The sequence below is a fragment of the Curtobacterium flaccumfaciens pv. betae genome, from assembly GCF_026241855.1.
Classification (GTDB): Bacteria; Actinomycetota; Actinomycetes; order Actinomycetales; family Microbacteriaceae; genus Curtobacterium; species Curtobacterium flaccumfaciens.
In genome coordinates, this window is record NZ_JAPJDC010000001.1 from 1,080,773 (window position 1) to 1,138,443 (window position 57,671).

Consider the following 57,671-nt stretch of genomic DNA (forward strand, 5'->3'; position numbering starts at 1 on the left):
CACTCCTGGTTGGGAGCAGCAGTACCGGATGCTGCGGCAGGAAGTCGGAGAAGCGCCGCTCGGAGCGCTCTAAGGCGATCGACTGGTGGGCATCCGTCGCCGGAGTCACACCGTGCAGACGGATCGGTCCCGTGCTACTTGCAGAGCTTCAGGCCCGCGTCGAGCACGGGCGAGATGTCGATCCTCAACCCGTCGACCTCAGGATTCGGTGCCCAGATGGGGTCGATTTCCGGGTACGACGTGTGGTCCTGTGCGGTGCCGTTGACCGCGTAGCGGGTGCCGTCGGGAGCCTTGAGTGTCACGACGTTCAGATCCATGCCGCCCGCGGTGATGTTCTTGCAGCGCACGACCGCGTAGGGCACCGTCAGCGGCCACTCGTCTCCGAACTTGGTGCTGACCAGCAGGCCCTTCTTCTTCTCGAGCTTCTTCGGAACGTGGACCTTGGCCGCCGGAGCAGGGGGCGCGTAGTCGGCGCAGAACCCGTCTTGCGGGTCGCCGAGCTTCACCTTGCCGCTCTTCTTCTTGGGGAACTTGACGACGACGTACCCGGCGTTGCCGCCCTTGTCGTCCGGTCCTCCGCCCGGAGCCCACGTGCGGTCTACGCAGATCACACGCTTGCTGACCTTGACCCCGTTGACCGTCAGGCCCTCCCAGATCGGCGCATCGGGCAGTTCAGCGAGGACCCACTTCTCGGCCTTCTTGATTCGCTTCGACTTCTTCGCGGTCGCCGTGGGCGTCGGTTCGCCGGTCGCGGTGGTCCGGGTAGGGGCAGCGGACGCCGCGCCCGCCGGCAGTGCTGCCGTGCTCGCGACGATGCTGACTGCCGCGAGCGCCATGACGGCGAAGGAGAGGTGCTTGTTCACGCGAACGAGAGTATGGCTCAGAGTCGGCCCTCGATAGCCCTCGTCCGCGGGTCTCGGCGCCGATAGCGCCGGGGTGTGATCACGGCACGAGTGCCGATCGGCTCGGTGACGTGGGCGACGTCGCTGTTCCCGAAGGACGGCGGGTACCTCGCAGATCACCCAGGAATTCGCCGACCCCTGACGGAAAGGTTGTGGAGGGGATGACGGGAATCGAACCCGCGTAGCCAGTTTGGAAGACTGGGGCTCTACCATTGAGCTACATCCCCGCGCCTGCGCACCAGGCGCAGCCCGACCATCGTAGCGGACGAACGAGCACCGACATGCCGACGCGCGTCATCCCGAAGCCGGACGCCGGTGCGGAGCGCACCATCCGCTGGTCGCGGGTGGTCTCGTACGCGCTGGTGGTCCTCGCCGCCGCGGTCCTGTCCCTGCGCCCCGACCTGTTCGGCGACCCGCAGTCGCAGCCCGCGCACGCACTGCTGCACGTCTGGCGGATCGTCGTCGGACTGTTGCTCGCGGTGGCCGCCCTCGGGGTCCAGGTGGCCGTCGGGATCCGGTGGCGGCGGGGTCTGCGACGCGCCGCGGAGGACGACTGAGCAACCCCCGGGAACAGCGCGCCGTCGGACCGCTAGACTCACCGGGGTCGCATGCGCCCCTCAGCGTGCGCGGCTGATCCCTGGCACGAAGCAACGGGGCGTAGCTCAGCTTGGTAGAGCGCCCGCTTTGGGAGCGGGAGGTCGCAGGTTCAAATCCTGTCGCCCCGACCAGGTCCTCCGAGCACCACCGACCACACGAACGTCAACCAACAGGAGAACATCCCTTGGCCACCAGCACCGTCGACAAGGTGAGCGACACCCGCGTCAAGCTCACCGTGAACGTGACGCCGGACGATCTCAAGCCGAGCATCGACCACGCCTACAAGCACATCGCCGAGCAGATCAACATCCCCGGCTTCCGCAAGGGCAAGGTCCCGCCGGCGATCGTCGACCAGCGCGTCGGCCGCGGCGAGGTCCTGAACCACGCCGTCGGTGACGCCATCGACAACTTCTACCGCCAGGCGGTCGAAGAGCAGGAGCTGCGCATCCTCGGCCGTGCCGAGGCCGACGTCGCCGAACTGCCGAACGTCGCGGACTTCACCGGCGACCTCGTCCTCACCTTCGAGGTCGACGTCCGCCCCGAGTTCGACCTGCCGGACTACTCCTCGTACGAGCTCACCGTCGACGCCGTCGAGGTGTCCGACGACGAGATCGAAGAGGAACTGCAGAACCTCCGCACCCGCTTCGGCACGCTCGTGACGGTCGACCGTCCGGCGAAGACCGGCGACTTCGCGCAGATCGACCTCACCGCCAGCATCGGCGACGACGAGGTCGACTCGGCCACCGGCGTCTCCTACGAGATCGGCTCCGGCGACCTGCTCGAGGGCATCGACGAGGCGCTCGAGTCCCTGACCGCAGGTGAGTCGACGACCTTCGAGTCGAAGCTCGTCGGTGGCGACCGCGAGGGCGAGACCGCTCAGATCGCCGTCACCGTCACCGCCGTCAAGGAGCGCGAGCTCCCCGAGGCCGACGACGAGTTCGCCCAGATCGCCAGCCAGTTCGACACCATCGACGAGCTCAAGGCTGACCTCAAGGAGCAGATCGCGAAGTCCAAGACCTTCGGTCAGGGCGCCGCGGCTCGCGACAAGCTCGTCGAGAAGCTCACCGAGGACGTCAACATCCCGATCTCGGAGCAGCTCATCGCCGACGAGGTGCACCGTCACCTCGAGCAGGAGAACCGCCTCGAGGACGAGGAGCACCGCAAGGAGGTCTCCGAGTCCAGCGAGACCGCCTTCCGCTCGCAGATCCTCCTCGACGCGATCGCCGAGAAGGAAGAGATCCAGGTCTCGCAGGAGGAACTGACCCAGTACCTCATCCAGGCCGCCGCGCAGTACGGCATGGAGCCGGCCGAGTTCATCAAGGTCATCGACCAGAACGGCCAGATCCCCGGCATGGTCGGCGAGGTCGCCCGTTCGAAGGCGGTCGCGACCGTCCTGTCCAAGGTGACCGTCAAGGACACCAACGGCGACGCAGTCGACCTGTCCGCCTTCACGGCGGGCGTCGCGCAGGAGCCGGCAGGGGACGCCGAGTAACGATCTCGACGCCACCAGCATGCAAGACGGGAGGCACGGTGCCAGCTGGCACCGTGCCTCCCGTCTCGTGTTTTCCGCACCACCGCATTGCTGTCGGCGAACAGACGAGAACTGGTGCGTTGCACCCGATAAGTTCGACAACAAGCGACAACTGAACGGGAGCTTTTCCATGGCCGAAGCAACACTGAACCCCAGTGTTTTTGACCGCCTTCTGAGAGACCGGATCGTGTGGCTCGGCTCCGAGGTCCGCGACGACAACTCGAACGAGATCGCAGCCAAGCTGCTGCTGCTCGCCGCCGAGGACCCTGAGAAGGACATCTACCTCTACATCAACTCGCCCGGTGGTTCGATCACCGCCGGCATGGCGATCTACGACACGATGCAGTTCGTCCCGAACGACATCGTCACCGTGGGCATCGGCCTCGCCGCGTCGATGGGACAGTTCCTGCTGTCCTCCGGCACGCCCGGCAAGCGCTACATCACGCCGAACGCGCGCGTGCTGCTCCACCAGCCGTCCGGTGGCTTCGGCGGCACCGCTGCCGACATCCAGACGCAGGCCAAGGTCATCCTCGACATGAAGCAGCGCATGGCGGAGCTCACGGCCGAGCAGACCGGCAAGTCGGTCGAGCAGATCCTCAAGGACAACGACCGCGACAACTGGTTCACGGCGCAGGAAGCGCTCGAGTACGGCTTCGTCGACCACCTCCGCGCCTCGAGTGCCGAGGTCATCGGCGGTGGTGGCACCGTCGGCGACGGCGAGACGCCCACCAGCGCAGCCGAGCCCGACGCCCAGTCCTGATCACCACCGAAGAAAAGGAAACGAGAATGCATCTCCCCATGCTCGGTGGCGCGCAGAACGTCCCGGCTCCGTCCAATCGGTACATCCTGCCGAGCTTCGAAGAGCGCACGGCCTACGGCTACAAGCGCCAGGACCCGTACGCCAAGCTGTTCGAGGACCGCATCGTGTTCCTCGGCGTGCAGGTCGACGACGCGTCGGCTGACGACGTCATGGCCCAGCTGCTCGTGCTCGAGTCGATGGACCCCGACCGCGACATCGTGATGTACATCAACTCGCCCGGTGGCTCGTTCACCGCGATGACGGCGATCTACGACACGATGCAGTACATCCGTCCGCAGATCCAGACGGTCTGCCTCGGTCAGGCTGCCTCGGCCGCGTCGGTGCTGCTCGCCGGTGGCACCCCCGGCAAGCGCCTCGCGCTGCCGAACGCCCGTGTGCTGATCCACCAGCCCGCGACCCAGCAGGGTGGCGGTCAGGCGTCGGACATCGAGATCCAGGCGGCGGAGATCCTCCGCATGCGTACCTGGCTCGAGGAGACGCTGTCGAAGCACTCCAACAAGACGCCGGAGGAGATCAACCACGACATCGAGCGCGACAAGATCATGTCCGCGCAGGAAGCCGTGGAGTACGGCCTGATCGACCAGGTCCTCACCAGCCGCAAGAACCTGCCGGCGCTCGTCAAGTAGCACCAGCAGGAACGACGAAGGCCCCGCACCGATCGGTGCGGGGCCTTCGTCGTTGCGCGGTGGTCAGTCCTCGGTGTCGTCGGATGCCGGCACCGGCTTGCGGCGCAGGAGCAGCAGCACCGCGACGACCACGCCGACCAGCACGACGCCACCGGCACCGATCCAGATCGCGTCGGACGCCGCCGAGTCGCTCGATCCCGAGGCGGTGCCGGTGGTGGTGTCCGAGCCGGCGTCGTCGTCACCAGCGGTGGCGCAGGTAGGGGGCTTCGCAGCACCCGAGGCCGGGGTGAAGCCCGACGGCGCCTTCCAGGTGAAGGGGTACTCGTCGGAGACGGTGTGCCCGTCGGCGGAGACGATCTGCCACTCGACGGTGTACTTGCCCGAGTCGCCGAGTGCGGCGGTCGTGGTCATCGACGGCCCCTCGACGTCGACGCAGCCGTCCTCGTAGTACCTGCCGTCGGGGCCGACGATGCGGAACGCGAAGCCCGACCCCGAGTCGCCGATGTCGAGCAGCTTGTCGTTCGTCGTGATGTCGAACGTCTTCGGCAGCTCGGTCAGGGTGCCGCCGACCTCCGGGTCGGACGAGATCAGGTAGTTGTGCGCGCTGGCCGGACCGGCGAGCCCGAGGACCGCGCCACCGGCGATCGCGACGGCCGCAGCGGTCCCGGCCACGAGCCTCCAGGCAGAGGACCGAGGCCGGGGCCGACGCGAGCCGCGCTGTGTCACTTGGCGGAGCTCCGACGACGCGTGCCGGCGACGGCGACGACCAGGGCGACGGCGCCGAGCACCAGGCCGCCGAGGCCGAGGAAGCGGCCGACCAGGTCGGGGTCGCTCGACGCGGTCGTGCCGGCGGCCTCGGCCGACGGGGTCGCGGCGATGGGGTCACCGTCGTCGTCCGTCGCCTCGGCGGCGGTCAGCGTGATCGAGGGGGCCGGGTGCTCGGGCTCGGCTTCGCCGGCCTTCTGCTCCTGGTTCCACTCGACGCTGCCCTTCTCGCAGGTCTGGATCGCGGGGAACTCGACCAGGTCACCGGCCTTGCCGTCCGGCAGCGAGAACGAGAGCGCGAAGGTGTCGCGCTCGTCGGCGGGCAGGGGGGTCTTCGCGGTGTACGTGACGCTGGTGACGCGCTCGGCGGCCGTCTCGGCGTGGTCCTCGGCCGATGCCGAGGCCGACGGGTCGGTGTAGGGCTCGGTCGCCTTCGTGATCGTCCAGTTCGGGTTCACGGTGGGCGTGACCTCGATGACGGACTCCGGCACCTGGAACTGGATCTTCGTCGTGGGCGAGCCGTCGCAGCCGTGCGGGACCGAGAAGGTCGCCGTGGTGTACGAGTTCGCTGCGGTCGACGTGGCCGTGGCGGACACGTGTGCGCTGGCCGCCGTGGCGCTGCCGAGGACGATGACGGCTGCGACACCGAGGGTGACGGCGCCGCCGGCGGCGAGACGCTTCTGCATGGGGTTCCTTCCGGGGTGGTTCTGCACCTGCTGTTCTACAAGATGTAGAGAAGTCCGGATCACCGTAGCAGGCTCGCACGCCCTGGGCGAACGCGCGGGCGGATTCCGGAGGGGCATCGCGGTCGGTGTCACCGGTTGCGGTTAGGCTCGTGTCCACGACGAGGTGCCCACCAGCAGCGGTGCACCAGCGGTGGTGCGACAGCGCGGCCGGCATGTCCAATCAGGGAGGCACGGGAATGGCACGCATCGGAGAGAGCGGCGATCTCCTCAAGTGCTCGTTCTGCGGCAAGAGCCAGAAGCAGGTCCAGCAGCTCATCGCCGGACCGGGCGTCTACATCTGCGACGAGTGCGTCGAGCTCTGCAACGAGATCATCGAGGAACGTCTGGCCGAAGCCGGCGAGGACACCTCGAGCGGGGACTTCGAACTGCCCAAGCCGCGGGAGATCTTCGACTTCCTGCAGGAGTACGTCATCGGGCAGGACCCGGCGAAGCGCGCCCTCGCCGTGGCCGTCTACAACCACTACAAGCGCATCCGGGCGCAGGGGCAGATCACCGCCGCCGAAGACCGCGACGACATCGAGATCGCCAAGTCGAACATCCTGCTCATCGGTCCGACCGGCTGCGGCAAGACGTACCTGGCGCAGACGCTGGCCAAGCGTCTCAACGTGCCGTTCGCCGTCGCGGACGCCACCGCCCTGACCGAGGCCGGCTACGTCGGCGAGGACGTCGAGAACATCCTCCTCAAGCTCATCCAGGCCGCCGACTACGACGTGAAGCGCGCCGAGACCGGCATCATCTACATCGACGAGGTCGACAAGATCGCCCGCAAGGCCGAGAACCCGTCGATCACGCGCGACGTCTCGGGCGAAGGCGTGCAGCAGGCGCTGCTCAAGATCCTCGAGGGCACGGTCGCCTCGGTCCCGCCGCAGGGCGGCCGCAAGCACCCGCACCAGGAGTTCATCCAGATCGACACGACGAACGTACTGTTCATCGTGGCGGGTGCGTTCGCCGGGCTCGAGGACATCGTGTCCTCGCGCGTCGGCAAGCGCGGGATCGGCTTCGGGGCACCCCTGCACAGCGCGACCGACCACCAGGACCTGTACTCCGAGGTGCTGCCGGAAGACCTGCACAAGTTCGGTCTGATCCCCGAGTTCATCGGTCGTCTGCCCGTCGTCACCACGGTGTCGCAGCTCGACCAGGCGGCGCTCATGCAGATCCTGACCGAGCCGAAGAACGCGCTGGTGAAGCAGTACCAGCGGATGTTCCAGATCGACGGCGTCGAGCTCGAGTTCGACCAGGGTGCGCTCGAGGCCATCGCAGACCTCGCGGTGCTGCGCCAGACCGGCGCCCGCGGGCTCCGGGCGATCCTCGAAGAGGTCCTCGGCCCGGTGATGTTCGACGTCCCGTCCGACGACGACGTCGCCCGCGTGGTGATCACCCGCGAGTCCGTGCTCGAGAACGCGGCACCGACGATCGTGCCGCGGCCCCGGGCGAAGCGCGTCGAGAAATCGGCGTAGTCCGCTTCGTCGTCTTCAGCACGAAGGCCCGCACCGTGATCGGTGCGGGCCTTCGTCGTTCGTGCGGTGCCGTGCCGTGCCGTGCCGTGCCGTCCGGCGCGGGAGCGCTGCGCACAACCAAAGTCACCCCGAACAACGCGGTTGCGCGGTTCGGGGTGACTTTGGTTGTGCGTACGGTGCCCGCGCCGCCGCGCCTACTCCAGCCCGCGGCGCCGCAGCAGCGGGCCGACCTCGGCGTCGCGGCCGCGGAAGTCCCGGTACGCCTCGAGCGGGTCCTTCGCCCCGCCGACCCCGAGCAGGCGTTCCGCGAAGCGTCGACCAGCCGCACGGTCCAGCCCGCCGTTGTCGCGGAACCACTCCACGGTGTCGGCGTCGAGCACCTCGGACCAGATGTACCCGTAGTACCCGGCGTCGTACCCGCCCGAGAACGTGTGCGCGAAGTACGTCGACGAGTAGCGCGGCGGCACGGCCTCGACGGCGATGCCGGCGGACTCCAACGCCGAACGCTCGAAGTCCTCGACGGACGTCACCGCTGCGGCGTCGGCTGCCGAGAGCCGGTGCCACGCCTGGTCGAGCAGTGCGGCGGCGAGGTACTCGGTGGTGCCGAAGCCCTCGTTGAACCCCTCGGACTCGCTGAGCCCCAGGACGAGCTCGGGCGGCAGGGGTGCTCCGGTCTCGTGGTGCTTCGCGTAGTTCGCCAGCACGGACGGCCACGACAGCCACATCTCGTTCACCTGGCTCGGGAACTCGACGAAGTCCCGCTCGACGTTCGTGCCGGAGAACCGCGGGTAGGTGGTGCGGGCGATGAGACCGTGCAGGGCGTGGCCGAACTCGTGGAAGAGCGTCTCGACCTCGTCCTGGATGAGCAGGGTGGGGGAGCCGGCGGACGGCTTCGCGACGTTGAGGTTGTTGACCACGACGGGCAGGGTGCCGAGCAGCTCGGACTGCTCGACGACCGGGTTCATCCACGCACCGCCACGCTTGCCGTCACGCGTGTAGAGGTCGAGCAGGTACAGCCCCACCGGCTCGCCGTCGTCGCCGGTGACCTCGAAGACCCGGACCTCGTCGTTGTAGCCGTGCAGGTCCGGGCGCTCGGTGAAGGTCAGACCGTACAGGGCGCCGGCGGCGTGGAAGACCCCGTCGTGCAGGACCCGGTCGGCCTCGAAGTACGGGCGGAGTGCGGTGCTGTCCGCGGCGAACTGCTCGCCTCGCAGGATCTCGGTGGCGTACGCCCAGTCCCACGACTCGATGTCGAACCCGACCGTGCGCGACCGGACCGCGCGCTCGTCGTCGGCGTTCCGTGCCGCGGCGCCGACGAGCGAGGACAGCAGCCCGTCGACGGCCTCGGGGGTCTTCGCCGTCTCGTCGGCGGTGACCACGGCGGCGTGGTTCGGGAACCCGAGCAGCTCGGCGCGCTCGGCGCGGAGCCGGACGATGCGGAGCAGCACGTCGCGGTTGTCGTACTCGTTGCCGCGACGACCGCGGGCGAGCGAGGCGCGCATGATCCGCTCGCGCAGGTCACGGTTCGCCAGTGACGACAGCCACGGGTGTCCGGTGTAGAGCGGCAGCGTGATGAGCCAGCCGTCCAGGCCCCGGTCGGCAGCAGCGGCGGCCGCGGCGGACTTCGCCCCGTCGTCGAGCCCCTCGAGCTCGTCCTCGTTCGTCACGTGGACGGCGGAGTCGTTGGTGTCCTCGAGCAGGTTCCGCTCGAAGGTCGTCGTGAGGGTCGAGAGCTCCTGGTTGATCGCGGTCAGGCGCTCCTTTCCCGCGTCGTCGAGGCCGGCGCCCGCCAAGGTCATCTCGGCGTGGGTCCGCTCGACCAGTCGCAGCGCCTCACCGGTCAGCCCGGCGGCCTCGGCACCGCCCCGCACCTCCTGCACGCGGGCGTACAGGCGAGAGTCGAGCGTGATCGCGTCGCGGTGGGCGGCGAGGAGCGGGGAGACCTCGGCCTCGAGGTCGTGCAGCTCCGGGGTCGAGTCTGCCGACGACAGCGTGAAGAACACGTGGCTGACGCGGGTCAGCAGCTGCCCGGATCGCTCGAGTGCGACCAGGGTGTTCTCGACCGTCGGGGCGTGCGGGTCGGTGGCGATGGCCTCGACCTCGGCGCGCTGCTCGGCCATGCCGGCCTCGAACGCCGGTCGGTAGTGCTCGAGTCGCACGTCGCCGAAGGGCGGCAGGGCGTAGGGGAGGGTGCTCGGGACGTCGAACGGGGTTGCCATCTGCCCACCCTATGCACGGGTGCTGGAGTCCGTTCCTTCCCATGACACCCGGACTGGGAAGCGGAATCGGGCGTACCTGGTCGAAAGAACCGACCCGGTACGCCCGGAACGACCAGGTACGCCCGGAACGGCCCGGCGAGCGCACCCGCGCCCGGAACGACCAGGTACGCCCGGAACGGCCCGGCGAGCGCACCCGCGCCCGGCGCGACCAGCGGACGGACGGGAGGCCCGTGGCGGCGCCGCCACGGGCCTCCCGACCGCCCCGCGTCGCGTGTCAGCGCATCGCGGCGTCGATCAGGGTCACCGCGGCACGGCGCGCGTGCGCGGCGGGAGCCGTGGTGCCCGCGATGGCCGCGGTGGTCTGCGCGCCCTCGGCGAGCAGTGCGAGCTGTGCAGCGAGTTCCTCGGCGTTATCGGGGTCGGCGACGACCTCGGCGGTGAGTCGCTGCACGAACTGCTGGAACGAGTCCTTGTGCTCGCGCGCGATCTCGGCGACCGCGGGCGAGGTCGCGCCGAGCTCGCCGAACGCGTTGATGAACCCACAGCCGCGGAACGTGTCGTCGCCGAACCACGACTCGAGGAAGTCGTAGACCGCCAGGAGCTTGTCGCGCGGGCTGGCCGCAGCCTCGACCGCGCCGTGCACACCCTGCTCCCACATGTCGTGGCGGCCGGCGAGCACCGCGGCGATGAGCTGCTCCTTGCCGGGGAACGCCGCGTACAGCTTCTTGAGGGAGACCCCTGCGCCCGTGCGGATCTCGTCCATCCCCACGGACTGGATCCCTCGCGTGTAGAACAGCTGGTCCGCGACCTCGACGATGTGTGCTCGGACGTCCGGCTCGACGGTGCTGGTGGCCATGTGTGTACCCCGTTCCCTGAGTGTTCACCGTTCTCGACTTGCGCCGGGAACGGGCGTTCTCTACTGTAATCCACATCGGCGGAGAACGATCGTTCTCCGCGATACTCAGGGAAGGAACGATCATGGGTGCCATCACCGTCGGAACCGAGAACAGCGTCGACATCGAACTCCACTACGAGGACAAGGGCCAGGGGCAGCCGATCGTGCTGATCCACGGCTTCCCCCTCGACGGCAACTCGTGGGAGGGGCAGGTCCCGATGCTCCTCGAGGCCGGCTACCGCGTCATCACGTACGACCGCCGCGGCTTCGGCCAGTCCTCGCAGCCGTCCACCGGCTACGACTACGACACCTTCGCCGACGACCTGCACACGGTCCTCGAGACCCTCGACCTGCGCGACGTGATCCTCGTCGGCTTCTCGATGGGCACCGGTGAGATCGCCCGCTACATCGGCCGCCACGGTGAGGACCGGATCGCGAAGGTCGCGTTCCTCGCCTCGCTCGAGCCGTTCCTCGCCATCACCGACGACAACCCCGACGGCGCCGGCCCGATGTCGTTCTTCGAGGGCATCGCCGCCGACGTGGCGAAGGACCGCTACGCCTACTTCACGAACTTCTACCAGGACTTCTTCAACCTGTCGGAGAACCTCGGCACCCGCATCTCCGAGGAGCAGGTCCGCAACGCCTGGAACATCGCGGCCGGCTCGGGCTCGATCGCGTCGGCGGCCGCACCCCTGACCTGGCCGACCGACTTCCGCCAGGACATCCCGAAGGTCACCGTCCCCGCCCTGATCGTGCACGGCACGTCGGACAACATCCTGCCCATCGACGCCACCGGCCGACGCTTCACCCAGGCACTGCCCGCGGCGAAGTACGTCGAGATCGAGGGCGCCCCGCACGGCCTGCTCACCACGCACACCGCCGAGGTGAACGAGGTCCTCGGCACCTGGCTCGCCGAGTCCTGATCCCTCGGCGATCACGCGGGCGCTCCCCGGCGGGGGCGCCCGCATCGTGAGTAGGAATGGTCGGGTCCCCACCGGGGACCCGACCATTTCTGCACTCCAAGCGAACCGCGCAGCGCGCGCCGCGCGCCACGCCGCGCGCTAGTCCTCTTCGCCCGCGTCGTCGGGGTTCGTCACCTGGGCGTGCCCGAGCGCGTCGAGGTGGATCGAGGTGCCGTCGTCGAGCTCGACGATCGGCTTGCCCTCCAGGAAGGTCAGGGTCCAGCCCCACGTCGCCGTGTCGACGGACTCCGCCGCGAGCTCGTCCTCGACCCCGCGCACGGCGACGACCATCGTCTCGGGCAGTCGCGCAGGCGGCTCCCCACCCACGTTCCAGCGTGTGCCCAACTGCATCCGTGCCTCCGATCCGGTGGTTGACGGGCCGAATCGCCGACGCGACCCGGCCCGGAGAGCCGACGTTACGCCTGCTGCTCCGCGAGCTCGATCTCGGTGACGGCGAGCTCGTCGCCGTCGACGAACGACAGGTTCTCGATGCGGCCGACGGCCGCCAGGTCGACCGCCGCGCGCTCGATGAGCACCCGCGTCTCGGCGGGCGCCGCGACGACGGCACGCGTCACGGGCGTCTTCTGCGAGGCCTTCGCCGCCGTCTTCGCCCCGCGGATCCCGATGAGCGCCTGCCCGACGGCCGCGAGCAGCCCGGTGGGGGCCGCGTCGGTCGGCAGGTCGGCCGCGGTCGGCCAGGAGGCCCGGTGCACGCTGGTGTCGTGGGTCCAGGCCCACACTTCTTCCGTCGCGTACGGGAGGAACGGTGCCAGCAGTCGGAGCAGCACGTCGATCGCGCCGCGCAGCGCCAGGACCGCGCTCGCCTGCGTCTCGTGCGTCGCGTCGGACGCGGTGCCGTACGCACGCTCCTTCACGAGCTCGAGGTAGTCGTCGCAGAACGTCCAGAAGAAGCGCTCGGTGATCTCGAGGGCACGGGCGTGGTCGAACCCGTCGAACGCCGCGGTGGCCTGCTCGACGACGGCACCGAGTTCGGCGAGCATGTCGACGTCGAGGGCCTCGGTGACGCTCGTGGCGCCCTCGGGCAGCGGGAAGCCGTAGACGAACTTCGCCGCGTTGAGCACCTTGATCGCCAGACGACGGCCGACCTTGATCTGCTTCGGGTTCTGCGGGTCGAACGCCGCGTCGGTGCCGAGCTTGGACGAGGCCGCCCAGTAGCGGACCGCGTCGGCGCCGTGCTGCTCGAGGATCGACAGCGGCGTGACGACGTTGCCCTTCGACTTCGACATCTTCTTGCGGTCGGGGTCGACGATGAAGCCGGAGATGGAGGCGTGCTTCCACGGCACCATGTCGGCTTCGAGCTGGCTGCGGAGCACGGTCGTGAACAGCCAGGTGCGGATGATGTCCTGCGCCTGCGGGCGGACGTCGTACGGGTACACCAGGTCGTAGAGCGCCGGGTCGGTCTCCCACTTGCCCGCGAGCTGCGGGGTCAGCGACGAGGTGGCCCAGGTGTCCATGACGTCGAGTTCGCCCTGGAACCCGCCGGGCACGCCGCGCTGGTCCTCGGTGAAGCCGGGGGCGGGCTCGGAGGCCGGGTCGACGGGCAGCTGCGCCTCGGTCGGCACGATCGGCTGGTCGAACACCGGGTTGCCGTCGGTGTCGAGCGGGTACCAGACGGGCAGCGGCACGCCGAAGAAGCGCTGGCGCGAGATGAGCCAGTCGCCGGACAGGCCACCGACCCAGTTGTCGTAGCGGACGCGCATGAAGTCCGGGTGGAACGCGATCTCCTCGCCGCGCTGGCGGAGCGTGCTCTTCAGCTGCTCGTCGCGCGCACCGTTGACGATGTACCACTGGCGGGTCGACACGATCTCGAGGGGCTTGTCGCCCTTCTCGAAGAACTTCACCGGGTGCTGGATGGTCTTGACGTCGCCGATCAGCTCGCCGGACTCGGTCAGGGCGTCGACGACGACCTTCTTCGCCGAGAACACGGTCTTGCCGGCCATCTCGGCGTAGAGCTCCCGGCCCGTCGCCGACTCGATCCAGGCGGGCTCGTCGGAACGCACGCGGCCGTCGAAGCCGATGATCGCGCGGTTCGGCAGCTGCAGCTCGCGCCACCACACGACGTCGGTGGTGTCACCGAAGGTGCAGACCATCGCGATGCCGGCGCCCTTGTCCTTCTGCGCCAGGTGGTGTGCGAGCACCGGGACCTCGACGTCGAACAGGGGGGAGCGGACCGTGGTGCCGAAGAGGTCCTGGAACCGCTCGTCGTCCGGGTGGGCCACCAGGGCGACGCATGCGGGCAGGAGCTCGGGGCGGGTGGTCTGGATGACGACGTCGTCGCCGCCGTCGGTGCGGTGGAAGGCGATGCCGTGGTACGCGCCGGGCATCTCCTTGTCCTCGAGCTCGGCCTGCGCGACCGCGGTGCGGAACGTGACGTCCCACAGGGTCGGGGCGTCGGCCTGGTAGGCCTCGCCGCGCTCGAGGTTGCGCAGGAACGCGCGCTGGGCGCTGGCCCGCGAGGTGTCGTCGATGGTGCGGTACGACTGGGTCCAGTCGACCGACAGGCCGAGCGTGCGGAAGAGCTCCTCGAACTGCTGCTCGTCCTGCACCGTCAGGCGCTCGCACAGCTCGATGAAGTTGCGGCGCGACACCGGCAGCTGGTCGGCGGCCTTCGAGGACTTGCCGTCCCCGCCCTCGAACGGCGGCGTGAACTCGGGGTCGTACGGCAGGGTCGGGTCGCAGCGGACGCCGTAGTAGTTCTGCACACGGCGCTCGGTGGGCAGACCGTTGTCGTCCCAGCCCATCGGGTAGAAGACGTGCTTGCCGCGCATGCGCTCGAACCGGGCCTTGAGGTCGGTGTGCGTGTACGAGAACACGTGCCCGATGTGCAGCGAGCCGGAGGCGGTGGGCGGCGGGGTGTCGATCGACCAGACGGCGTCGCGGTGACCGGCGGCGTCGCGGTCGAAGCGGTAGGTGCCGTCCTGTTCCCAGACGGGCCCCCAGACCTGCTCCAGTCCGTCGACGCTCGGCTTCTCGGGCATGGGCTTGGTCATGGGTGTGCCTTCCGTACGTGTGTGCGGCACCGAGTCCGTGATGAGGTGCCTGAGTGTTCCGCGCCTGACGCGCGGTGCCCCAATCGTAGCGGCCGCGCACGCGCGTGCAGCCGGACGACCGGTCGGACGCGGCCATCACCGATCAGCGTTTAGCACACCGAACTGTCAGACACGCCCGGAGCCTGCTAGTCTTCCTGGGTTTGTCCGGCGAGCGCAGGGTTCGCAGGAGCTGCAACGTCGCCGTCCGCCGGACGCCCGAAGGAAGCACCGCACCCCGGAGGAACGACTTGGCACCGAACAACGCACCCCACCCGCACGGCGATCGGCCGTTGCGCACGAAGGGCGCCGCGAAGCGCGCTCGTCGCGATCTGACGAAGGACGACGTCACCGTCGTCGAGGAGTCGCTGCTCAAGCGTGCCGTCGCGGCTGCCGCGCTCGGCAACGCCATGGAGTGGTTCGACTTCGGCATCTTCGCGTACCTGACGGTCACCATCTCGCAGGTGTTCCTGCCGCAGGGCGACCCGGCCGCGAACATCGTCGCCACGTTCGGCTTCTTCGCCGCCGCGTTCATCGTGCGCCCGATCGGCGGTGCCGTGTTCGGCCCGATCGGCGACAAGATCGGCCGCCAGAAGGTCCTCGCGCTGACGATGATCCTGATGGCCGCCGGCACGCTCATGATCGGCCTGATCCCGTCGTACGACACGATCGGCTTCTGGGCCCCGGTCCTGCTGCTCGTCGCCCGCTTCGTGCAGGGCTTCTCGACTGGTGGTGAGTACGGCGGCGCCGCGACCTTCATCGCCGAGTACTCGCCCGACAAGCGTCGTGGCTTCATGGGCTCGTGGCTCGAGTTCGGCACCCTCGCCGGCTACGTGCTCGGTGCCTCGATCGTCACCGGCCTGCAGTTCGGCCTGTCCGAGGACGCCCTGCTCAGCTGGGGCTGGCGCATCCCGTTCATCGTCGCGGGCCCCCTCGGCCTGATCGGCCTCTACCTGCGCCTCAAGCTCGAGGAGACCCCGGCGTTCCAGAAGCAGCAGGAGCAGGCCGCCGAGCGCGAGGGCCAGAAGACCCCGTTCCTCAAGCTCTTCGCCGAGAACTGGCGCTCGCTCATCATCTGCATCGGCCTGGTCCTGGTCTTCAACGTGACCGACTACATGCTGCTGTCGTACATGCCGACCTACCTCGAGCAGAACCTCGGCCAGAACGCGACGTTCGGCCTCATCCTCATCGTCATCGTGATGCTGCTCATGATGGTCGTCATCACCTTCGGCGGCCGACTGTCCGACAGGTTCGGGCGCCGTCCGGTGCTCGCCGCCGGCTGCATCGGCTTCATCCTGCTGTCCTGGCCGGCCCTCAAGCTGGTCCAGACCGGCACCGGTGTCGGCGTCTTCGCCGGCCTGCTGATCCTCGGCGTCGTGCTGGTCACGTTCACCTCGACCATGCCGTCGACGCTGCCCGCGCTGTTCCCGACGATCATCCGCTACGGCGCCCTGGCGATCGCGTTCAACGTGTCGGTGTCGCTCTTCGGCGGGACCACCCCGCTCGCGACCGCCGCGCTCATCAACGCCGCGAAGGACGCCGGGTACGGCTGGGCCGAGGACATCCCCGCGTTCTACCTGATGCTCGCCGCCGTGATCGGCCTCGTCGCGGTGTACTTCACCAAGGAGACCGCCGCGAGCCCGCTCATGGGCTCCGGCCCGACGGTCGGCTCCGAGGACGAGATCGCCGGCGTCATCGAGGACTACAACGACCCGACGTCGGAGCTCGCGCAGTCCGACTGGGCGAAGGACTTCTCGACGAGCGAGATCCCGATCATCTCGGCCGACGCAGCGCAGAAGGAACCCTCCGGTTCCTGACCACGGGGCCGCCCCGCGGCAACACGGCCAGGAGGCCCGGTGCACGTTCCGCCTCGGAACGCGCCCCGGGCCTCCTGGCCGTTCCAGGGCCGTCGGTGACGTCACGCGCACAGCGACAGTCCACGGGTGCGAGCGCGCGTGGAGTGTCGCTCAGCCCGTGAGGCCGGCTGCGGTCCCCGCGGCGGGGCCCGCTGCCAGCCGCTCCGCGGCGTGCAGCAGCCGCGCGGTCACGGGGTGCGCCGGGCGGGCGAAGACCTCGGCGACGGGGCCGTGCTCGACGACCGCGCCGCGGTGCACCACGAGCACGTCGTCCGCCATCCGCCGGACCGCCCGCAGGTCGTGCGACACGAACACCATCGCCACCCCGGTCTCGTCGCGGAGCCGTTCGAGCAGCCGCAGCACGGCGTCCTGCACCGTGGCGTCGAGGGCGGTCACCGGTTCGTCGAGCACGATCACCTCGGGGTCGGTCGCCAGCGCACGGGCGATCGCGAGCCGCTGTCGTTGCCCGCCGGACAGGGTGCGGGGGGAGCGGGACCGCAGCACGGGGTCGAGGTCGACCTGCCGCAGTGCCGCGTCGACCCGTTCGCCGAGCACACCGCGTGCCCGCCGTTCGTCACCGCGCGAGAACGCGTCGGCGAGGACGCGCTCGACGTTCCACCGTTCGTCGAACGTCGCGCCGGGGTCCTGCACGACGGCCGCGACCCGGTGCCGTCGGGGGCGTCGCTCGCGCTCGGGCAGCGGGACCCAGGGGTCGTCGTCGAGCGTGACCGTGCCGGCGTCGGGCGTCTCGAGCCCGAGGATCATCCGCGCGAGCGTCGTCTTGCCCGAGCCCGAGGCGCCGATCACCCCGAGCACCCGGCCGCGCACGAGCCCGAACGACACGTCGTCCACCGCGAGCACCCCGTCGTACTCCCGCGAGAGCCCCTGCGCCGCGAGCACCCCCCTCGCACCGTGCGAGGTCGGCTCCGAACCGTGCGAGGATCCGGCTCCCGTGCGAGCCTCGACGCCTCGCACGGCATCCGGAACCTCGCACCGAACGGCAGCGGGCGACGCAGCAGCGGGCGATGCGGCAGCACCGGCCGCGCGCACCAGCGCCCGGGTCGCGGGGTGCGTCGGGGCCGCGAAGACCTCGGCGACCGCGCCGTGCTCGACGATCCGGCCCTCGTGCACGACGGCGACCCGGTCGGCCCACCCCGCGACGAGCCCCAGGTCGTGCGTGATGACGAGCAGTCCGGCACCCCGGGTCTGCGCCGCCCGCAGCTGTTCCATCACGGTGACGGCGACCCCGGCGTCGAGCGCCGTCGTCGGTTCGTCGGCGACCAGCAGCGCGGGGGACCCGACGGTCGCCGCGGCGATGAGGGCCCGCTGTCGCATCCCACCCGACAGTGTTCCGGCGAGCCGGCCGCCGGTCGCGATGTCCGGGTCGAGGCCCACCGCGGCCAGGGCGTCGCGCACGGCGTCCACGCGCTCGGCCGCACGCATCTCGGTGTGCAGGCGGAGGCTGTCGGCGACCTCGCGCCCGACGGGGCGCAGCGGGTCCAACGCGCCCAGGGCCTCCTGTCCGACGTAGCCGACCCGTGATCCCCGCAGCCGGCGCCACCGCCGGTCCGTGTACCCGCCGACGTCGACGCCGTCGACCGCGAACACGTCGGCGTGCACGGCGGCGCCGGGCGCGGACAGGCCGAGCACGGCTCGGGCGGTGACGGTCTTGCCGGAACCGGACGCCCCGACCAGGGCGACGCACTCGCCGGCGTCGACGCGCAGGTCGACACCGTGCACGATCGGGGTTCCGCCGATGGCGACGGTGAGCCCGCGGACGTCGAGGACGGCGCTCACCGCGCGGCCCCGGTCCGTCGGATCGCGCGGCCGAGCACGGTGACGGCGGTCGCGAGCACCACGATCGCGAGTCCGGGGAAGGTGCTCATCCACGGCGCGGTCTGCAGGTACGTGCGACCGTCGGCGAGCATCGCGCCCCACTCCGGCGCGGGCGGGGGCGTGCCGACCCCGAGGTAGCTCAGCGCCGAGGCCCACACGACCGCCTGCCCGACCCCGAGCGTGGCGACGGCGACGACGGGCCAGAGCGCCGTCGGCAGCACGTGCCGGACCACGGTGCGGGCGGGGGAGCGGCCGAGCAGCACCGCCGTCTCGACCACCTGCGAACTCCGGGCGGCCCGGACCAGGCCGCGCACGATCCGGGCGTAGCCGGGAGCGGTCGCGAACCCGACCGCGAGCACCGCCGGCACCGGACCCGGACCGGTCACGGCGATGACGACCAGGGCGACGAGCAGCAGCGGCAGGGCGAACGCGACCTCGGTGACGCGGCCGATGACGGCGTCGAGCAGGCGTCCGGGTCGTCCGGCCCCGGCACCGAGTCCGGCGACGACGCCGAGCAGGACGCCCACGCCGCCGCCGATCAGGGTCGCGGCGACGCCGACGACGAGCGATGCCCGGGTCCCCGCGACCACCCGTGCCAGGACGTCGCGTCCGGACTCGTCAGTGCCGAACGGGTGCGCGCCGCTGGGCGCAGCCAGGGCGTCTGCGGGGTGCACCGCGAGCGGATCCCCGCCGCCGAGCAGGGCGGGCCACGCCGCTGCCACGACGGCGACCAGGACGATCACCCCCGCGGCGATGCCGCCGGCGCCGAGCGTCCCCCCACGGACGCGCTCGGTGCCGGCGGCGGTCTGGTGGCCGGGCACTCCGGTCTGGAGGCCCGGGTCGGCGATCCCGCTCACCGCGCGCCCGCCGGACGGCCGGGTCCACGGCGTCGCGCGCCACCGGGGCGCAGGGCCGCGTTCCGTGCGGTGCTGCGCGGGTCGACGGCACGCTCGACCAGGTCGGCCACGGCCAGCACGACGACGTACGCGGCCGCCGACACCATCGCGATGCCGGCGACGAGCGGCATGTCCCGCTGGGTGACGGCGGTGACCAGGGCTCGGCCGATGCCGGGCAGGGCGAACACGGACTCGACGACCACGGCTCCGGAGACGAGCGACCCGAAGGCCCACGCGGACAGCGCGATCCCGGGCAGGGCGGCGTGCCGGAGCAGGTGCCGCCCGAACAGTCCGAGGCGGGTCTCGCCCCGGCCCCGGGCGGCGAGTGCGAAGGCCGAACGCTGCGCGTCGACCACGCCGTCCCGCACGGTCTCGGCCAGGTACCCGGCGACCGGCACGGCCACGGTCAGCACCGGGAGCACCCACCCGCGCGCGGTGCCGTCACTGACCGCCGGCACCCATCCCAGGGAGGTGGCGAACACCACGATGAGCACGCTGCCGAGCCAGAAGTGCGGCATCACGCTCGCGGTGACGCTCAGGGCGCTGGTGAGCCCGGCGGCGATCCGGCCGCGCTGCGTCGAGGCCCAGGCGGCGACGATCGCCAGCACCCAGGCGACGACGAGACCGGCGACCGCGAGCGTCAGCGTGACGGGCAGCTGCTGGGCGAGGAGCGTCGCGACCGGGGTGCGGAAGGCGTACGAGTCCCCGAGCTGCCCGGTCGCCAGGCGTCCGAGGAACACCGCGTACTGCACCAGGACCGGCTGGTCGAGGCCGTACTCGTGGCGGACCTGGGCGACGGCCTCGGCCGAGGCCTGCGAGCCCGGTCCGCCGAGGATCGCGAGCGCCGGGTCACCGGGGATGAGCCGGATCGCGACGAAGACGATCGTCGCGACGGCCCAGAGCACGCCGATGCCCCCGGCGAGCCGCCGAACGGCCCACCAGACCCATCGCATCCGCGTCAGCGGTCGATCCAGGCGGTGCTGAACCAGGGCGTCGAGACCGGGGTGGTCCGGATGCCGTGCACGGCCGAGCGCACCAGGAAGTGGTTCTGCTGGTCGTACAGGGGGAGCACGGTGTCGCTCGCCAGGATCGCCTTCTGGGCCTGCTCGTACAGGTCGGCGCGCTCGTCGGCGTCCGAGGTGCGGGCGGCCTGCTCGAGCAGCCGGTCGAGCGCGGGGTCGTCGAGCTGGGCGAGGTTCGCGAAGTAGCCGGACGGTGCCGGTTCGATGCTCGCGCTGTCGTACAGGATGCGCAGGACGTCGGGGCCGACCTTCGTGTACGGGGCGCTGACGACGTCGTACTCGTTCGCGGCGAGGGCGGCGTACCAGCTGGACAGGTCGAGTTCGTCGAGCACGACCTTGAACCCGACGGCCTTCTCGGACGCCTGGATCTGCTGGAACAAGCTGCGCTCGGCCGGCACCGACTGGTTCGTCGAGACGGGGAACGTCACGGTGAGCTGCTGGCCGTCCTTCTCGCGGATACCGTCCGACCCGACCTTCCACCCGGCGTCGTCGAGGAGCTGCTTCGCCTTGGTGGGGGAGTAGTCGAACCGGCTCTTCTCCGAGTACGCGAGCGGCTCGGCGCTCGAGAGCACCGAGTACGAGCGCTTCGCCGTGCCGAGGAACAGCGACTGCAGGCCGGGGTCGATCTCGGCGCCCGCGATGAAGGCCTGGCGCACCGCCTCGTCGCGGAACACCCCGTGCCCGGAGTTCAGCTCGAGCCGGTTCGAGGCACCAGGGCGCGGGGCGTCGAGGTCGCGGACCGCGCCCTTCGCCGACGCGGCCTTGAGCTGGTCGGGCTGGGCGTTGTCGATCACGTCGACCTGGCCGGACTGCAGCGCGGCGTAGCGCGAGGTCGAGTCCGGCAGGAACCGCCACGTGATGCCGGACAGGCGCGGCTTCGTCGCGCCCCAGTAGTCGGTGTTCTTCGTCAGGGTGACGCGGTCGCCGTGCTTCCAGCCGGTGACCCGGAACGGGCCGGTGCCGACGGGGGACTCGCAGTTCGTCGCCTGCTCGCGCTCGAGTGCCCTCGGGGACTCCATGCCCACCCAGGGCTGCGAGAAGGACTCGAGCAGCGCGCTGTCCGGCCGGCTCAGCGTCAGCGTGACGGTGTGCTCGTCGGTGGCGGTCGCCTTCGTGATGGACTGCAGCGCCAGGTAGCCGGTGCTCGAGGCGGTGGCCGGGTCCTGCACGTGCTCGATGTTCGCCACGACCGCGGCGGCGTCGAACGGGGTGCCGTCGGTGAAGGAGACGTCGTCGCGCAGGGTGAACGCCAGGGTCTTCCCGTCATCGCTCGTGGTCCACTTCGTCGCGAGTTCCGGCGTGGGCTTGCCGTCCTCGAGCCCGACGAGCTCCTCGATGTACTGCGTCGCCAGGAGCGCCTGCGGGTAGTTGCCGCCGACGTGCGGGTCGAGGCAGGTCGGTTCGGCGTCGCCGGAGGCGTAGGTGAGCGTGCCGCCCGCGACCGGGGTGCTGCTCCCGGTGCTCGTGCCCGGTCCGCTGCAGGCAGCCAGGACGAGCAGGACCGCCGAGGCGCCCGCGACGGCGGTGAGGGTTTTCTGTACTGAGTCCAAGATCATGGCTGACCGAGTCTAGCGGTTTACTGGGGCCCATGGACGAACCGATCCGCCGCGGTGGCCGCCCCCGACGCTCGAGCGCCGAGGTGCTCGCGGACGCCGCCGCCGAGCTCTTCCTCGAGCAGGGGTACGGACGCACCACGGTCGACCAGATCGCCGCCCGCGCCGGGGTCAGCCGCGCGACGTTCTTCAACTACTTCCCGGCGAAGGCCGACGTGATGTGGCTCGAACTCGACGCCGCCGTCGCCGGGCTGCCCGGGTACCTCGCCGCGTCGACCGAGCCGAGCGTCGTCCGGGCCGTCGAGCAAGCGCTCCTCGCCGCAGCCCGGGCCCACGACCCCGAGCGGGTGCCGTGGGCCGTCGCGCAGGCCGAGGTGATGGGCATCGGGCCCGAGCTGGTGGCGGGCGTCGCGGTCCGGGTGACGGCGCAGCACGAGGCCGTCGCCGCCTTCGTCGCGGGCCGCACGGGGGAGCAGCCGCGCTCGCTCTGGCCGCAGACGGTGTCCGGCGCGATGCTCGGTGCCGCCGCCGCGGCGTTCGGGGTGTGGGTCACCGACGGGGTCGGCCGCCGTGCGCTCGTCGAGTACGTCGCGGCGGCGCTCACCCCGGTGGTCGCGGGCCTCGACGCCCGCTGACGCCGCCGTCCTGCGGTCGTGCCCGGGGCGGTGGTCGTGACCGACCGTCGGTCTGGAGGCTCGTGGCGGTCTGGCACCGCGCCTCCCGTCCGCCGGTCGGTCGCTCACAGAACACGCCGGCGTCTTCGCGGGACGCCGCCTCGACGGCGAGACGCCGCCGGATTCGGCGGCGTCTCGAGCTCGTGGCGGCGTCGGACGGACACGCCGGCGTCCTGCGACACCAGCCCGACACCCGCCCGCACGCCCGCACACCCGCTGACGCTCACTCCGTGCGCAGGGTCCCCGCCCCACCGGACGCGACGTCCGGAGCCGTGCCGTCCCGGACCACCTCGGGCACGTCGCCGTCGGTCGGCACCAGCGACTCGTCGCCCGGGTAGCTCAGGGTGAGGACGGCCTCCTCGATGTACGGGCTGTCCTCGAGCGACTTCTCCACGTCGCGCAACCGCACCGCCACGTGCTCCTCGGTCTCGTTGCCCGTCAGGTCGACGGCCGCGACGAGGTACACCCGCGACGGCCCCACGAACTCCAGGTGCAGGTAGGTGACCCGCTCGACCTGCGACCGGCCCAGCAGCTCGACGAGCACCGCGTTCTCGAGTTCGGGGGACGTGCTCTGACCGAGCAGGAACCGGCGGTTGCGGTCGATCAGGACGATCGCGACGATCCCGAGCAGCACACCGATCGCGATGGAGCCGAGCGCGTCGAACACCGCCAGCCCGGTGACCTGGTGCAGGAACACCCCGAGGAACGCGACGACCAGGCCGATCAGCGCCGCCGCGTCCTCGGCGAACACCGCACGGAGCGTCGGGTTCGACGACTGCAGCACGTGCCGCAGCACCGGGACCTTGCGCTTGGTCGCCGCACCGTGCGCCTGCCGGTACGCCTGCAGGAAGCTCGTGCCCTCGAGCAGGAACGCGACCCCGAGCACGACGTAGTTGAGCACCACGTCCTCGGCCGGCCCGGTGTCCCCGAACTCCGAGATGCCGTGGTAGATCGACACGATCGCACCGGCCGTGAACAGGCCGAACGCGGCGAACATCGACCAGATGTACGTCTCGCGTCCGTACCCGAGCGGGTGCGCGGTGTCCCGCTTCTTGCCGCCCCGTCGTTCCGCGACGAGCAGGAACACCTCGTTGCCGGTGTCCGCCCAGGAGTGCGCCGCCTCGGCCACCATCGAGGCCGAACCCGAGACGAGCGAGGCGATCGTCTTCGCGATCGCGACGAGCAGGTTCGCCCCGAACGCGATCAGGACGGTGACGAGCGACTCGGGACGTTCTTCTGCGGGCATCACTCAAGCATGCTCCCGTCCGGTAAAGTCGTGTTCCAAGAGCGTCGATCCGGCCATCACCGGGGAGCTTCCGGAAGAACGCGGAGCGCACCAGCGCCTTCGTCAGTAGAACCGGGCGGGTTCGGGACCGTCACCACCCCCGACACAGAGTGGTCGCACAGCGCACGTTGGGCGGCAAACGAGGTGGTACCGCGGAACCTGCTTTCGTCCTCGTGGAGATCGAGCGAACCCACAAGGAGTCCCGGTGCCGTACCCGTTGAACGCCGATGCCGATGGCGTCGTCCCCTCGCCGAGCTTCCCCGCCGTCGAGCGGGGCATCCTCGCCTTCTGGAAGCGCGACGACACGTTCCAGGCGTCCATCGACGCGCGACAGGGCTGCCCGGAGTGGACCTTCTACGACGGCCCGCCGTTCGCAAACGGCCTGCCGCACTACGGGCACCTGCTGACCGGGTACGCCAAGGACGTCTTCCCGCGCTACCAGACCATGCGCGGCAAGCAGGTGCACCGCCGCTTCGGCTGGGACACCCACGGCCTGCCCGCGGAGCTCGAGGCGATGCGCCAGCTCGGCATCACCGAGAAGCACGAGATCGACGCCATGGGCATCGACGTCTTCAACGCCGCCGCCAAGAAGTCCGTGCTGCAGTACACCGACGAGTGGCAGGAGTACGTCACCCGCCAGGCGCGCTGGGTCGACTTCGAGGACGACTACAAGACCCTCGACGTCACCTTCATGGAGAGCGTGCTCTGGGCGTGGAAGCAGCTCTGGGACAAGGGTCTGGCGTACGAGGGCTTCCGGGTCCTGCCGTACTGCTGGAACGACCAGACACCGCTGTCCAACCACGAGCTGCGCATGGACGACGACGTCTACAAGATGCGCCAGGACCAGTCCGTCACCGTCTCGTTCCCGCTGCACGGCTCGCGCGCGGACGCGCTCGAGGTCACCGGCGTGCGGGCACTCGCCTGGACGACGACCCCCTGGACCCTCCCGACGAACGCCGCCCTGGCCGTCGGTCCGGAGATCGCGTACGCGGTCGTGCCGGCAGGGCCTGGAGGCGCGGCTGACGGTGCCGACGCCGGTTCCGTCTCCTACCTGCTGGCTTCGGACACCGTGGCCGCGCACGCGAAGGAGCTCGGCTACGCCTCGGGTGACGAGGCGCGCGCCGCCGTCGCGCGCACGCTGACGGGCGCCGAGCTCGACGGCGTCGAGTACGAGCGTCTGTTCGACCACCTGGCCGACCAGGAAGGGTACGAGAACGCTTGGCGAGTACTGGTCGCCGAGTACGTCGAGACCGGTGAGGGCACCGGCATCGTGCACCAGGCCCCGGCGTACGGTGCCGACGACCAAGAGGTCTGCGCCGCCGCCGGCATCCCCGTGGTGCTGTCCCTCGACGAGGGCGGCGTCTTCACGTCGCAGTTCGGCGAGGTCGCCGGCATGCTCTGGTCGGACGCGAACAAGCCGCTGACGAAGGCCGTCCGCGACGCCGGGCGACTGCTCCGCCAGGCGTCCTACGAGCACAGCTACCCGCACTGCTGGCGCTGCCGGAAGCCCCTCATCTACAAGGCCGTCTCGTCGTGGTTCGTCCGCGTCACCGAGCTCCGCGACCGCATGGGTCAGCTCAACCAGGACATCAACTGGGTGCCGGACAACGTCAAGGACGGCCAGTTCGGCAAGTGGGTGGGCAACGCCATCGACTGGTCGGTCTCGCGCAACCGCTACTTCGGCACGCCGATCCCGGTGTGGCAGTCCGACGACCCCGAGTACCCGCGCACCGACGTGTACGGCTCGCTCGCCGACATCGAGCGCGACTTCGGTCGCCTGCCGGTGAACGCCGAGGGTGAAGTGGACCTGCACCGGCCGTTCATCGACGACCTGACGCGGCCGAACCCCGACGACCCCACGGGTAACTCGACGATGCGCCGGATCACCGACGTGTTCGACGTGTGGTTCGATTCCGGGTCGATGCCGTACGCCCAGGTGCACTACCCGTTCGAGAACCGCGAATGGTTCGAGTCGCACAGCCCGGCCGACTTCATCGTCGAGTACATCGGGCAGACGCGCGGCTGGTTCTACGTCATGCACGTGCTCTCCACCGCGCTGTTCGACCGGCCGGCGTTCCAGAACGTCATCAGCCACGGCATCGTCCTCGGCTCGGACGGCCAGAAGATGTCGAAGTCGCTCCGGAACTACCCGGACGTCTCCGAGGTCTTCGACCGCGACGGCGCCGACGCCATGCGCTGGTTCCTGATGTCCTCGTCGGTGATCCGCGGCGGCAACCTCGTCGTCACCGAAGAAGGCATCCGCCAGGGCGTCCGCGAGTTCATGCTGCCGCTGTGGTCGACGTACTACTTCTTCACCCTGTACGCGAACGCCTCGGGTCCCGACGGCTACCGGGCCCAGCGCCGGACCGACTCGACCGACGTGCTCGACCGGTACCTGCTCGCGAAGACCCGGGTCCTCGTCACCGACGTCCGGACGCACCTCGACGCCCTCGACACCCCGCTCGCGGCCCAGGCCGTCCGCGACTTCGCCGACGTGCTGACGAACTGGTACGTCCGCCGCTCGCGCGACAAGTTCTGGACCGGGGCCGACGCGGACGCCGGAGCCGAGACCCGTGCGGCGTTCGACACGCTGTACACCGTGCTCGAGACCCTGACCCGGGTCGCCGCCCCGCTCGCGCCGCTCGTCACCGAGGAGATCTGGAAGGGCCTGACCGGCGGGCGCAGCGTCCACCTGACGGACTTCCCCGACCCCGAGGAGTTCCCCGCCGACGACGCCCTCGTCGACGCGATGGACCGTGTGCGCGACGTCGCCTCGAAGGGCCTGGCGCTCCGCAAGGCCACCGGCAAGCGCGTCCGCCTGCCCCTGGCCACCCTGACCCTGGTGGTACCGGACCCGGCCGCGGTCGAACCGTTCGCCGACATCCTGCGCGACGAGCTCAACGTCAAGCGCGTGGTGCTCGAAGCCCAGGCCGAGGAGTCGCTGGCGCAGTACGGCATCGAGCGGAAGCTCACCGTGAACGCCCGCGTCGCCGGCCCCCGCATCGGCAAGCAGGTGCAGCAGGTGATCCCGGCCGCCAAGAAGGGCGACTGGACCGCGACCGACTCCGGCGTGACCGTCGGCGGCGTCGACCTGATCGAGGGCGAGTACTCGCTCGACCTCACCGTGGCTGACGCCTCGGTGGCCGTGGCGTTCCTCGACGAGGGCGGCTTCGTCGTGCTCGACACCGTGACCACGCCCGAGCTCGAGGCCGAAGGGCTGGCCCGCGACGTCGTCCGCGCCGTCCAGCAGGCCCGCCGCGACGCCGACCTCGACGTCAGCGATCGCATCACCCTGACCCTCCGGGTGGACGACACGGCCGACGGCGCGGTCCGTACGCACCAGGAGCTCATCGCGGGGGAGACCCTGGCGACGAGCGTCGAGATCGAGCCCCTCGGGGCGGACGACACCACCACCGACGTCGGTGACGGTGCGAAGGTATCCGTGGAGGTAGCACGCGCATGAGTGACGACGACCAGTACGACGGACACGAGGCGAACGAGGAGTTCGTCGGACACGACGAGTTCGACGGTCGCGACGAGGACGGCATCCGGATCCCGGTCGGCCCCTCCGGAGACGCTCCAGCCGACGCCGTGCCCTACGGCGGCGACGACGACGAGGTCCGCCGCGTCGAGGCCGCCCTGTACGCCCGCATCGGCGAACAGGCCCCCGAGCGCCGGCTGACGGCCACCCGCCGCGCCGTCGAGCTGCTCGGCGACCCGCACCTGGCGTACCCGGTGATCCACGTGACGGGCACGAACGGCAAGACGTCGACCGCGCGCACCATCGAGAGCATCGTCCGGGCACACGGTCTGCGCACCGGTCTGATGACGAGCCCGCACCTGGTGTCGATCCGGGAACGCATCGTGGTCGACGGCCAGCCGATCGCGGCGGACCGGTTCGTCGAGAACTGGGACGACATCGCCCCGGTGCTCGAGATCACCGACCGCGAGCTCGCCGACAAGGGTGAACTCCCGCTGACCTTCTTCGAGGCGCTCACCGTGCTCGCCCTGGCGTGCTTCGCCGAGGCACCGGTGGACGTCGCCGTGATCGAGGTCGGGATGGGCGGCGAGTGGGACTCCACCAACGTCGTGCAGAGCCAGGTGTCGGTGTTCACGCCGATCGCCATCGACCACGCGAAGCAGCTCGGTGCCACCGTGGCCGAGATCGCCCGCACCAAGTCGGGCATCGTCAAGCCGTCGTCCGCCGTGGTGTCGAGCCGACAGGTCCCCGAGGCCCTCGCCGAACTCGAGCGCGCCGCCGAGCTCACCGAGTCCACCCTGGCCGTCGAGGGCACCGGGTTCAGCGTCGTCGACGTCACCCCGGCCGTGGGCGGACAGCTCATCACCGTGCAGGGCATCGCCGGCCGCTACGACGACCTGTTCCTGCCGCTGTTCGGCCGGCACCAGGCCGAGAACGCCGCCGTGGCGATCGCGGCGGTCGAGTCGTTCCTCGGCCGCGGGGCCCAGGCCCTCGACGAGGACGTCCTGTCCGAGGGCATCGCCGGCACGACCAGCCCCGGTCGCCTGCAGCCCATCGTGACCGACCCGACCGTCGTCGTCGACGCCGCGCACAACCCGCACGGTGCGAAGGCCCTGGCCGAGGCGCTGCCGGTGGCGTTCCCGTCCGAGCACGTCGTCGGCGTCGTCGGGATCCTCGGCGACAAGGACGCCCGCGGGTTCGTCCGCGCGCTCAAGGACACCGTCGCGACGTTCGTCGTGACGCAGCCGCCGGGGGAGCGGGCGCTCGACGCGGACGAGTTCGCCCGTGTCGTCGTCGACGAGGTCGGCGAGGACCGCGTCGTCGTCGAGCCGTCCCTGGCCTCCGCACTGCAGGAAGCGCGCAGCCTGGCCGACGAGGCGGATGCCGAGGACGCCCTCGTGCTCGTCGCGGGCTCCATCGTGATGGTGGGCGCGGTCATGGACCTCGTGCACCGCGAGGGCGAGGCGAAGTGACGGACGCACCACGGGCCTCCCGGCCGGGCCGCGCACCGCGCACCCGGAAGCCGCGCCGCGAGCGCGGGGCGCAGGAGAGCCTGCTCTCGATCACGCTGGTGCTCGAGGCGATCATGTTCTTCTTCCCCATGCTCGTCGTCTTCGGCAAGGGCACGCTGCCGCCCGCCGCGGCCTTCGGTGGCGGCATCGGCGCGATCATCGTCCTCGCAGCTGCCTCACGTCTGACGGGCAACCGGGCCGGTGTATGGTTCGGGTGGCTGCTGCAGGCGGCCATCCTCGCCACCGGGTTCATCGAACCGTTCATGTTCGCGGTCGCCGTGGTGTTCCTGGCGCTGTGGGTCTTCTGCTTCGTCAAGGGCGGTCAACTGGACCGTCAGAACGCCGCGCGCCGAGCGGCCATGGGCGAGGACTGACCACCACATTCGACCCCGAACACAGGGAGTACTGCGTGTCCGACTTCGAAGAGACCCTCGTCCTCGTCAAGCCCGACGGCGTCGCCCGCCAGCTGACCGGTGAGATCCTCCGCCGGATCGAGGCGAAGGGCTACGAGCTCGTCGACCTGAAGATGCTCACCGCACCGCGCGACCTGCTCGACGCGCACTACGAGGAGCACCAGGGCAAGCCGTTCTTCGAGCCGCTCGTCGAGTTCATGCAGTCCGGTCCCGTCGTCGCCGTGCGCGTCGCCGGCAACGGTGCGATCGCGGGCTTCCGCTCGCTCGCCGGCACCACCGACCCGACCTCCGCCGCGCCCGGCACCATCCGTGGTGACCTCGGCCGCGACTGGGGCCTCAAGGTGCAGCAGAACCTGGTCCACGGTTCGGACAGCCCCGAGTCGGCCGCGCGCGAGCTCGCGCTCTGGTTCGCCTGAGCGACGGGGACGACGTGACGAACAACGACCGACCCACCAAGAACGAGCGGCGTCAGCACGCCCGCGAGGTCGCACGCCAGCGCGCCGACGCCGAGAAGCGCCGCAAGCGCCGCAACAAGTGGTTCCTGCAGGGCGGCATCGGCCTGGGCATCGTGGCGATCGCCGCGATCATCGCGATCGTCGTGGTGAACGTGAACAACGCCCCCGTGGTGTCCGCAGCGGGGCCGAAGAACATGGCCACCGGCGCGATCCAGTTCACCGGCCAGGACGGCAAGGTCACCCCGGTGACCACGCCGGCCGTCTCCGCGACGGGTTCGGCCTCGCCGGCCCCGACGGCGAACAGCGACGGCGCCGTGACGGTCACCGAGTACGTCGACTGGGCCTGCCCGGTCTGCAAGCAGTTCGAGGCGGCCTACTCCGACCAGATCCTCGACAAGGTGAAGTCGGGCGACGCGACCCTGGCGATCCAGCCGGTGTCGATCCTCGACCGCAGCTACGCGGGCTCCCGCTACGCCAGCCGTGCCGCGAACGCCGCCATGTGCGTGGCGAACTACGCGCCGGACAAGTTCCTCGACGTGCAGACGCAGTTCTTCGAGAACCAGCCGGCCGAGGGCACCAAGGGCCTGACGAACTCCGAGATCGCGAAGCTCGTCAAGGCGGGCGGCGCGACCGGTTCGGACCTGTCCGAGTGCCTGTCGTCCGAGCAGTTCAAGGGCTGGGTGACGAAGTCCACGCAGGCCGTCACCACGAACGAGGCGCTCGCGGGCACGCAGGGCTTCGGCACGCCGACGATCGTCGTCGACGGCAAGCGCCTGGACGACCTGAGCACCGTCATCACCGCGATCGACGCCGCGGCGAAGTAGCACTCCCCGAACGACCGACGGCCCTCGCTCCCATCCGGGAGCGGGGGCCGTTCGTCGTGAGCGGGGAAGGCTAGGACGCCCTGCCGTGCTTCCGGACGAAGGCCGCGAACGCGTCGACGTCGGCGAGGGACGCCGCGCCGTCCGCGTTGTACTGCTCGCCGTCGACGATGATCGTCGGCGTGCTCGTGATCCCGTCGAGCGACGAGTTCGGCACCGGGTCGCTCATCGCCCGGTTCGTGGCGTCGGCGACCCACCCGGCGAAGTCCTGCCGGGTGATGCACGGCGCCACGGCCGGATCCGCCGCCCCGGCCTGGCGCGCGAGGGACGCCAGCTCGTCGTTCGTGAGTCCGCGCGTGCTCTCCGAGGGCTGGTGTTCGTAGAGCGAGCTGTTGAACGCCAGGAACGCGTCCGGGTCGTGGTCCGCCACACAAGCGGCAGCCGCAGCCGACCGGGTGGAGTACCGCGACCCGAGCGACACGCGGTCGAGCAGCCCGAGTGGATGCAGCTCGAGGGTCGCGGTGCCGTCCTCGACCCACTGTCGGATCCGGGGCATCTGGGCCGTCTCGAACTGGTTGCAGTACGGGCACATGTAGTCCGCGTAGATCGTGATCGCGGTCCTGGAGCCGTCCTGCTCGGTCGGCGTCGGGGTCCCGCCGTCGGGCACCGCCCGCGTCTCGACGGGCAGGATCCTGCCGGCCACCCCGGTGAGCAGGACGCCGTCGCTCGCCGCGTTCCGCGGACCCGGCCCGGCGGGCTGCACGGAGTTCGCGATCACCAGGACGACGACCGCGACCACCGCGAGGCTCCCGACGACGATCCCGCTGATGCCGAGTGTGCGGAGGCGCCGGCGTCGAGACTGCTCCGCCGCCCGTGTCGCTCGCGCGCGTTCCCGTGCGACGTCCCGGCGCGCCCTGCTGCTCTCGTGCTCGCTCATCGATCCCGAGCGTAGGGGCAGCGGGGACGGCTCAGAAGCTGGTGAGCACCGCGGGGAACTTGATGATGATCGTGACGATGATGACCAGGTAGTTCGCCAGCGCAAACGCCCAGCTGAAGGGCAGGAGCGACCGCCCGACGCGCTGCGCCCCGGCGCCGAAGCGACCCTGCGCCGTGTTCCAGATGGTGAACACCCAGAACATCGGGATGGTCATCGACCAGACGAGCATGCACCACGGGCACAGGGCACCGATGACGAAGACGGTCTGCGTGAACAGCCAGGTCACGAAGACCCATGCCAGGAAGACACCGGCGTTGAAGACGATCCAGAACCAGCGCGAACCGTTCCGGAACCCGGCGAGCAGCAGCACCGCGACGGCGATCGGGGCGACGAACCCCATGACGCCGAGCAACGGGTTCGGGAACCCGAACAGGTGCCCCTGCCAGCTGGCCATCACGTCGGAGCAGTTGATGAACGGGTTCACGTCACAGCTCAGGACGGCCTTCGGGTTCTGGTACTTCGTGAACTCGTCGAGGACGAGCCGGAACGAGCCGAACAGGCCGACGATCCCGGTGACGAGCAAGAAGACCGCCATCGCGATCGGACGACGGGGGGCAGGGGCAGACGCGGTCACGCGGTCATCATCGCATGCGGGTTCCGGTGCTTTCCGGGTGCGGCATGCGATAATGCCTGGAGGTCGTGCGGCCAACCGCACACCGAAGAGAGCTTTCCGAGTGACGCCCCACCGGGCCGAACCCGGACGATCAGGTGCGGTGAGAGCGCACTGTGGTCGGGCAGCGTCACTCCGACGCCGAGCCGGACCGGGCCGGGTGCCCGGACCGGAACGGGCGCGGACGCAACGAGAAGTTGACGCGGACCGATCACGAGACAGCGAGCGCGGGGGCGTCGACGCCGCCCGCCACGACACAGAATTCCCGCCACCCGAAAGGGTGCGAGTGGGGCCGAGGAGTGCACCAGTCCATGGTGGAGCAGAACAACGACAACACGACCAACGACGAGAACGCGCCGAAGCGCCGGAGCCGCCTGTTCGGCGGTCGCCGCGCCCGGTCGTCCGGCCAGGAGGCCCGTGGGAGCGCCGAGCAGGCACCCCACGCCGACGAGACCCTCGCGCTGACGGGCGGCGCTGACGCCCGTCCCGCGGCCAGCGTCGCGTCGGCCGGTTCGCCGGACTCTCCCGATTCGCCGGACTCGCCCGACTCCCCGGCCTCGCCGGCGTCGCCCGTCGAGCCGACCGACACCGGGGCGGTCTCCGTCGCGGTCGAGGCCGTCGCCGACAGCGGTGCCGAGCCGCACGACGTGAGCACGCTGACCGGTGACCTGCCGGTCGTGACGGGCGACCAGTCGGCGACCGCGACCGACGGGGCGGACGCGGACCGCGCCTCCCGTCCGGCCGATGCCGCACCGAAGGCCGAGGCGAGCGACGACGCAGCACCCGCCGACGAGCCGTTCGTGCCGAAGGCCACGAGCACGCTCAGCCTGATCTTCCACGCGCCGGTGCTGCCGGAGCTGCCGCAGCGCGCGCCCCGGTTCGAGCGCGACCGCGATCGTGACCGTGACCGTGACGAGGACGACCGCTACGACCGCGAGGACCGGTTCGACCGCGATCGCGACCGTGACGACCGCGACGACCAGGGCGGCTCGCGCCGTCGCTCGCGTCGCCGTGGTTCGAGCGCCGACCGCGAGGCCCGCGAGCCGCGCGACCACCAGGAGCCGCGCCGCCGCGAGCCGGAGCTCATCACCGAGCCGCAGCGCATCAAGGGCTCGACCCGGCTCGAGGCGAAGAAGCAGCGCCGTCGTGACGGCCGCGATGCCGGACGCCGCCGTCAGGTGGTCAGCGAAGACGAGTTCCTCGCCCGCCGCGAGAGCGTCGACCGCCAGATGATCGTCCGCTCCAGCTCGTCGACGATCGAGATCGGCGTGCTCGAGGACGGCATCCTCGCCGAGCACTACATCACCAAGTCCGAGAACGTGTCGCTCATCGGCAACGTCTACCTCGGCAAGGTGCAGAACGTCCTGCCCTCGATGGAGGCGGCGTTCGTCGACATCGGTCGTGGCCGGAACGCCGTGCTCTACGCCGGTGAGGTCGACTGGAACTCCGTCGAGACCGGCAACCACGGTCGCCGCATCGAAGCAGCGCTCAAGCCGGGCGACAAGGTCCTCGTGCAGGTCACGAAGGACCCGGTCGGCCACAAGGGTGCCCGCCTCACCAGCCAGATCTCGCTGCCGGGTCGCTACCTGGTCTACGTGCCGAACGGCTCGATGAACGGGATCTCGCGCAAGCTGCCGGACACCGAGCGTGCCCGACTGAAGAAGATCCTGAAGGAGGTCCTGCCGGAGCACGCGGGCGTCATCGTGCGCACCGCTGCCGAGGGTGCGACCGAGGAGCAGCTCACCCGCGACGTGCAGCGCCTGACCAGCCAGTGGGAGGCCATCCAGAAGAAGGTCGCCGGTGGCCACGCCCCGGTGATGCTGCACTCCGAGCCCGACCTGCTCATCAAGATCGTCCGCGACGTCTTCAACGAGGACTTCACGAAGCTGATCATCGACGGCGAGGCCGCCGGCGGCACCATCGACGAGTACCTGTCGGCCGTCGCCCCGGACCTCAAGGACCGCGTCGTCCGGTACGAGGGCCCCGACTCCTTCGAGGAGTTCCGCCTCAACGAGCAGATCGACAAGGCGCTCGACCGCAAGGTCTGGCTGCCCTCCGGTGGTTCGCTCGTCATCGACCGCACCGAGGCCATGACGGTCGTCGACGTCAACACGGGCAAGTTCGTCGGGTCCGGCGGCAACCTCGAGGAGACGGTCACGAAGAACAACCTCGAGGCCGCCGAGGAGATCGTCCGGCAGCTCCGCCTGCGGGACATCGGTGGCATCATCGTCGTCGACTTCATCGACATGGTGCTCGAGGAGAACCGCGACCTCGTGCTCCGCCGCCTGGTGGAGTGCCTGAGCCGCGACCGGACGAAGCACCAGGTCGCCGAGATCACCTCGCTCGGCCTCGTGCAGATGACCCGCAAGAAGATCGGTGTCGGTCTGCGCGAGTCCCTCGACGAGGTCAACGCCAAGATCAACGACAACAACGCCGACCCGGGCCCGAGCAAGGGTCGCCGCAAGGGCCGTGGCGGGAACGGCAACGAGAACGGCCGGTCCGGCAACGGCGGGAACGGCGGCAACGGCAACGGGAACTCCGGTTCGTCGGGGTCGTCGGGGCCGTCGCACGGCGCGTCCAGCCAGGCGCACCAGATCACGGACGACGTGAAGAACGCGCTGTCGCGGATCGCCGCCTCGACCCTGTCGCACGACGAGCAAGAGGCAGCGGCGGCTGCCGTGACCGCGACGGAGACCACGGCACCGTCGTCGGCCGACGCGTCGATCGGCACGGACAGCACGGGTGGCGAACAGCCGACCGGCTCGAAGCGTCGTCGTCGTGGCCGTGGAAGCCGCGGGGGAGACCAGCAGAACAGCGACCAGCAGACCGGCGACCAGCAGGCTGCCGCGCAGGCCGAGGTCGCCGAGCAGTCGGACGCACCTGAGTCCTCGGCCACCGCCGAGCCCGCCGTGGTCGTCGAGTCCGAGGCGCGCGCGCCGAAGGCCGCTGCTCCGGCCGTCACGGAGCCCGCTGCCGCACCGAAGGCGAAGGCCCCGGCCCGTCGTCGCGTGAGCTCGAGCGCCACCGTGACCCCGACCGACAACACCGTCGCGATCCTGGACATCCCGATCGCCGCGGCGCCCAAGCGCGAGCCGCGCGCGGTCGCCCCGGACGCCGAGTCCCTGCTCGACTCGGTGCTCCAGGCGCTCCCGGAGCCGAAGCAGCCCGGACAGGGGCGCTCGCGTTCCCGCCGCGTCTCGTCGCCGAGCATCAGCGCTCCAGCCACGCCGACGGAGGAGCCGACCGACGACGCCGACGGCTCCGACGGCACAGTGATCCTGGGGAACTGACGTGACGAGCCCGGGCGACCCGCAGCAGCAGCGTGGGTACTACGGTGCGGGCTGGTCCCAGCCCGCACCGCCCGGCCCGGGTGCCCAGCAGCCCGGTGGCCCCGTGCCGCCGCAGCAGGGCGGTGTGCCGCAGTACGGGCGTCAGCCCGGTGCCGGTGCGCCGTACGCCCCGCCGCGGCCGCCCCGTGCCCCGGCAGACCCGCGTCGGGCCTTCGCGCCCGGGGCCTCGGTGACGAACACGGCCGGCGCGCTCATCGCCGTGGTGGCGCTGGTGCTCGTCGAGTTCGTGTCCGGGCTCTTCGGGCTGCTCGGCACCTCGCTCGTGGTCAGTCCGTTCCGGCACTACGGCGCCGGCACGAGCCTGCTCGGCAGCTTCACGACCGGGGTCTTCGTGGCGCCGTTCCCGTACTACGTCGGCGCGTTCCTGGCCCTGGCGTTCCTGACGCCGATCGACCGTCGCAGTCCGCTGCCGAGGCTCCTGCTCCGCGTGGTCCTCGCCGGCGCCGCTGGCACGGTGGCCCTGATGCTCGTGGGGGTCTTCACCGGGTCGCTCGGAGCGACCACCGCCGGCGCTTCCCAGCTCGTCATCGACGTGGTCACGCGGCCGCTGCAGAACGGTCTGCCGTTCACGGTGATGCTCCTGGCGACCGCCACGGCGGCCTGGCTCTGGCTCGGTCGACCGCGCCGCGGACGAGGCCCGTCGACGACCCCGGGCATGCCGGGCACCGTCCGACCCGCCGACGCGGTGCCGCCGTCGACGATCCAGCAGCCCCCGCAGCAGCAGCCCCCGGCGAACCCCTGGGGCGGTCCAGCGCCCCGCTGAGCCCGCCCGCGGCCCCTCGCACGGTGCGAGGCCCCCGCCGACCCGTGCGAGGTTCCGTACTCGGTGCGCCCGTCTCCGCGTCGCACGGAGTACGGAACCTCGCACCGTTCGCGCGGCCCTGCGGCCCTGCGAGCCGGCGACGCGCCGTGGGAGGTGCCGCGCGGGGCGGACCCGAACCGGGCCTCCCGGCCGCCCTGACGCGCTGTCAGCGGCTGCGCTTGTCCCGCTGCGCCACGCGCAGCCCACTGCGGATCAACCGCAGCACGAGCTCGCGACCGGTCACCGCCGAGGCGCCCGCGGCCACCAGTTCGTCGTACCGCGCGAGCGGGACGTCGTAGTGGTCGTGGTCGAACGCACGGCGCGGCACACCGGCCCGCGCAGCGAACGCGTGGAGTTCCGCGTAGGATTCATCACTGACGAGGTGCGACCACAGTGTGTCGTGGGCGGGCCACGTCGGTGGGTCGATCAACACGGTCACCGTGCAATCGTACGGGTGTCGCCGTTTGACCGGACCCAGGGTGATCGAGTATTCTCGGTCCCTGGTGTCAGCGGGCCGTTCTGCCTGCGTCGCCGATCGGGCCCGGCCTTCCCGGGAGCCGCTCGTGCAGAAGTGGGCACCCGAGACTTCCCTCAAGCAGAGTTACGTAAGGATTTCCACGTGGTTTACGCAGTAGTGCGCGCCGGCGGCCGTCAGGAGAAGGTCGAGGTCGGCACCATCCTGACCATCGACCGTGCCAAGGCGGACGACAAGGGCAACATCGACCTCGCCCCCGTGCTCCTCGTGGACGGTGACAAGATCACGTCGGCGGCTTCCGAGCTCGCGAACGTGACCGTCACCGCCGAGGTGCTCGACGACCTCCGTGGTCCCAAGGTCATCATCCAGAAGTTCAAGAACAAGACCGGGTACAAGAAGCGCCAGGGTTTCCGCGCTGAGCTGACCCGCGTCAAGATCACCAAGATCGCGTAAGGGAGTCATCTCATGGCACACAAGAAGGGTGCGAGTTCCACTCGCAACGGTCGTGACTCGAACGCACAGCGCCTCGGCGTGAAGCGCTTCGGTGGCGAGGTCGTCAACGCCGGCGAGATCATCGTCCGCCAGCGCGGTACCCACTTCCACCCGGGCGCCAACGTCGGCCGCGGTGGCGACGACACGCTGTTCGCCCTCTCGTCCGGTTCGGTCGAGTTCGGCACCAAGGGTGGCCGCAAGGTCATCAACATCGTCAACGCGTAGTCGTTCGAACGACTGCAGCTGGAGGGGCGGGCCGAGTGCCCGCCCCTCCTTCGCTTTTCCCGCCGACGATCCCGTCGGCACAACGAAACACCAGGAGTGGACCCATGGCGACCTTCGTCGACCGCGTGACCCTGCACCTCAGCGCGGGGCACGGCGGCAACGGCTGCGTGTCGGTCCGCCGTGAGAAGTTCAAGCCCCTCGCCGGGCCCGACGGCGGCAACGGCGGTGACGGCGGCGACATCGTGCTCGTGGCCGACCCGCAGGTGACGACGCTGCTCGGCTACCACCGTTCCCCGCACCGCTCGTCGAAGAACGGGCAGCCCGGCATGGGCGACCACCGCAGCGGTGTCAGCGGCGAGGTCCTCGAACTCCCGATGCCCGTCGGCACCGTGGTGTACGACGAGTCCGGCGAGGTCATCGCCGACCTCACCGAGCCCGGTATGCGCGTCGTCGTGGCCCCCGGTGGACAGGGCGGCCTCGGCAACGCGGCGCTCTCCACCACGAAGCGCAAGGCCCCCGGCTTCGCGCTGCTCGGCACCGAGGGGTGGGCGGGTGACATCAGCCTCGAGCTGAAGACCATCGCCGACGTCGCCCTCGTCGGGTTCCCGAGCGCCGGCAAGTCCTCGCTCATCGCCGCCGTCTCCGCCGCCAAGCCGAAGATCGCGGACTACCCGTTCACGACCCTCACCCCGAACCTCGGTGTCGTCGAGTCCGGTGACACCCGGTTCACCGTCGCCGACGTCCCCGGTCTGATCGAGGGCGCAAGCGAGGGCAAGGGCCTGGGCCTCGAGTTCCTGCGCCACGTCGAGCGGTGCGAGGCGCTGCTCCACGTCATCGACTGCGCCACGCTCGACCCGGGCCGCGACCCGATCAGCGACCTCGACGTCATCCTCGGCGAGCTCGAGCGCTACCCGGTCCCCGAGGGCCAGGTGCCGCTGCTCGAGCGCCCGCAGATCGTCGCCCTGAACAAGATCGACGTGCCCGAGGCGCAGGAGCTCGCCGAGTTCGTCACCGCCGAGCTCGAGGGCCGCGGCTACCGCGTCTTCCCGATCTCCACGGCGTCCCGCAAGGGGCTCCGTGAGCTGACCTTCGCCCTGGCCGACATCGTCGAGCAGGCTCGCGCCGCCCGTGCGGCCGAGCCCGTGCCGGAGCGCATCGTGCTCCGCCCCCGCTCGGTCAACGAGAAGCCGTTCACCGTGCGCGCCGAGGGCGGCGAGGAGCACCGCTTCTACCGCGTCCGCGGCGCCAAGCCGGAGCGCTGGGTCCAGCAGACCGACTTCACCAACGAAGAGGCGATCGGCTACCTGGCCGACCGGCTCGCGAAGCTCGGCGTCGAGGACGGTCTGTTCAAGGCCGGAGCCGTCGCCGGCTCGACCGTCGTCATCGGTGGCGACGGCGGCATGGTGTTCGACTGGGAGCCCACGCTCACGTCGACCGCGGAGCTCATCACGAGCGCCCGTGGCACCGACGCCCGCATCGGTGCGACCTCGCGTCCGACCCGCAACGAGCGGCGCGAGGAGTACTTCGAGCGGATGGACGCCAAGGCGGCCGCCCGTGCCGAGCTCGAGCAGGAGCGCGTCTCCGGGCTCTGGGTGGACGACGACGTGGTGACCAGCGACCAGCTCGGCACCAGCGAGCAGGTCGAGACCAGCGACCAGAAGGACTGACCGCGGCATGACCGACACGACCGCCCGCACCGACCTCGGACCCGTCACCCGGCGAGAGGACATCCCGCGTGCGCGGCGGATCGTGGTCAAGGTCGGCTCGTCCTCGGTCAGCGGTGACGCCGCCGGCCAGATCGGCCCCCTGGTGGACGCCCTGGCCGCCGCCTACGGTCGGGGGACCGAGGTCGTGCTCGTGTCGTCCGGTGCGATCGCGACCGGTTTCCCGTTCCTCGGACTCGAGGGCCGACCGGACGACCTCGCCACGCAGCAGGCTGCGGCGGCCACCGGGCAGAACGTCCTGATGTTCCGGTACCAGAAGGAACTCGATCGGCACGGCGTCGTCGCGGCGCAGATCCTGCTCACCGCCGGTGACCTGCAGAACCCCACACACCGGGTGAACGCCCAGCGCGCCATCGACCGCTTGCTCGCCCTGCGCGTTCTCCCGATCGTGAACGAGAACGACACCGTCGCCACGCACGAGATCCGCTTCGGCGACAACGACCGGCTCGCGGCCCTGGTGGCCCGGATGCTCGGGGCCGACGCCCTCGTGCTGCTCTCCGACGTCGAGGCGCTCTACACGGCACCCCCGGAGCAGCCCGGCGCGACCCGCATCGACGAGGTGCCGTTCGGCGACGAGCTGGCCGGGGTCACCTTCGGCTCGATCGGCACCGCCGGCGTCGGCACCGGGGGAGCGGGGACCAAGGTCGCCGCCGCACGGCTCGCGGCCGAGGCGGGCACCGCGGTGCTCGTGACCGACACGGCGCTGGTCGACCGTGCGTTGGCGGGCGAGCACCTCGGCACCTGGTTCCACGCCGCGCCGCGTCCCTGAGACGGGTTGCGCCCGGAGCGGTCACGACTCGCCGTCGGTCCGGTGCCGACTGGTCGGGAACCGTCGGTGTGGTCGGCGCGGAGCGACGGCCTGCGACCGCTCGCGTGGTGCGGGATGACGTGTCGTGACCGACCGACGGGGTGGACGCGACCGCCTGGAGGTCCGGTGCGGGTCCCGGGGACCGGTGGCGGGCCTCCAGGCGGTCACGACTCCCCGTCGCGACGCGGTCGTGTGGTCGGGAACCGTCGGTACGGTCGGCGCGGAGCGACGATCTGTGACCGCTCGGCGGGCGGGGGACGACGTGTCGTGACCGGTCGACGCGGCCAGCCGCCGGGGTGGACGCGACCGCCTGGAGGTCCGGTGCGGCTCCCGGGGACCGGTGGCGGACCTCCAGGCGGTCACGACTCCCCGTCGCGACGCCGTGGTGTGGTCGGGAACCGTCGCCGCGGGCGTCGCGGAGCGACGATCTGTGACCGCTCGGCGGGCGGGGGACGACGTGTCGTGACCGGTCGACGCGGCCAGCCGCCGGGGTGGACGCGACCGCCTGGAGGCCCGGTGCGGGTCCCGGGGGCCGGTGGCGGGCCTCCAGGCGGTCACGACTCACCGTCGGGGCGCGGTCGTGTGGTCGGGAACCGTCGGCGCGGGCGTCGCGGAGCGATGATCTGTGACCGCTCGCGTGGTGCGGGACGACGTGTCGTGACCGACCGACGGGGTGGACGCGACCGCCTGGAGGTCCGGTGTGGGTCCCGGCGACCGTTGGCGGGCCTCCAGGCGGTCACGACTCACCGTCGGGACGCGGTCGTGTGGTCGGGAACCGTCGGTAGGGTCGGCGCGGAGCGACGATCTGTGACCGCTCGGCGGGCGGGGGACGACGTGTCGTGACCGGTGGTCGGGCGGACCGGGCCCGGAGGCACGGCGAGTGTCCGGAACGCCCGTCACGAACCGAGGGACGGACCTACAATCGGTCCATGTCGTCGATCGCGCCCGCCCCGACCCTGACCGACAAGCTCGTGGCCGCTCGGGCCGCCTCGTCGGCGCTCGCGACCGCGACGACCGCCGTCAAGGACGCGGCCCTCGGCGCGATCGCCTCGGCCGTGCGTGCCGCGACCGACGAGATCGTCGCCGCGAACCACGACGACCTCATCGCCGGCGAGGACGGCGGACTCTCGTCCGGGCTGCTCGACCGGCTGCGACTCGACCCCGGCCGGATCGAGGCCCTCGCCGCCGCGGTCGAGCACGTCGTCGGGCTGACCGACCCCGTGGGGGAGCACGTGCGCGGGTCGCAGCTGCCGAACGGACTCCAGCTCACCCAGGTGCGCGTGCCGTTCGGTGTCGTCGGGGCCATCTACGAGGCGCGCCCGAACGTCACCGTCGACATCGCCTCGCTCGCGCTCAAGTCGGGCAACGCCGTCGTGCTCCGTGGCGGATCGGCGGCCCAGCACACGAACGCCGTGCTCGTCGCCCGGATCCAGGACGCGGTCGAGTCGGTCGGCCTGCCCCGCGACCTGGTGCAGACCATCGACGAGTTCGGCCGCGCCGGTGCCACCGAGCTCATGCGCGCACGTGGCCTGGTCGACGTGCTGATCCCGCGGGGGAGCGCCGCACTCATCCAGACCGTCGTCACCGAGTCGCAGGTGCCCGTCATCGAGACCGGTGCGGGCGTCGTGCACGTGTTCCTCGACGCCTCCGCGCCGGAGCAGCGTGCGGTCGACATCGTCCTGAACAGCAAGGTGCAGCGGCCGAGCGTCTGCAACGCCCTCGAGACCCTCCTGGTGCACGAGGCCGCGGCCGAACGACTCCTGCCGGTGCTGGCCGACCGGTTGCGGGCGTCCGGTGTGACGCTGCGCGGCGACGACGCCACGCGGGCGATCGTGCCCGGGGTGCTCCGCGCCACCGACGGCGACTGGGCGACCGAGTCGATGGACCTCGACCTGTCGATCCGCGTCGTGCAGGACGTCGACGCGGCGATGGCGCACATCGCACGGTGGTCGACGCACCACACGGAGTCGATCGTCACGAACGACGTCGACACCGCCGAACGGTTCCTGGCGACCGTCGACTCGGCGGTCGTGATGGTGAACGCGTCGACCCGGTTCACCGACGGCGGCGAGTTCGGTTTCGGGGCCGAGGTCGGCATCTCGACGCAGAAGCTGCACGCGCGCGGTCCGATGGGCCTGCCGGAGCTGACGAGCACGAAGTGGATCGTGCGCGGCTCCGGGCAGATCCGCGGCTAGACTGAACGGCGTCTTTCCCCGACCGAACGGAGCACGAACGATGACCCTCCTCGCAGAAGCTGCTGAGCACGCCTCCGGGGCGCCCGCGTTCGTGTTCCCCATGGTCGGCGCCCTCTTCTTCATCTTCCTCGGCTTCGTGACCTGGAGCTTCCGTGACGTGGCCTACCGCCACTCCCAGAAGTTCGAGGCCACCCGCCACCACGAGACGGGTGTCGACGAGTTCGGCCACACCAAGATCTGACCGACCACTCGATGCTCGAGACCACCGGACGGCCACGCATCGGCGTGATGGGTGGCACGTTCGACCCCATCCACCACGGGCACCTGGTCGCGGCGTCCGAGGTGGCGCGGGCGTTCGACCTCGACGAGGTCGTCTTCGTCCCCACCGGACAGCCGTACATGAAGTCCGACGTCACCGACGCCGAGCACCGGTACCTGATGACCGTGATCGCCACCGCGTCGAACCCGATGTTCACCGTCAGCCGCGTGGACATCGACCGCCCGGGGCCGACGTACACCGTCGACACCCTGCGGGATCTGCACGAACAGCGACCAGATGCCCAGCTCGTCTTCATCTCGGGCGCAGACGCCGTTCAGCAGATCGTCGACTGGAAAGACCATGATGGTCTCTGGGACCTCGCGCACTTCGTGGCCGTGACGCGTCCGGGACACGCCTTGAGCCTCACCGGATTGCCCGAGCGGGACGTAAGCTTGCTCGAAGTCCCTGCACTGGCCATATCCTCGACGGATTGCCGTGACCGGGTTCGACGGGGGTTCCCCGTCTGGTACTTGGTTCCCGACGGTGTCGTCCAGTACATCTCCAAGCACCATCTGTATCGGAGCGTTGCATGAGTTCGTCCGACGCGCAGCCGCCCCTGTCGCGGCGCCAGGCGCGCGAGCGGGAGCGTGCCGCCGCGGCCGGTTCGCAGCCCGCGACGCCGCCCCCGACCGTCGCCGCACCCGCCGCCGAGACCCCTGAGTCCCGCCGTCCCGGGTCGCACGTCGCCCCGGCCCCCGGTGGCCCCGCCCAGTCGTCCGCGCCGGCATCGGCGCAGACCGCTCCGGCGTCTGCCTCGTCCGTCCCGGCGTCGTCACCCGCAGCCGGTGTGCCGCCGTTCCCGCCTGCCTCCGCGACCGAGATCGTCCCCGGCAGCGGTGGGCTCACCCGTCGGCAGATCCGGCAGCTCCGCGCCGCCGAGCGCCAGGCGGTGCAGCCGGTCCCGCTGCAGGACCCCACGCCCCAGTCGTCCGACCGCACCGTCGAGGACGTCCTCGGGTCGGTGGACACGATCGACCCCACCGCCGGGCCGCAGAGTGCTCCGGACGCCGAGGCCACGCACGACGAGCAGCCCGCTGCCCCGACGGTCCTCGACCAGGCCGCGGTCGCCCAGGCCACCGAGGCCGACGGCTCCCCGGACGCGCTCGAGCCCCTCGACGAAGCCGCCGCGCACGCCGAGGAGCCCCGCCGCCACCGGTCGACGTGGTCGCCGCCCGCCGACGTCACCGACTCCGACACGCCGGCGACCGACGTCCCCGAGTCGGATGCGCCGGTGAACGACGCCCCTGCGGACGAGACGACCGACGTCGCCCCGGCGGACGAGCCGTCCAAGGACGCACCCGCTCCCGCTGCCGGGTCGCAGCCCGCCGTCACGCCGGTGCCGATCCCGACGAACACCGCCGCAGCGACCCCCGCGGTGTTCCCGCTCTCGCTCGACGCCGAGGACGACGACACCAACGAGGTGCCGCTGCCCGAGCCCGCCACCGAGGCTCCGAAGGTCCCCGCCGCGTTCCAGCGTCCGACCGAGCCGAAGCCGGTGACCACCGCCTTCGCGCCGCCCGCCGGCCACTGGTCCCAGCAGGCGCACGACTCGAACGACTCCGAGGTGCACGACGCCGAGACCGGCACCCGTCGGGTCGCGGTGACGAACACGAACGCGATCATCCTGCCGAACTCGGCCCTGGCCGACCCCACCGGCGCCCTGAACGCGACGGGCGAGGTGATCCTGACGGGGTCGATCGACCTTCCGGCATCGCTGTCGTCGACGGGGTCGCACCGGCCGATCGACGGCGCCGAGGTCGACCGCCTGCTCGAGCAGCAGGACGAGCAGCCCGACACCGACGCCAGCCCGGTCCGGGCCAGCCGCGCGGTGTCCAGCCACACCTCGACCCGCCAGGTCGTGCTCGCCGCCGCCAAGCCGAAGGAGTCGCGCACGCCGCTGATCCTCGGTGTCACGGTCGGCGCGGTCGGACTGGCTGCGGCCGGTGTCATCATCACCGCACTGCTCACCACCCACGCGTTCGGCGGCTGACCGCTGCCGTCCCCGACGTCCGTTCTCCACCACCCCGCCGACCCTGGCCTGGCCGCTGTCGGCGGGGTGGCTTATGATCGTGACCCATCAAGCGAACCGGCTGTCCGTCGGTTCGACGACCGGAAGGAATCCGTGACCGCCTCCACTCGCGCACTGGAACTCGTGCAGGCCGCAGCACTCGCGGCCGACGCCAAGCAGGCCGAGGACCTCGTCGCTCTCGACGTGACCGGGCCGTTGCAGCTCACGGACGTGTTCCTGCTCGCAACCGGTCGGAACGAGCGCAACGTGCAGTCCATCGCCGATGCCGTCGAAGAACGCCTCCTCGAGCTCGGTGCCAAGACGCTCCGCCGCGAAGGCCGTACCGAGGGCCGCTGGGTCCTCATCGACTTCGGCGAGATCATCGTGCACGTCTTCCACGACGAAGACCGCCAGTACTACTCACTCGAGCGTCTCTGGGCCGACTGCCCGACGATCCCGCTCGAGCTCCCGGTGGACCACACCGCCTGATCAGCGACGCGCCCGGGTGACGGCTTCGATTTCGTCGCCCGGCGTTCGCATGGTGTACGCTTCTATGGTGCCTCCGGGGAACCGGTTGGTACGAAAGCAACACGATCTGGGTCTGTGGCGCAGCTGGTAGCGCACCTGCATGGCATGCAGGGGGTCAGGGGTTCGAGTCCCCTCAGATCCACCCTCAACCCCGCCGTTCCTCGGAACGGCGGGGTTTTTCGTGCGCCCGTCAGGCCTCGGCGGCCCGATACGCTGAGCGCATGAGCAACGACGCGCCGCTGTCCGGGTCTCCGCTGACGATCGCCTCCGCCGGGTACACGGCCGACATCGCCACCGTCGGAGCGACACTGCGGACCCTGCGGCACGAGGGCCGAGACCTGGTCGTCCCGTTCGACGCCGACGAGGTCCGCCCGGTCTTCCGCGGTGCCGTCCTGGCCCCGTGGCCGAACCGGATCGTCGACGGCGAGTACTCCTTCGGCGGCGTCGACCACGAGCTGGCCCTCACCGAGCCCGCACGGCACCACGCCCTGCACGGACTCGTCGCGTGGACGGACTTCCGCGTGCAGGAGCAGGCGGACGACCGCGTGGTGCTCGCCACGACCGTGCAGGCGCAGCAGGGCTACCCGTACCGCGTCGAGGTCACCGTGGAGTACCGGCTCGACGCCGAGGGGCTGCACACCACGATCACCGGGACGAACACCGGCGCCGAGGACGCGCCGTGGGGGACCGGCCCGCACCCCTACCTCGTCGCGGGTGCCGGCACCGTCGACGACTGGACCCTGACGCTCCCCGCCGCCCAGGTGCTCGAGGTGACGCCGGACCGGCTCGTCCCGACGGACCTGGTCCCCGTGCACGACGAGTTCGACCTGCGCACGCCCACGCTGATCGGCGACCGGTTCATCGACCACGCCTTCACCGGCTTCGACCGTGACGCCGCCGGCCTCGCCACCATCGCGGTCACGGCGGCGGACGGTCACGGGGTCCGTGCGACCTTCGGGCCGGAGTGCGGCTGGGCCCAGGTGCACACCGCCGACCACGTGGTCCCCGAGTACCACCGCGCCGGTCTCGCCGTCGAGCCGATGACGTGCGCCCCGGACGCCTTCAACGACGGCGAGGACCGCGGCCTCGTGGTGCTCGCGCCCGGTGCCTCGCACGCCGCCGCATGGACGATCGCCGCGATCTGAGCACCCCCGACCCCGGCGTCCGCGTCGAGGTCCGCCGACTCGACCCGGTCCCCGACCTCGCGGCCCTGGCGGCGCAGGTCGCCGGGGACCTGGTGTGGCTCGACTCCGGCCTGCCCGACGGTGCTCCCGCCACGGCTCGGCCCCGGGCCCGCTGGTCCGTGCTGGCGTGGACGGACGGGCCGTTCGCCGCCCGGTTCCGGCACCAGGACCGTCGCGCGCACCTGACGGTCGCCCCGCCCGCCCAGGAGTGGTTCGGGCCCGCCCGATCCGAGGAGCGTCCGGCCTTCGCGGTGCTGGCTGACCTGCTCCGACGCACGCCCAGCCTGCCCGAGCCGGTCGTCGGGTGCGGGTTCGCGCTGGGCTGGGTCGGGTTCCTCGGCTACGAGCTCGGCCGCGAGTCCGGCGGCCCGGACCGCACCGCCGACGGGCACGCCGACGCCGACCTGCGGTTCGTCGACCGAGCCGTCGTCGTCGACCACACCGGTGGCGGCTGGGCGCTCGCGCTCGTCGCCGACGCGGAACCGGCGGCCAGCGCGCGGAACCGCTCGTGGCTCGAGGAGGTGCCCACCCCCGCGACGTCGGTCGGCGTCGTGGACGCGGCCACGGGCCTCCCGGCCGGGGTGTCCACGGCGACCGGACGCGTGACGCGTGCCGCCTACGAGCGGGCGGTCGACGTGTGCCGCGCGGAGATCCGCGAGGGGAACGCGTTCCAGGTCTGCCTCACCACCGCCTTCGCGGTCGGTCAGGAGGCCCGTGGCGGCCCCGGTACGGACCCGCACCTGGGCGAGTACCTGCGGATGCGGGCGTCCGACCCCGTCCCGTTCGGTGCGTTCCTGCGGCTCGGCCCGCTGCGCGTGGCGAGCCGGTCACCGGAGCGGTTCCTGCGGATCGACGCGGCCGGAGCGGTGCTCGCGGAGCCGATCAAGGGCACGCGGCGGCGGCTCGCCGGCGCGGTGGCGGATGCGGCCGCGCGGGACGACCTGGCGGCGAGCCCGAAGGACCGCGCCGAGAACGTGATGATCGTCGACCTGCTGCGGAACGACCTGCTGCGGACCGCGGTGCCGGGGTCGGTGCACGTCGAGCGGCTGTGCGCCGTCGAGACGTACGCCAGCGTGCACCAGCTGGTCTCGACGATCGGGGCGGTGCTGCCGCCGGGGACGTCGCGGGCCGAGGTGGTGCACGCGGCGTTCCCGCCGGGGTCGATGACCGGGGCGCCGAAGAGCAGTGCCACGGCGATCGCGGACCGGCTCGAGGGGGCGCCGCGCGGGGTGTACTCGGGCGCGATCGGGTACTTCTCGGCGAGCGGGGCGGTCGACCTGTCGGTGGCGATCCGTAGCCTCGTGACCGTGCTCGACGAGTCGGGTGCAGTGCGTTCCCGGACCCTCGGAGCCGGGGGAGCGGTGACCTGGTCGTCGGTGCCCGCGGACGAGGCGGACGAGGTCGAGACCAAGACACGGTCGGTGCTCGGCGGAGTCGGGTCGGTCGCCAGCTGGTGAGCTGACGCCCTGATCCGAACACGTGTTCGATCGGGACTGTCCACGGATGTCGGACGCGATTGACATCATCGAACACATGTTCGAATATGAGGGCATGCAGACGGCGGCGGCACTCCGGTCGCCCACCCCGGACCGGGGCGGGCGGAGCGGTGCTGCACGCGGTGGCAGCGGTGCGGGCGGTGGCGGTGCGCGCCGTGGGCCGGACCACCTGAGCGATGCCCGGGCTGCGCTCGACCGCATCACGTCCCTGCGGTCCCGGGTGGCCGACATGGAGTCCACGCGGGTCGACACCGCCGGGCTCCCCACGGCCCCGGCGCTCGAACCCCTGCTGCCCGGCGGCGCGATCCGGGTCGGTGGCACCTACGCCGTCCCCGAGTCGGTGCTGCTCGCGATCACGATGCTGCAGGCGGCCTCGGCTGCCGGGGCGTGGTGTGCGGTCGTCGGGGTGCCGTCCTTCGGGATCGAAGCCGCCGCCGCCGCGGGGATCGACCTCGAACGGCTCGTGCTCGTCCCCGATCCCGGTGACCAGTGGCTCGCCGTGACGGCGGCGATGGCCGACGTCGCCCAGATCGTCCTCACCCGACCGCTCGGCCGGGTCGTGCCGGGCGACGTGGCACGGCTGTCGGCTCGGCTGCGACAGCGCGGTGGCGCACTCGTCGCGCTCGGCTCCTGGCCCGGGGCGGACGTCACGCTGCGGGTCACGTCCTCGACGTGGAGCGGCATCGGTCAGGGCCACGGCCACCTGACGGAGCGCCGGGCCACCGTGACCGCGACCGGGCGTGCCGGCGCGGTGCGTCCGGCGACCGCCGAGCTGCTCCTGCCCGCGGCCGACGGTGCGGTCCGGGCCGCCACACCGGTGCCGACGGTGGGCTCCGGGGACACCCGCGTGCTGCGGCCCGTGGCGGTGGCGTCGTGATCGCCTCCGGGCGCGTCCGGACCGACGCGATCACGCGTGGGGCGGCACTGCCCGAACCACCCCCGACCCGGACGATCGTGCTCTGGTGCCCGGACTGGCCGGTCATCGCGGCGGCTCGGGCCGGTGGCACCCCGCCGGAGCAGCCCCTCGCCCTGACCGCCAAGGGGCTCGTGTTCGCGAGCTCCGCGTCTGCGCGTGAGCAGGGTGTCGTGCGGGGGCTCCGCGTGCGTGAGGCCCAGGCACGGTGCCCCGAGCTCCTCGTGCAGCCCTACGACGACGCCCTCGACCACCGCGCCTTCGAGCCCGTCATCCGTGCGGTCGAGGCGGCGGTCCCCGGGGTCGAGGTGCTGCGGCCGGGCACCCTCGCGCTCCGCGCCCGCGGCCCGGCCCGGTACTACGGCGGTGAGCGCGCGGCGGCGGCGACCCTTGCCGGCATCGCGGCCGACCACGGCGCCCCCGCGGTGCGGGCCGGGGTGGCCGACACCCCGTTCGCGGCGGACCAGGCCGCCCGGGCCCGTCCGGTGCGCCCCGGTGAACGGGTGCGGCTCGTGCCCGTCGGGGGATCGGCGGACTTCCTCGCGCACCTGCCGCTCGGTGTGCTCGGCGACCCCGACCTCACGACGGTGCTCGACCGGCTCGGCATCACCACGCTCGGCGACTTCGCGGCACTCGGCGACGAACAGGTGCGGGACCGCTTCGGCGTGGCCGGGGCGTTCCTGCACCGGTTGGCCGGGGGCCGCGACCCCCGCGAGATCGCGGCGCGGGAGATCCCGCCGGAACTCCGGGTCGAGGCGTCGTTCGAACCCCCGCTGGACCGCGCCGACCAGATCGCGTTCGCGTTCCGGCGTTCCGCCGACGACTTCGCCGAGCGACTCCGGGCCGCGGGACTCGTGGCGACGACCATCCGTGTGGGGATCGTCGACGAGCGCGACATCCTGCTCGAACGGACCTGGGCGCACCCGCGCTGGTTCGACGCCGCCGACGTGGTCGACCGGGTGCGGTGGCAGCTCGCCGGCGGGGTGGACCCCAGCGGGCTCGAGGCGCCGGTCACCTCGGTCGTGCTCGAGCCGGTCGCCGTCGACGACATGGCGAACCACGAGCGCGGGCTGTGGGGCTCCGGCCCGGACGAGCGCGTGCACCACGGCCTCGCCCGGATCCAGGGCATGGTCGGCCACGACGGTGTGGTGAGCCCGCGCATCGGCGGGGGCCGCACCCTGTCCGAGCGCGTGGTGCTCGTGCCGTGGGGCGACGCACCCGCCGGCGGTGAGCGAGCCCTGGCGACCGTCCGCGACCGTCCGTGGCCCGGCAAGCTGCCCGGCCCGCCCCCTGCCACCGTGCTCGAGCGCCCCCGACCGGTCGACGTCGTCGCCGTCGGTGGTGCGAGCGTCGACGTCGACGAGCGCGGCGTGCTGTCCGGCGCACCCGAACGGTTCCGTGCCGAGGGCGACCGGGGCGGCGGCTTCTCGGCCGTGACGGCCTGGGCGGGCCCGTGGCCGCTCGTCGTCCGGTGGTGGGAGTCCGGCGGTCGACGCCTGCACCGGCTGCAGCTCGTCGACGCCGAGGGGCGTGCCTGGTACCTGGTGCTGGCGGACCACCGCTGGTGGGCCGAGGCGATCGCGACGTGACCCCGACCACACCGACAGGAGCGTGACCTGATGGGCTACAGCAACCCACCCATCCCGTGGTCGCAGTTCGAGCGCGCGCTGTCCGACAAGCGGAGCCCGGGCACGGCGCACGACGGCGACGGCGGCGACAGCCCCGCGTGGTCGCGGAAGCGCGAGCCGTACGTCCCGTCACCGCTCGACACCGACGGCGGGCCCGTGGTGCCGTACGCCGAACTGCACGCGCACTCGGCCTTCAGCTTCCTCGACGGCGCCAGTCAGCCCGAGCACCTGTTCGAAGAAGCTGCTCGGCTCCGACTGCACGCCCTCGCGCTCACCGACCACGACGGCTTCTACGGGGCCGCCCGGATGGCCGAGGTCGCCGAGTCGTACCCGCAGGTCGGCACCGTGTTCGGCACCGAGCTGTCCCTGGGGCTGACCGAACCGCAGAACGGTGTGCCCGACCCCGAGGGCTCGCACCTGCTCCTGCTCGCCGACGGTCAGGACGGCTACCACCGGCTCGCCGGCGCGGTGACGAGCGCACACCTGGCAGCCGGGTCCGAGAAGGGCAGCCCGCAGTACGACCTCGACGACCTCGCCGCGCGGGCGGACGGGCACTGGCGGGTCCTCACCGGGTGCCGGAAGGGCTCCGTGCGGCAGGCCCTCGAGCAGGGTGGCGAGTCCGCCGCCGAGACCGCGCTCCGGGTGCTGCTCGACCGGTTCGGCAGCCGCAACGTCGTCGTGGAGCTGCTCGACCACGGCGACCCGCTCGACAGCGCCCGCAACGACGCCCTGGCCGCCCTCGCCGCGAAGCACGCGCTGCCCCTGGTCGCCACCGGCAACGTGCACTACGCCACCCCCGACCGGTTCCCGGTGGCGACCGCACTCGCGGCGGTGCGTGCCCGTCGCAGCCTCGACGAGATCGACGGCTGGCTGCCGGCCGCCGACACCGCCCACCTGCGCTCCGGCGCCGAGATGGCCAGACGGTTCGGGCGCTACCCCGGCGCGATCGAGCGGACCGTGGAACTCGCCGACGAGCTCGGGTTCCGGCTGAAGACCGTGCAGCCCGGGTTGCCCGACCTCGACGTCCCGGACGGACACACCGCGATGTCGTGGCTCCGCGAGCTCACGTGGACGGGTGCCCGGCGGTTCTACCCCGGCAGCGCCGACGGCGTCGACCCCCGCAAGCGGGAGCGCATCGAGCGTGAGCTGTCCGTGATCGAGGAGAAGAACTTCCCGGGGTACTTCCTGATCGTGCGGGACATGGTGCAGTACGCCCGTGGTCGCGGCATCCTCTGCCAGGGGCGTGGCTCGGCGGCGAACTCGGCGGTCTGCTACCTGCTCGAGATCACCGCGGTGGACTCGATCCGGTACGGATTGCCGTTCGAGCGGTTCCTGTCGGCGATGCGCGACGAGGAACCCGACATCGACGTCGACTTCGACTCGGACCGCCGCGAAGAGGTGATCCAGTACGTGTACGCCAAGTACGGCCGGCACAACGCCGCCCAGGTCGCGAACGTCATCACCTACCGGCCCAAGGGTGCGGTGCGTGACATGGCGAAGGCGCTCGGCCACAGCCCCGGGCAGCAGGACGCCTGGTCGAAGCAGGTCGAGCGGGGGGGCTCGGTGACCGAGAGCCAGGACCACGACATCCCGCCGGCGGTCGTCGGGCTCGCGAGCGACGTCCTCGGGTTCCCGCGGCACCTCGGCATCCACTCCGGCGGCATGGTGCTGACCGACCGCCCGGTGGGCGAGGTCGTGCCGATCGAGCACGCCCGGATGGACGGCCGCACCGTGCTGCAGTGGGACAAGGACGACTGCGCCTACATGGGGCTCGTGAAGTTCGACATGCTCGGGCTCGGCATGCTCGCGGCCCTGCAGTACTCGTTCGACCTGGCGGCAGAGCACTGCGGGGAGCGCTGGGAGATGCACTCCATCCCGAAGGAAGAACAGGGGGTCTACGACCAGCTGTGCCGCGCGGACACGATCGGGGTGTTCCAGGTGGAGTCCCGCGCGCAGATGGGCACCCTGCCCCGACTGCTCCCGCGGCGGTTCTACGACCTGGTGATCGAGGTCGCACTCGTCCGACCCGGGCCGATCCAGGGCGGCGCGGTGCACCCGTACATCCGCCGACGCACGGGCGAGGAACCGATCACGTACATGCACCCGGCGCTCGAACCCGTGCTCGAACGCACCCTCGGGGTCCCGCTGTTCCAGGAACAGCTCATGCAGATGGCGATCGCGGTCGGCAACTGCTCCGGTGACGACGCCGACCTGCTGCGACGAGCGATGGGGTCGAAGCGCGGGCACGAGAAGATCGACCTGCTGCGCGACAAGCTCTACACGGGGATGGCGGACAACGGCATCCACGGTGCGGACGCCGACGCCATCTACGCGAAGATCCAGGCCTTCGCGAACTTCGGCTTCGCGGAGAGCCACTCGATCAGCTTCGCCCTCATCGTCTACGCGAGCGCGTGGATGCGACTGCACTACCCGGGGGCGTTCCTGGCGGCCCTGCTCCGGGCGCAGCCGATGGGGTTCTACTCACCGCAGACCCTGGTCGCCGACGCCCGACGGCACGGCGTCCGCGTGCTGCGACCGGACATCCTGCGGTCCGGGGTCGACGCCACGCTCGAACCGCTGCCGGACGGGGATGCCCCTGCCGGTGACGACGCGTGCCTGGCCACCGAGCAGCCCCCGGTGCTGCCCTTCGACAAGGCGCTCCCCGACGACACCGCGAGCCACCGACGCGACGGTGCCTTCGCCGTGCGGCTCGGGCTCGCCGAGGTCGCGTCCCTCAGCCGGAAGAGCGCCGAGAAGATCGTCGCGGAGCGGGACGCGAACGGCCCCTTCCGCGACATGTCGGACCTGGCCCGACGGGTCGGGCTCACCACGCCGCAGCTCGAGGCACTCGCCGCTGCCGATGCCTTCGCCCCCTTCGACATCGACCGCCGCGGTGCGATGTGGTCGGCTGCCCAGGCGGCCGCCGAGCGCCCGGACCAGTTGCCGGACACGCAGGTGTTCGTGCAGCCGCCGCTGTTCGGGCAGATGACGAGCGGGGACGTGCTCATCGCCGACATGTGGTCGACGGGCATGACGACCGACGACCACCCCGTCCGGCACGTGCGCGACCGCCTCGCCGCCCGCCGGGTGCTCAGCGTGCAGGACACCGCGACCGCCGAGACCGGACGACGGGTCGAGGTCGGCGGGATCGTGACGCACCGGCAGCGTCCGGCGACGGCCTCCGGCATCACGTTCCTGAACGTCGAGGACGAGACCGGGCTGGTCAACGTCATCTGCAGTGTCGGGGTCTGGGGGCGCTTCCGCCGGGTGGCGCGGGAGTCCCCGGCGGTGATCGTCCGGGGCATCCTCGAGCGCTCACCCGACGGGGTCGTCAACCTGGTGGCGGACCGCATCGAGCACCTGTCGCTGTCCGTCCGCACCCGCTCGCGGGACTTCCAGTGAGCGGTCGTGCTCAGCGCACCTCGGGCAGGCGGATCGTGACCTCGAGTCCACCGGCGGGCACGTTGCGGAGGGACGCCGTGCCTCCCGCCCGTTCCGCCACCGCACGCACGATCGCGAGTCCCAGCCCGGAGCCGCCGGGCAGGGCGCCGACACCGGTCGACGGGTCCGGGTTCGGGCGGGACGTCCGGGCCTCGTCCGGACGCGTGAAGCGGTCGAACGCCACGGGGATGAAGGACTCGGGCACGCCGGGGCCGTCGTCGGTGATCTGCAGGACGCCTTCGCCGCCGGTGCTCCGCCAGGACACGAAGATGCCGCCGCCACGGGGGAGTGCGGCCACGGCGTTGCCCGCGATGTTCGTGACGAGCTGCGCCATCCCGCCGGTGTCGATCCGGTACCGCGGTTCGACGGTGCCGCCGCCGATGCCCGGGCCGGAACCGCCGACGGCGACGGGCGGCTCGAGGTCGAAGTCGACGGTGACGTCCTTCGCCGAGGCGATGAGCCGGACACGGTCGACCGCGGCCATCACCTCGTCGCCGAGGTCCGACCACGCGGTCTCGGGTCGCCGGTCGCCGTCTTGTTCACGCCGCTCGGACTCCTCGATCCGCGACAGCGCGAGCAGGTCGTTCGCCAGCCGCGACAACCGCGCGACGCTGTGCTTGGCGCGTTCGATGTGGGCGGCGAGGGCGGCGGCGTCGTTCCCGTCGAGCGAGGCGAGGTCGAGCTGGGTCGTCAGGATCGCCAGGGGTGTCCGGAGCTCGTGGCTGGCGTCCGACACCATCTGGCGTTCGCGCTCGGTCGCCTGCCGAGTCCGGGCGAGGAAGGCGTTGAGCGTGGTCGCCAGGGACGCCAGCTCGTCCTGTGCGGGGCCCACCGGCAGTTCGGCACGCTCCGGGGCGACGGAGAGCCGTTCGGCCTCGCGGCGCATCCGGTTCACCGGGCGCAGCGCGGTGGTCGCGAGCACCCAGGACGCCACGCCGAAGGCGAGCAGGATCGCCAGGCCGGTCAACGACAGGGTCGTCGTGAGGTCGTCGACGACGATGGCCTCGGCCTGCGAGTTGCGGGCGGCCACGACGGTCCAGCGGCCGGCCTCGTTGACGGGGTGCTCCACCACGACGCGGTACTCCGAGCCGGAGACGGTGATGATCGAGGTACCGGCAGGGGTGGACCGCAGACTGCCGAGCGCCTGCTCGACACGGTCGGGCATCGTCGACAGCACGATCTCGCCGGACGGGGACACGACGGCGACGAGCTGCGCGTTGCCCGGCGGCGACAGGTCGGGGTCGCTGTCGACCTCGAGCGTGGCGACGTAGGGGTCGGCGTCGGCGTCGAGCAGCGTGCGCGTCGCACTCGCGACGACGCTCACCACCTGGAACCGCATCACGAGGACGAGCAGCAGGATGACGATCGCGGCGATCGCCGTCGAGCCGATCGTGATCCGGGCACGCAGCGACAGCAGACGCAGCGGCCGGATCGGACCGCCGCGTCGGCGGTCCGACCGTGGGGCGTCGTCGGCCCCGTTCACGCCCCGAGCAGATCCAGGCGGTACCCGCGACCGCGGACCGTGGCGATGGCGACGGTGGCCTCGTGCGCGGTGAGCTTCTTGCGGAGGTACGAGATGTACTGCTCGACCACGTTCGGGTCGACGTGCTGCGAACCGTCCCAGACCTCTTCGAGGATCTTCGGGCGGTCGACGACGCTGCCGGCGGAGCGGGCGAGCAGTCGGAGCAGGGCGAACTCGGTGGGGCTCACGGCGACGCGCTGCCCCTTGATCGAGATGCGGCGGGCCTCGGAGTCGATCGACACGTCCCCGACCTCGATCGTGCGGGGAGCCCCGGCGGACTCGCGACGGCCGAGCGCACGCAGCCGGGCGGTGAGCTCGGCGAAGGCGAAGGGCTTGGTGAGGTAGTCGTCCGCGCCGGCGTCGAGCCCGAACACGCGGTCGTCGACGGCGTCGCGCGCGGTCACGAGCAGGATCCGCACAGGGTCCTCGCGCTCACGGATCCGCCGCGCGAGCTCGAAGCCGGACATGCCGGGCATCATCACGTCCACGACCGCAAGGTCGAACGCCTGCTCGCCGAGGGCGATGAGCGCCTCGACACCGTTCTCTACGGCCGTGACCCGGTACCCCTCGGCCGCGAGTCCGCGTTCCATCAGGGCACGCATCTCGTCGTCGTCCTCGACCACCAACAGCCGCATAGTGGACCTCCTCGGACCCATCGTGGCATCGAACCGGCGCGGAGGGGCGTTCTCCGGGTCCGACTCGCTGAATCTCGTCACAGGACGAAGCAGAACGGTCTGTCCCACGTTCTAGGGACGTGAGCGCCGCTTGCTTCGTTGCTAGGCTCCGGCAGCGGACAGCGCGACCCGATGCGCCGCCCGCACTGGGGGATCATGAACGACTCGATCGACCACCCGGCCATCGTGCGCCTGCGCGCCGAACTGGACGCCGCGTGGAAGGGCATCGGCGCGCTCGCGCAGTTGGAGGACGCTCCGCGCGACCGCGTGGTCGCGGAGCTGCGGACGGCCGTGCCGGACGTGGCGAGCCGTGCTGCACGCGAGGTCGGCACCGAGGCCGTCGTCGCGGAGATCAGCCGGTACGCCGACGCCGGCATCCCGGGTGCGACCGCGACCGACGTCGTGCCGACCGCGGTGATCTGGTCGGACGTCGTCCGGACGGCGTCGGAAGCAGCCTGCGCAGCGCGCTGAAGCGGACCGAGCGGCCTGCGCAGCGCGCTGAAGCGGACCGAGCGGCCTGCGCAGCGCACTGAAGCGGACCGACTAGTCGTCCTCGCCGAGCAGCTCGCCCCGCACCCGTCGGATGTCCTCGAGCAGTGCCCCGATGAGCACCCAGTGCCGGGAGTTCGGCCGCACCACCTCGAGCGGCGCGGTGAGCGCCGGCTCCGAGGCCTCCGCCCACGGCTCGACGTCCGGTCCGAAGGCGGCGGCGTCCGTCCGGCCGACCCCGTCCACCGGGTCGAGTCGTGTCGATTCGACCCGCGCACTGAGCGCGCGGACGTCCGCACCGATCCGTGCCACCTCGGTCGCGATGCCGTGCACCACCGGGTCGTCGCGCAGGTCCGGGGCGGTGTTGTCGCGGATCGCCCGGGTCATCCCGGTGACCCGGGTCACCAGGACGCGCAGGTGGTCGGTGGTCACCACGTCGCGGTCGAGGATCGTCCGGTGCCGGCCGCCGCGCGGGTTCATCGTCAGGGACTCGCGGGCCGACCCCAGGGACGCCTCGGCCTTGGCGTGCTGCTGCCGCAGTGCCCGGGCGGCGACGAGCGCCTCGTCCCAGCGCTCGCGGTCCCACCCTTCGGTCAGGCCGATCGCGATCCGCTCGAACGCCACCGCGGTGTCACGGGCGAGCCGCGCGACGGCGAGGTGTGCCGGTTCGAGCAGCACGGGCGGCACGATGAGCGCGTTCACGACCAGGGCGACGATCGCACCGATCACGGTCTCGAGGATCCGGTCGGCGGAGTAGTTCGGCGTCACGACCCCGGCGGTGAGCACGAGCATGCCGCTGATCCCCACCTGGGTGGCCGACGTCGGGGTGAGCCGGAGCGCCCAGGCGATGAGGATCGCGAGCACGATGACGAGCAGCACGACGAACACGCCGTCGCCGAGCAGCAGGTGGAACCCGGTGGCCAGCACGACGCCGATCACGACGCCCGCGCTCCGCTCGAGCCCCTTCACGAACGACTGGTTGATGCTCGGCTGCACCACGAGCAGGGCAGCGATCGCCGCGAAGGTGGGGAACGGCCCCTGGATGACCAGGCGGCAGAGGAGCACGGCGGCGACCACCGCGACGGCGGTCTTCACGACCTGCAGGAACGGCGTGCGACTGGAGCTGCGGAGGCGCGCGACCGGGTTCACATCGACCACGGTAGCCACCGGCCGCGCGCCGAGCCGTGCACGAACGCGACGAAACCCGCGCGACACGGTTGACTGATGCCGTGTGGCCCAACCATGAGCGCGTCATCCCGCAGGCCTTCGCCGGCTCCGGGACCTCCGTGGTGGCCGCGCGGGCGCACTCCGTCGAGCCCTCGGGCAACGGCTACCTGTACGGCTACGAGGTCGACACGGTGGACCGCAACGGCCAGCGCGCCACGGTCCTGACCTACGTCGACACCGGCGGCACCCACGAC

General features: G+C 71.4%; 50 protein-coding genes and 3 tRNA genes (2 of these 53 running past the window's edge). 34 read left to right on the forward strand and 19 right to left on the reverse strand.

The features are described 5' to 3' along the window. Positions 1-73, forward strand: the 3' end of a protein-coding gene (locus ORG17_RS05125; RefSeq protein WP_214527902.1) for a hypothetical protein. 260 nt of this gene lie to the left of the window's left edge; the window shows 73 of its 333 coding nt (coding positions 261-333); the start codon falls outside the window, past its left edge; its stop codon occupies positions 71-73. 61 nt (positions 74-134) lie between these two features. On the opposite strand, the gene ORG17_RS05130 is transcribed toward ORG17_RS05125, so the two are convergent. Continuing rightward, the gene (locus ORG17_RS05130; RefSeq protein ID WP_301565279.1) at positions 135-863 is read right to left on the reverse strand and encodes a DUF2511 domain-containing protein; all 729 of its coding nucleotides are present in this window, start codon (positions 861-863) and stop codon (positions 135-137) included. A gap of 192 nt (positions 864-1,055) precedes the next feature. Next, a tRNA-Gly gene (locus tag ORG17_RS05135) sits at positions 1,056-1,129 on the reverse strand. Between the two features lie 54 nt (positions 1,130-1,183). Between ORG17_RS05135 and ORG17_RS05140 the strand changes: the two genes are divergently transcribed. From ORG17_RS05140 to ORG17_RS05160, 5 genes are all read left to right on the forward strand, one after another. Continuing rightward, the gene (locus ORG17_RS05140) at positions 1,184-1,459 is read left to right on the forward strand and encodes a hypothetical protein (protein WP_027464694.1); all 276 of its coding nucleotides are present in this window, start codon (positions 1,184-1,186) and stop codon (positions 1,457-1,459) included. A 94-nt stretch (positions 1,460-1,553) separates the two neighbouring features. After that, positions 1,554-1,630 (forward strand) — tRNA-Pro (locus ORG17_RS05145). Between the two features lie 53 nt (positions 1,631-1,683). Further along, positions 1,684-2,991, forward strand: coding sequence for a trigger factor (tig, locus tag ORG17_RS05150; RefSeq protein WP_027464695.1), 1,308 nt, complete (start codon positions 1,684-1,686; stop codon positions 2,989-2,991). Between the two features lie 169 nt (positions 2,992-3,160). After that, a complete protein-coding gene (locus ORG17_RS05155) occupies positions 3,161-3,790 on the forward strand; it encodes an ATP-dependent Clp protease proteolytic subunit (RefSeq protein ID WP_035807635.1) in 630 nt (209 codons plus the stop codon). A gap of 26 nt (positions 3,791-3,816) precedes the next feature. Next, positions 3,817-4,476, forward strand: coding sequence for an ATP-dependent Clp protease proteolytic subunit (locus ORG17_RS05160; protein ID WP_027464696.1), 660 nt, complete (start codon positions 3,817-3,819; stop codon positions 4,474-4,476). 63 nt (positions 4,477-4,539) lie between these two features. On the opposite strand, the gene ORG17_RS05165 is transcribed toward ORG17_RS05160, so the two are convergent. After that, on the reverse strand, positions 4,540-5,148 hold the full coding sequence (locus ORG17_RS05165; RefSeq protein ID WP_214527901.1) for a copper resistance CopC family protein: 609 nt from the start codon (positions 5,146-5,148) through the stop codon (positions 4,540-4,542). Between the two features lie 50 nt (positions 5,149-5,198). Beyond that, complete coding sequence (locus tag ORG17_RS05170) at positions 5,199-5,927, reverse strand: YcnI family copper-binding membrane protein (protein WP_214527900.1); 729 nt, start codon at positions 5,925-5,927, stop codon at positions 5,199-5,201. Between the two features lie 236 nt (positions 5,928-6,163). Between ORG17_RS05170 and clpX the strand changes: the two genes are divergently transcribed. Next, a complete protein-coding gene (gene clpX, locus ORG17_RS05175; RefSeq protein ID WP_017886000.1) occupies positions 6,164-7,444 on the forward strand; it encodes an ATP-dependent Clp protease ATP-binding subunit ClpX in 1,281 nt (426 codons plus the stop codon). A 194-nt stretch (positions 7,445-7,638) separates the two neighbouring features. Here clpX and ORG17_RS05180 read toward each other — a convergent pair whose 3' ends face one another. Continuing rightward, on the reverse strand, positions 7,639-9,663 hold the full coding sequence (locus ORG17_RS05180; protein WP_214527899.1) for a M3 family metallopeptidase: 2,025 nt from the start codon (positions 9,661-9,663) through the stop codon (positions 7,639-7,641). Positions 9,664-9,937: 274 nt separating this feature from the next. Further along, positions 9,938-10,519: a TetR/AcrR family transcriptional regulator gene (locus ORG17_RS05185; protein WP_173035596.1), complete on the reverse strand. Its 582-nt coding sequence runs from the start codon at positions 10,517-10,519 to the stop codon at positions 9,938-9,940. 122 nt (positions 10,520-10,641) lie between these two features. Here ORG17_RS05185 and ORG17_RS05190 point away from each other — a divergent pair, with 122 nt between their 5' ends. Then, positions 10,642-11,481 (forward strand): alpha/beta fold hydrolase, encoded by an 840-nt coding sequence (locus tag ORG17_RS05190; RefSeq protein ID WP_027464701.1) that lies wholly within the window; start codon positions 10,642-10,644, stop codon positions 11,479-11,481. Between the two features lie 138 nt (positions 11,482-11,619). On the opposite strand, the gene ORG17_RS05195 is transcribed toward ORG17_RS05190, so the two are convergent. Together ORG17_RS05195 and valS are read right to left on the reverse strand one after the other, a co-directional pair. Next, on the reverse strand, positions 11,620-11,871 hold the full coding sequence (locus ORG17_RS05195) for a hypothetical protein (protein WP_027464702.1): 252 nt from the start codon (positions 11,869-11,871) through the stop codon (positions 11,620-11,622). A 65-nt stretch (positions 11,872-11,936) separates the two neighbouring features. Next, positions 11,937-14,531 carry a valine--tRNA ligase gene (valS, locus tag ORG17_RS05200; RefSeq protein WP_250892583.1) on the reverse strand — a complete coding sequence of 865 codons (2,595 nt, stop codon included), beginning with the start codon at positions 14,529-14,531 and terminating at the stop codon, positions 11,937-11,939. Positions 14,532-14,818: 287 nt separating this feature from the next. On the opposite strand from valS, the gene proP reads away from it, so the two are divergent. Next, positions 14,819-16,384 (forward strand): glycine betaine/L-proline transporter ProP, encoded by a 1,566-nt coding sequence (gene proP, locus ORG17_RS05205; protein WP_232536609.1) that lies wholly within the window; start codon positions 14,819-14,821, stop codon positions 16,382-16,384. 150 nt (positions 16,385-16,534) lie between these two features. Here proP and ORG17_RS05210 read toward each other — a convergent pair whose 3' ends face one another. From ORG17_RS05210 to ORG17_RS05225, 4 genes are read right to left on the reverse strand one after another with little or no spacing between them, the layout of a single operon-like run. Continuing rightward, positions 16,535-18,220, reverse strand: a complete 1,686-nt coding sequence (locus tag ORG17_RS05210) for an ABC transporter ATP-binding protein (protein WP_214527898.1) — start codon at positions 18,218-18,220, stop codon at positions 16,535-16,537. Beyond that, entirely contained in the window at positions 18,217-19,116 is a 900-nt protein-coding gene (locus tag ORG17_RS05215) for an ABC transporter permease (RefSeq protein ID WP_214527897.1), read from the reverse strand. Before ORG17_RS05215 ends, ORG17_RS05210 begins: the two co-directional genes overlap by 4 nt. Beyond that, positions 19,113-20,108: an ABC transporter permease gene (locus ORG17_RS05220; RefSeq protein ID WP_071245038.1), complete on the reverse strand. Its 996-nt coding sequence runs from the start codon at positions 20,106-20,108 to the stop codon at positions 19,113-19,115. Before ORG17_RS05220 ends, ORG17_RS05215 begins: the two co-directional genes overlap by 4 nt. A gap of 5 nt (positions 20,109-20,113) precedes the next feature. Continuing rightward, a complete protein-coding gene (locus tag ORG17_RS05225) occupies positions 20,114-21,733 on the reverse strand; it encodes an ABC transporter substrate-binding protein (protein ID WP_214527896.1) in 1,620 nt (539 codons plus the stop codon). Between the two features lie 32 nt (positions 21,734-21,765). Here ORG17_RS05225 and ORG17_RS05230 point away from each other — a divergent pair, with 32 nt between their 5' ends. Continuing rightward, complete coding sequence (locus ORG17_RS05230) at positions 21,766-22,365, forward strand: acyl-CoA-like ligand-binding transcription factor (protein ID WP_027464707.1); 600 nt, start codon at positions 21,766-21,768, stop codon at positions 22,363-22,365. Positions 22,366-22,627: 262 nt separating this feature from the next. Here the strand turns inward: ORG17_RS05230 and ORG17_RS05235 are convergent, their stop codons facing one another. Further along, positions 22,628-23,650 (reverse strand): cation diffusion facilitator family transporter, encoded by a 1,023-nt coding sequence (locus tag ORG17_RS05235; RefSeq protein WP_027464708.1) that lies wholly within the window; start codon positions 23,648-23,650, stop codon positions 22,628-22,630. A gap of 244 nt (positions 23,651-23,894) precedes the next feature. On the opposite strand from ORG17_RS05235, the gene ileS reads away from it, so the two are divergent. The 5 genes from ileS to ORG17_RS05260 are packed head-to-tail and all read left to right on the forward strand — an operon-like array spanning position 23,895 to position 30,373. Continuing rightward, a complete protein-coding gene (ileS, locus tag ORG17_RS05240; RefSeq protein WP_214527895.1) occupies positions 23,895-27,152 on the forward strand; it encodes an isoleucine--tRNA ligase in 3,258 nt (1,085 codons plus the stop codon). Further along, positions 27,149-28,642 carry a bifunctional folylpolyglutamate synthase/dihydrofolate synthase gene (locus tag ORG17_RS05245; RefSeq protein WP_214527894.1) on the forward strand — a complete coding sequence of 498 codons (1,494 nt, stop codon included), beginning with the start codon at positions 27,149-27,151 and terminating at the stop codon, positions 28,640-28,642. Before ileS ends, ORG17_RS05245 begins: the two co-directional genes overlap by 4 nt. After that, positions 28,639-29,055, forward strand: a complete 417-nt coding sequence (locus ORG17_RS05250) for a DUF4233 domain-containing protein (RefSeq protein ID WP_051596525.1) — start codon at positions 28,639-28,641, stop codon at positions 29,053-29,055. Before ORG17_RS05245 ends, ORG17_RS05250 begins: the two co-directional genes overlap by 4 nt. A 35-nt stretch (positions 29,056-29,090) precedes the next feature. Continuing rightward, the gene (gene ndk / locus ORG17_RS05255) at positions 29,091-29,510 is read left to right on the forward strand and encodes a nucleoside-diphosphate kinase (RefSeq protein WP_017885984.1); all 420 of its coding nucleotides are present in this window, start codon (positions 29,091-29,093) and stop codon (positions 29,508-29,510) included. A 14-nt stretch (positions 29,511-29,524) separates the two neighbouring features. Next, entirely contained in the window at positions 29,525-30,373 is an 849-nt protein-coding gene (locus ORG17_RS05260; RefSeq protein WP_214527893.1) for a DsbA family protein, read from the forward strand. 70 nt (positions 30,374-30,443) lie between these two features. On the opposite strand, the gene ORG17_RS05265 is transcribed toward ORG17_RS05260, so the two are convergent. Next, a complete protein-coding gene (locus ORG17_RS05265; protein ID WP_214527892.1) occupies positions 30,444-31,307 on the reverse strand; it encodes a DsbA family protein in 864 nt (287 codons plus the stop codon). 31 nt (positions 31,308-31,338) lie between these two features. Further along, on the reverse strand, positions 31,339-31,941 hold the full coding sequence (locus ORG17_RS05270; RefSeq protein ID WP_071245032.1) for a vitamin K epoxide reductase family protein: 603 nt from the start codon (positions 31,939-31,941) through the stop codon (positions 31,339-31,341). 347 nt (positions 31,942-32,288) lie between these two features. Between ORG17_RS05270 and ORG17_RS05275 the strand changes: the two genes are divergently transcribed. Then, the gene (locus tag ORG17_RS05275) at positions 32,289-35,267 is read left to right on the forward strand and encodes an Rne/Rng family ribonuclease (RefSeq protein ID WP_214527891.1); all 2,979 of its coding nucleotides are present in this window, start codon (positions 32,289-32,291) and stop codon (positions 35,265-35,267) included. 1 nt (position 35,268) lies between these two features. Beyond that, positions 35,269-36,090 (forward strand): hypothetical protein, encoded by an 822-nt coding sequence (locus ORG17_RS05280; protein WP_214527890.1) that lies wholly within the window; start codon positions 35,269-35,271, stop codon positions 36,088-36,090. Positions 36,091-36,295: 205 nt separating this feature from the next. On the opposite strand, the gene ORG17_RS05285 is transcribed toward ORG17_RS05280, so the two are convergent. Further along, on the reverse strand, positions 36,296-36,568 hold the full coding sequence (locus ORG17_RS05285) for a DUF4031 domain-containing protein (RefSeq protein WP_176708421.1): 273 nt from the start codon (positions 36,566-36,568) through the stop codon (positions 36,296-36,298). Positions 36,569-36,748: 180 nt separating this feature from the next. Between ORG17_RS05285 and rplU the strand changes: the two genes are divergently transcribed. The 15 genes from rplU to ORG17_RS05360 all read left to right on the forward strand — a co-directional run bounded on the left by rplU (position 36,749) and on the right by ORG17_RS05360 (position 53,526). Then, positions 36,749-37,057, forward strand: a complete 309-nt coding sequence (gene rplU, locus ORG17_RS05290; protein ID WP_027464715.1) for a 50S ribosomal protein L21 — start codon at positions 36,749-36,751, stop codon at positions 37,055-37,057. A 12-nt stretch (positions 37,058-37,069) separates the two neighbouring features. After that, positions 37,070-37,321 (forward strand): 50S ribosomal protein L27, encoded by a 252-nt coding sequence (gene rpmA, locus ORG17_RS05295; RefSeq protein ID WP_017885976.1) that lies wholly within the window; start codon positions 37,070-37,072, stop codon positions 37,319-37,321. Positions 37,322-37,425: 104 nt separating this feature from the next. Continuing rightward, complete coding sequence (gene obgE / locus ORG17_RS05300; RefSeq protein ID WP_214527889.1) at positions 37,426-38,988, forward strand: GTPase ObgE; 1,563 nt, start codon at positions 37,426-37,428, stop codon at positions 38,986-38,988. A 7-nt stretch (positions 38,989-38,995) separates the two neighbouring features. Next, on the forward strand, positions 38,996-39,814 hold the full coding sequence (gene proB, locus ORG17_RS05305; RefSeq protein WP_250892582.1) for a glutamate 5-kinase: 819 nt from the start codon (positions 38,996-38,998) through the stop codon (positions 39,812-39,814). 968 nt (positions 39,815-40,782) lie between these two features. Continuing rightward, positions 40,783-42,048 (forward strand): glutamate-5-semialdehyde dehydrogenase, encoded by a 1,266-nt coding sequence (locus ORG17_RS05310; RefSeq protein ID WP_214527980.1) that lies wholly within the window; start codon positions 40,783-40,785, stop codon positions 42,046-42,048. A 40-nt stretch (positions 42,049-42,088) separates the two neighbouring features. After that, positions 42,089-42,289: a hypothetical protein gene (locus ORG17_RS05315; RefSeq protein WP_035807661.1), complete on the forward strand. Its 201-nt coding sequence runs from the start codon at positions 42,089-42,091 to the stop codon at positions 42,287-42,289. Positions 42,290-42,300: 11 nt separating this feature from the next. Next, positions 42,301-42,900, forward strand: a complete 600-nt coding sequence (nadD, locus tag ORG17_RS05320) for a nicotinate-nucleotide adenylyltransferase (RefSeq protein ID WP_027464719.1) — start codon at positions 42,301-42,303, stop codon at positions 42,898-42,900. After that, positions 42,897-44,357, forward strand: coding sequence for a hypothetical protein (locus ORG17_RS05325; protein ID WP_214527979.1), 1,461 nt, complete (start codon positions 42,897-42,899; stop codon positions 44,355-44,357). Before nadD ends, ORG17_RS05325 begins: the two co-directional genes overlap by 4 nt. Positions 44,358-44,489: 132 nt before the next feature. Next, complete coding sequence (rsfS, locus tag ORG17_RS05330) at positions 44,490-44,864, forward strand: ribosome silencing factor (RefSeq protein ID WP_027464721.1); 375 nt, start codon at positions 44,490-44,492, stop codon at positions 44,862-44,864. A gap of 108 nt (positions 44,865-44,972) precedes the next feature. Next, positions 44,973-45,045 (forward strand) — tRNA-Ala (locus tag ORG17_RS05335). Positions 45,046-45,124: 79 nt separating this feature from the next. Beyond that, positions 45,125-46,048: an aldose 1-epimerase family protein gene (locus ORG17_RS05340; protein ID WP_214527978.1), complete on the forward strand. Its 924-nt coding sequence runs from the start codon at positions 45,125-45,127 to the stop codon at positions 46,046-46,048. After that, a complete protein-coding gene (locus ORG17_RS05345; protein WP_214527977.1) occupies positions 46,027-47,544 on the forward strand; it encodes an anthranilate synthase component I family protein in 1,518 nt (505 codons plus the stop codon). The genes ORG17_RS05340 and ORG17_RS05345 overlap by 22 nt, the downstream gene beginning before the upstream one ends. 46 nt (positions 47,545-47,590) lie before the next feature. Then, positions 47,591-48,460 carry a hypothetical protein gene (locus tag ORG17_RS05350; protein WP_051596529.1) on the forward strand — a complete coding sequence of 290 codons (870 nt, stop codon included), beginning with the start codon at positions 47,591-47,593 and terminating at the stop codon, positions 48,458-48,460. After that, positions 48,457-50,085: a DNA polymerase Y family protein gene (locus tag ORG17_RS05355; protein WP_081827190.1), complete on the forward strand. Its 1,629-nt coding sequence runs from the start codon at positions 48,457-48,459 to the stop codon at positions 50,083-50,085. Before ORG17_RS05350 ends, ORG17_RS05355 begins: the two co-directional genes overlap by 4 nt. Positions 50,086-50,115: 30 nt before the next feature. After that, complete coding sequence (locus ORG17_RS05360; RefSeq protein WP_214527976.1) at positions 50,116-53,526, forward strand: error-prone DNA polymerase; 3,411 nt, start codon at positions 50,116-50,118, stop codon at positions 53,524-53,526. Between the two features lie 10 nt (positions 53,527-53,536). Here the strand turns inward: ORG17_RS05360 and ORG17_RS05365 are convergent, their stop codons facing one another. Together ORG17_RS05365 and ORG17_RS05370 are read right to left on the reverse strand one after the other, a co-directional pair. Then, positions 53,537-55,048, reverse strand: a complete 1,512-nt coding sequence (locus ORG17_RS05365) for a sensor histidine kinase (protein WP_051596530.1) — start codon at positions 55,046-55,048, stop codon at positions 53,537-53,539. After that, positions 55,045-55,722 carry a response regulator transcription factor gene (locus tag ORG17_RS05370; RefSeq protein WP_017885962.1) on the reverse strand — a complete coding sequence of 226 codons (678 nt, stop codon included), beginning with the start codon at positions 55,720-55,722 and terminating at the stop codon, positions 55,045-55,047. The genes ORG17_RS05365 and ORG17_RS05370 overlap by 4 nt, the downstream gene beginning before the upstream one ends. 195 nt (positions 55,723-55,917) lie before the next feature. Here ORG17_RS05370 and ORG17_RS05375 point away from each other — a divergent pair, with 195 nt between their 5' ends. Further along, positions 55,918-56,232, forward strand: a complete 315-nt coding sequence (locus tag ORG17_RS05375) for a hypothetical protein (RefSeq protein ID WP_110864838.1) — start codon at positions 55,918-55,920, stop codon at positions 56,230-56,232. A 72-nt stretch (positions 56,233-56,304) separates the two neighbouring features. Here ORG17_RS05375 and ORG17_RS05380 read toward each other — a convergent pair whose 3' ends face one another. Next, positions 56,305-57,399 (reverse strand): FUSC family protein, encoded by a 1,095-nt coding sequence (locus ORG17_RS05380; RefSeq protein ID WP_027464727.1) that lies wholly within the window; start codon positions 57,397-57,399, stop codon positions 56,305-56,307. An 80-nt stretch (positions 57,400-57,479) separates the two neighbouring features. On the opposite strand from ORG17_RS05380, the gene ORG17_RS05385 reads away from it, so the two are divergent. Next, a protein-coding gene (locus ORG17_RS05385; protein WP_214527975.1) for a phosphotransferase enzyme family protein crosses the window boundary here: on the forward strand, positions 57,480-57,671 show its 5' portion. The gene runs 1,053 nt beyond the window's last position; only the first 192 of its 1,245 coding nucleotides appear in the window; its start codon is at positions 57,480-57,482; the stop codon falls past the right edge of the window.

Coding starts and splice junctions, on each gene's coding strand:
- ORG17_RS05195 (WP_027464702.1), bottom strand. CDS start 11,871: ATGCAGTTGGGCACACGCTGGAACGTGGGTGGGGAGCCGCCTGCGCGA.
- ORG17_RS05350 (WP_051596529.1), top strand. CDS start 47,591: ATGTCGGACGCGATTGACATCATCGAACACATGTTCGAATATGAGGGC.
- ORG17_RS05370 (WP_017885962.1), bottom strand. CDS start 55,722: ATGCGGCTGTTGGTGGTCGAGGACGACGACGAGATGCGTGCCCTGATG.
- ORG17_RS05245 (WP_214527894.1), top strand. CDS start 27,149: ATGAGTGACGACGACCAGTACGACGGACACGAGGCGAACGAGGAGTTC.
- ORG17_RS05160 (WP_027464696.1), top strand. CDS start 3,817: ATGCATCTCCCCATGCTCGGTGGCGCGCAGAACGTCCCGGCTCCGTCC.
- ORG17_RS05340 (WP_214527978.1), top strand. CDS start 45,125: ATGAGCAACGACGCGCCGCTGTCCGGGTCTCCGCTGACGATCGCCTCC.
- obgE (WP_214527889.1), top strand. CDS start 37,426: ATGGCGACCTTCGTCGACCGCGTGACCCTGCACCTCAGCGCGGGGCAC.
- ORG17_RS05155 (WP_035807635.1), top strand. CDS start 3,161: ATGGCCGAAGCAACACTGAACCCCAGTGTTTTTGACCGCCTTCTGAGA.
- ORG17_RS05375 (WP_110864838.1), top strand. CDS start 55,918: ATGAACGACTCGATCGACCACCCGGCCATCGTGCGCCTGCGCGCCGAA.
- rpmA (WP_017885976.1), top strand. CDS start 37,070: ATGGCACACAAGAAGGGTGCGAGTTCCACTCGCAACGGTCGTGACTCG.
- ORG17_RS05325 (WP_214527979.1), top strand. CDS start 42,897: ATGAGTTCGTCCGACGCGCAGCCGCCCCTGTCGCGGCGCCAGGCGCGC.
- ORG17_RS05225 (WP_214527896.1), bottom strand. CDS start 21,733: ATGATCTTGGACTCAGTACAGAAAACCCTCACCGCCGTCGCGGGCGCC.
- ORG17_RS05315 (WP_035807661.1), top strand. CDS start 42,089: ATGACCCTCCTCGCAGAAGCTGCTGAGCACGCCTCCGGGGCGCCCGCG.
- ORG17_RS05275 (WP_214527891.1), top strand. CDS start 32,289: ATGGTGGAGCAGAACAACGACAACACGACCAACGACGAGAACGCGCCG.
- valS (WP_250892583.1), bottom strand. CDS start 14,531: ATGACCAAGCCCATGCCCGAGAAGCCGAGCGTCGACGGACTGGAGCAG.
- ORG17_RS05185 (WP_173035596.1), bottom strand. CDS start 10,519: ATGGCCACCAGCACCGTCGAGCCGGACGTCCGAGCACACATCGTCGAG.
- ORG17_RS05265 (WP_214527892.1), bottom strand. CDS start 31,307: ATGAGCGAGCACGAGAGCAGCAGGGCGCGCCGGGACGTCGCACGGGAA.
- ORG17_RS05140 (WP_027464694.1), top strand. CDS start 1,184: ATGCCGACGCGCGTCATCCCGAAGCCGGACGCCGGTGCGGAGCGCACC.
- ORG17_RS05170 (WP_214527900.1), bottom strand. CDS start 5,927: ATGCAGAAGCGTCTCGCCGCCGGCGGCGCCGTCACCCTCGGTGTCGCA.
- nadD (WP_027464719.1), top strand. CDS start 42,301: ATGCTCGAGACCACCGGACGGCCACGCATCGGCGTGATGGGTGGCACG.
- ORG17_RS05180 (WP_214527899.1), bottom strand. CDS start 9,663: ATGGCAACCCCGTTCGACGTCCCGAGCACCCTCCCCTACGCCCTGCCG.
- ORG17_RS05310 (WP_214527980.1), top strand. CDS start 40,783: ATGTCGTCGATCGCGCCCGCCCCGACCCTGACCGACAAGCTCGTGGCC.
- ORG17_RS05220 (WP_071245038.1), bottom strand. CDS start 20,108: ATGCGATGGGTCTGGTGGGCCGTTCGGCGGCTCGCCGGGGGCATCGGC.
- ORG17_RS05190 (WP_027464701.1), top strand. CDS start 10,642: ATGGGTGCCATCACCGTCGGAACCGAGAACAGCGTCGACATCGAACTC.
- ORG17_RS05345 (WP_214527977.1), top strand. CDS start 46,027: ATGGACGATCGCCGCGATCTGAGCACCCCCGACCCCGGCGTCCGCGTC.
- ORG17_RS05235 (WP_027464708.1), bottom strand. CDS start 23,650: ATGCCCGCAGAAGAACGTCCCGAGTCGCTCGTCACCGTCCTGATCGCG.
- clpX (WP_017886000.1), top strand. CDS start 6,164: ATGGCACGCATCGGAGAGAGCGGCGATCTCCTCAAGTGCTCGTTCTGC.
- ORG17_RS05360 (WP_214527976.1), top strand. CDS start 50,116: ATGGGCTACAGCAACCCACCCATCCCGTGGTCGCAGTTCGAGCGCGCG.
- proB (WP_250892582.1), top strand. CDS start 38,996: ATGACCGACACGACCGCCCGCACCGACCTCGGACCCGTCACCCGGCGA.
- ORG17_RS05230 (WP_027464707.1), top strand. CDS start 21,766: ATGGACGAACCGATCCGCCGCGGTGGCCGCCCCCGACGCTCGAGCGCC.